Origin of the sequence: Paenibacillus sp. FSL P4-0113, from assembly GCF_038009305.1 — a bacterium.
Taxonomy (GTDB): domain Bacteria; phylum Bacillota; class Bacilli; order Paenibacillales; family Paenibacillaceae; genus Paenibacillus; species Paenibacillus polymyxa_D.
The window spans coordinates 3,296,200-3,353,870 of record NZ_JBBPAZ010000001.1 but is presented as its reverse complement, the minus strand read 5'-3'; the positions used below and the strand labels follow the sequence as shown (position 1 = coordinate 3,353,870).

The following is a 57,671-nucleotide window of genomic DNA, read 5'->3' as shown; positions in this document are numbered from 1 at the left end:
TTTCGACATTGATGATAAGCTGTTTCTCTCGCTGCTGAGTCGTCTGGAGCAGGTGCTGTTTCCAGCTGAAGGCACAGTGGCAGGGCAGATGGGACCAGCGCTGGGCAAGTTGCTCGATCTTTCAACGCCGGAAGACATAGGAATTGGTAGTGATTCGGTGGCAAAGCGAATGCGGATTCAATCTGCTGTGTTTGAACTGTTCGCAACGTTGTGGGAGGCTGTATCCAGCGAAGCCGCTCATCTGCCGGGGCGTGGATATGTGCAGGCAGAGCTTGCCCATCAGATTGCCAGTCGTCTTCAGGGCAGAGTGAATCAGCCCTATGGGCAGGCTGGCTCGGTGGAAAAACAGGATGGGATCGAGGGGATTTCATCCGAGCTAGGTATTAGCGTATCCCATTGTAATCGTGTATTCCGTAGTGTTTTCGGCGTTTCTCCCCGTGTATATCTATCCGGGCTTGTGCTGCATGAGGCCAAGTTGCTGTTGGCTGATCCGCAATGGTCGGTGCAACAAATTGCCGATATGCTCGGCTATGGGGATATTGCGCATTTTAGCAGACAGTTCAAGCGCTGGTCGGGCCAATCGCCGACATCCTATCGCAAAAGCTCGGTGCAGGAAAGCCCATCTGAATAAAAATAAGTATTCCTTTAAAATAGTTATGATATGATCCCCATAGAGTAGCTGAGAATAATACGAATTTACATAATCAACATGCTTAATAATCAAATAGAGGAAGAGGTTCAGGCGTTTTTTGAAAAAGTCGGAGCATTCGACCATCTGTTTACCACCGGGGTGGGTATAATGAGGGAATCGCACATGCTGTGTTGTATCTGATGACGAACAAGTTTACCACCGGAAGCGTGCTGTTCCCAGATGGCGGTTATACGTTGATTCAATTCGCAACGAAGTGCAGATTTCATTCTGATCCAATCCGAAAGGCAGGAATAAATCATTAAACAAAAACCGGTTCAACCCCATACAAAGTGGTTGACCGGTTTTTTTTATGATAACAGGCTTGGCCCTCTTGCAACTTTTTAGTTTTGCACATCTAACCTTTTATATTTTCGAAAAATACGTGGATAAATTACTCTAGTCCCGATACATACCATCGCCAGCATGGCGAACAGCAAACCGCTCCACAGCGTCCCCTGGATGCCCGCTCTGGCAATAAACCATCCCCCTGCCAGCGAGCCCAGTGAAACCCCCAGGTTAATAAACGAGATGTAAAGACTGTTGGCAAACGCGGGAGCTTCTTTGGCCTCATCAATCACCCAAATCTGGGCGACAATCAGTCCGCTGGTATGAACGGCCCCCCACACAATAATGATGAAGAGCGTAGGAATAAATGAAGAACTGATCCCGTACAGCAGCAAATAGGTGCCCCCCAAGACTACTGGATGAAAAAGAGCGGTGCGAACCTTATGCAAGCCCATGAGCTTGCCAGCCAATAGATTGCCGAGCATTCCGCCGATGCCGAAAATAATAAGCAGAAAACTGATAACATTGCTGCTCATCCCTGTGTTTTGCCCCAAATATTCGGCAGAATAGCTATACACCGAGAACATGGCTGCAAATATAAAAGTAGCTGCCCCGATATTGAGCCACAGCGGTATTTTACGCAAAATGCCAAGCTGCTTCCGGTAGGAGAACATTTCGGCTTGTGGTGTATCCGGCAGCATGAATAAAATACCAATCCCTGCAATCCCATTCGCTACCGCAGTAAACCAGAAGGAGGCCTCGTATGAAATTTGATTGGCGATATAGGCCGTAATTGGAATACCGAGTACCATTCCCATGCTCGTGCCGAGAAAGGCCTTGGCGGAAGCTTGCGTTGCCTTTTCCGGGGGATACAACGCAGTAGCAGCGACAAAGGCAAGCGAGAAATACACCGGGTGAAACAGAGCCGGAATGATACGTAAAATCACTAGTATATAAAAGTTGGATGTATAGGCTGACAGCAAGCTTGTTATGGCAAAAACAAACAACGACATTGTCATGATTCGCTTGCGGTTAAACCTGGACATCAATAGCACCATGAAGGGACCGAACAGCGCGATGACCAATGCAAATGAACTGACAAGAAACCCGGCCTGAGCTGCCGTAATATGAAAACGTTCAATGATGACCGGCAAAATGCCAACCACACCGAACTCAATCGTGTATACACCAAATAGGCCAAGTGCGATGAAAAGCAGAGGCTTACTATATTTCATTAGTTTCATTCCCTCTCCATGTCCTCCTACTTTACGTCCTTGATTTGGCATGCTAATATTTCATTAAATCATAAAATAATAAGTCAATACTCGAAATAACACACAATAATAATTGTATTTTTGCAATATTGCCTTGAACTTAAGGAGATGGATTTGATGGACCAAGTGGATCATAAAATTTTGTTGTGTCTACAAAACCAGGCGCGTATCTCCATGACCGAGCTGGGTAAGGAGGTTGGACTTTCCCAGCCTGCCGTAACGGAAAGAGTACGGCGCATGGAGGATAAAGGTATTATCACCGGATATCGTGCCACAGTTTCACATGAGAAAGTTGGAAAACCGATCATGGCTCACGTGCTCGTGCACACGAATCAATGTAATTCATTTGTTGAGTTTTGCCAATCTGCACCTGAAGTCATTGAGTGCCATAGAATCAGCGGCGAGCAAAATTACTTACTGAAAGTCATGGTTGAGTCTATGCTCAAGCTGGAGCAGTTCGGGGATGAGTGTGGAAAGCATGGGCACTCTACCACGTTAATTGTCCTGTCCTCGCCTGTAGACCATAAACATGTAACCCCTACTTTATTAGACCCTATTTGAGCTACCGTAAATGGCTTGGCAAAGCTCGGTTGTAAACGGACCTGACATCCCTTCAAATGCTGTATTGGTAAAGGCGACCACACTGAGTCTTAGTGCGGGATCAACGAACCACGAATGACCATAAGCTCCTCCGAGACGCCACGTTCCGGGTGATTCTGCTGTTCCGCTTTCATCGGGATCTTGGAGTACGGTGAATCCTAATCCAAAACCCCGCCCCGGCCAGCCTGCCAAGGGAAGGTTCCCGGTCTGGATGGTGCCCATTTCGCGGACCCATTCCTCTGAAAGTAACGGATTGCCGCCGTTTCGCAGTGTTTCCAACAGTCGCATGAAATCTTTTGCGCTGCCAATCATACCAGAGCCACCAGAGTGGAAAGCCGTGGGATCAAAGGCTCGCGCGGGCTGAAAACGAAGTCCTGCCGTGCCCTCAAAAACCTGTGCAACCTCAAGCTCACGCATTCGCCGAGGTTCTGATATATCGTTGACATAAGGAGCCGCAAGCCGTCCGGCATCCGCGACCGCGAAACTGGTGTCGTGCATACCGAGAGGTTCGGTAACGAGCTTTTTAACAGCTGCATCAAGGGTTGTGCCACATACACGGCTAATGATAGCGCCGAGCACATCAGTAGCAATCGAATATCCCCATGCTTTACCCGGTGTATATAACAGAGGCACAGAAGCCAAACGTTGCAAGTTCTCCTCCAGCGTAAGATTTGAAAAATCCATGCCATCTGATACGCCTGCACGATGATAGGGACCCCCGCCTTCTTCCTCTAAAAAGCCATAGGTCAACCCGGCAGTATGTGTCAGCAATTGGCGTACTGTAATGGAGGGCTGCTCACCACTGATTAATCGGGGGCGAAAATCGGGCAACCAGCGTTCAATAGATTCATCGAGCTTAATCAATCCTTGGGCTGCCAAAACCAAAGCCGCAGTAGATACAATCGGTTTGGATACAGAAGAAAGCCGAAATAAAGCATCCTCATGCATAGGACGTTGTTCTTCTCGATCAGCCAGCCCCGCCGCTCGGACATACACGGGTGAACCATCCATATATATCATGACGACTGTGCCGATCAGACGCTTTTCGGCAAGGGTTTGATCTATAACTGCATTTACACGTCCGTCCAGACCAGCTTGTATCGCAAAAACTCTATTTTCCAAACTCATAAATATCTCATCCTCTCTATGATCCAGCGGTTACCGCTTGATGGAACTTAGTTTACAGGATGGGAAGACGACATTACATAAGGTAACAAAGGTATTCAGTGAGAATTTACGTTAAAATAAAATTATATTGAAGAGATGGCCTTAGATTTAAATGAATGGGGTTTTACAAGAAGTTATGCTGCGTTTTATAGCATCTTTTTAAGTTGAGATACGTTGAAAATAGGTGGTAAAATTTACAACAAAGAGGGTTTTGTTTATTGAGGCTTGTATCGCGTAATAAGTTGGCTTGCTTGGTTGCCCTAGGAGGGGGTTTGACCGTAATTGTTACGGCTTTTGGAGGGGATAAGGAACCTTATAAACTTCCCGATAAGCCCAAAGAGACTGCTGTATCGACATTTTCAGAATATATGAACGCTTCAATGAGTCGCGATTACGATAAGATGCTTTCACTGTCTGATTATTATCGCTTTAAAACAGAACGGTCGAGTTTGAGCCTGACAAAGTAGACGATAATTTAGAAGATAATTTCAAGTGATTTTAATTTTTTGATTTTCTAATCAAACGGTCCAAAGCGTATCCAATGAGATACCAGAAAACTAGTGTAGTGAAGTAAACAATGGTTATGGGGATGTCTGCTTCTCGCACAAATCGAAATGATTCATACATCCAAACCAACGGGCTAACGATAGCCAATAGCATATTATAGTCGTCGTTCCCCGTAATATTTACAGTAATAACTAGACACGAGATTAGGACTAGCCAAAAACGAAAAGATTTCATTGCCTATACCTCCAAACCAATATTGTATCAATTTATTACCACGTACCAGCTTAGATTCTGGTCTTTATTAATGTAAGAGGAAAAGAACGCATGCAAAGTCAATTCGATCATTTTTGTTCATCAGGGATATCAAAAAAGAAATTTGTTGGATCAACTGTTTTTTGCCCTGGGTTTATCTCTTTCCCAGTATTGTCAATGAGATTGTAACTGATTTCTCCAACAGCGGTCATGAAATTAAAATGGGTTATTCGCCCTTGAATTGTAGGTTTCTGGCCGTCTTGTTCCACTAATTTATAAGGCAAAAAGGATAGACCACTGCTCTCCCTTTTGGTTGAGTCAAAACGTGCTGTCCATATTAATACACTACAATCGTTGCTGATTTTATAGTATGAAATAACATCCATCTCCTGAATAAAAAACGAATTTGATTTGCCTTCAGGAAAATAATAGTCTGTGTTCAGATTTTCATACCCTTTGGGTGTATATTCTTTTAAATTGCTAACTTTGGGAAGTTTGATTGCTGCTCCTCTGGATACATTAAGCTTATCCGAAGTATATTTGTTTTTTATTTCATTGTTTGCTTTCGCTACATAGGCCGTCTGAGATTTTGGATTCCAGGAGACATACGCATTGGATGAATCAGCAATGAATCGGAGAGGGACCATAATCCGTCCGTTTTTCAATGTAGTGACAACAGGCAAGGTTATATTTTTTGAACCAAGCGTTGCACTTTTCTGCCCAACTTTTAATAGTGTTTTTTCACCGTTACGATCTATTGTGACTGTCTTGGTGCTATTATTCCATGTGATGGATACACCAGGTAAACTTTGAACAGCATTTAATGGGACCATGGTAATCCCATGAGATTGGTAAGTTTCATCAGAGGATACAATTGAATTATTAACGATAATATGTGTCGAAGAAGCTTGTGCTGCTCCCGCACCTAAAGTAAGACCTAAAATAGATATGCAAGCTACTTTTGAGACAGAGCTCATATTCTATACCTCCACAATTTGAGTGACGCTGGATTCTTTCAGACTTTTCGATTTACGATATACTCCCGATATATGATTTGGATGGGATGTTGATGGTTGGATGAATCGTACCCGCAACCTAGGCAAGTTAATTAAAGAGTAGAGTAATGATCAAGTCGAACGAATTAAAGAACAGGATATTTTATCATGAGTGAGCCGTTTGCTACTATGTTTGTATTCGCAGGAAACAACGGAAGTGGTAAGGGAACAATGGGTTAACGTCGTTGATAGTTACTTGCAAAATAAAAATGCTGATCAAGAATAAACCGACAACTGTATGATTCAGTGAATCGGTTTATTCTGTATTTACATCGGATTGTGTCCACAATGTCAATTCGATGTGTATTGCACCTCAAAACGGAACCCGTCAGTAATAAACTGTTATTATTTTTCAACAGACTTTAGCAAGACGATGAACAGCATCCTGATCGTAGCGGCTTCTTCGGATTCTTTTTCTCTACACTTTTTTTACTGGACGTAACACTGCGTATCCGTATCCTTCTGGGAAATGCCGCTGATAATCTTGCTTTGTTTCCTCATCCCATTCATACCCCAGGCTGCTAGGGTCAAAGTTCCAAGCTTTCTCCTCCACCATTCTCATAACGTCTCCATTGTTTTTTAAATAATTGAAGGGTGGGTGGAAAAACACCAGGTAATCTGATTCGGGGATGTCCCGGCACCTCATTCCTGCGGGAATCTCTCCGGCGTAGTCAGCGGCAACCGGTATTCCATAGAGATATCCCTTCTGACCATCCTGATAGAACCAGCCCGCAGTTTGGCCCAATTGTTCGGGAAGCTTGAGATGAGACATGCTTTCCAATGTTCCGCAAATTTCATCACAATTGTGACCGTTTCTCCAGAAATCACCGTAGTTTCGAGAAGAGGTATCCCAGATTCCAATAAATTTGTGTGCTGGTATATGCTCGATTTTGACTTCAGCTTCTTGCAAATGATCCTTAACCATCTTATCCCGCTCCTTCAAATGGTAATGATAAGGAGAGAACACCTCAACGCGAATGGCTAACGGAATAGGTCGGGGCTCCTTCTGGTATACAGCCGGAGTTACCTCGAATGCTTTTACAAATGCCCGTGTAAAAGCCTCCTGTGAAGAAAACCCATACTTTATTGCAACATCGAGGATGCGGACATTGCCATCTCGGAGTTCTAGCGCGGCACGGCTAATCCGGCGCATCCACACATAATCCCTTAACGTTATTCCTGTAAGGGAATGAAACTGTTTTGTACAGTAGTAAGGGGAGTAGCCTAACTGATTGGACATTCTCAACAACGAAGGTGCTGAAGTAAGATTATTATCAATCCAATCGATCATAAGCTGAACCATTTCGTTCCATTCATACACGAGCGTTCCCTCCTTTCGACTCCATCTTAACAGCCGGAATGCAGGAATATTTGACTTGAGTTGCATGTGTTTTTTTCTCTTGTTCTGCTTTACTCCTCTACATAGCGGATATATGGGTGTTGAAAGTACCTTTGATCAGACACGAAATAATATTGTTTGCCTATAACCAGAGGAGGGATCGCGGACTTTGAGGAAATATATAATTCTTTATATCCACCTCCGTTAAAAGTATCTCTCTGTATGACCAAGTAATCATCTGTAGTTTTAACTAGCTTAGCGATTTCTGTCGAGTGATGACCTGAATAATAATAAATCCAGCTGAAAATTAGTGAAAAAAATATAATTTTTAAAATAGTTGCAGCCGTTTTATTTTTTGTAATCAACATTCGCACCAACCTCCCATAATCCATTCTTTCATTTGTAATAAAATATGTATGATTGGTTAGTTATTTATCCTGTTTATGTATATTGTAAGGTGTATGATCCGATGTTGAAAGTAACTTTTACACAAAAAGCCTATCTGCCATTCTTCCGGCAGATAGGCTTTTATAACATAAACGTCAACTTACTTTGTGTTTATACGCAGTCTGTGCCTCTTCATAGGATTGCACCGACGGCATAGCTTTATTGTCAATTATTTTTACGTTGGCGTGCGCGAGCCTCGCCGCCTTTGCGGCCTGCTTCTTCCCTACTCATTTTCCCGTCGCTATCACTTTGGTCTGAATTGCCACGGGCTTCGCCGCCCTTGCGTCCGATTTCCTGATAGAATTCCTTGTCATGGTTTTTGGAAGTGGCTTCGCCGCCTTTTTCACCAATTTCCTGGTAGAAGTCCTTGCCATGATTTTTGGAAGTGGCCTCGCCACCTTTTTCGCCAATCTCTTGGTAAAATTCTTTGTCGTGATTTTTAGCAGTAGCTTCTCCACCTAGACGTCCTGCTTCTTCGCGACTCATTTTGCCATTTTGGTTGTTGTTAGCCATGTTCAATCACTCCTCATCGAATTTTAGTAAAGCGGGTACGTGTATCTATTAACCTTTGTGTCAGGAATTAAACATGTCCCTTTTATTTTTCCAAATAGCAGATAACTGGGGATATTCACCTGATTAGTGTTCCCATGCTTCGGTGTGCAGTTGTTGCTGGCGGTTAAATAATGCCGGATAAATGAACAGGCTGAGCAGCACGCTGGTCAAAATAGCAGAGGTCATGGTGGTAAATACGATGAGCAATTGCAAACGCACAGCGGCAATCGGATTGGCACCTGCGATGATTTGTCCGGTCATCATGCCGGGAAGCTGGACAAGCCCCAGCGTTTTCTGCCCCTCAATGGTTGGAATCATACTGGAACGTATGCAATCCTTGAGTATAGGGAAGATGGCTTGTCTAGGCGTGCCGCCTAGTGCCAGAATGAGCATGATTTCAGGCTTGCGCAGCAGGACTTCCGACTTGAGCCGGGATACCAGCAGACTGGACAAAATCATGGAGCTGCCAATGATCATACCGCTAATCGGAATCATATATCGGGCTGTCGCCGGAATAATATGCAGGCCAATGAGGAATGTCTGTGTAACGATTTCCACACACAGCAAAGTCAGGAATGACTTCCACATGAGACCGGGGATAAATCGTCCTTTGCGCGCAACATTTTGTGAGGCTACGGTAATCATGAGCAGAATGAATAATACGATAAATCCGTAGCTTTGCATCCCAAAAATCAAATGCAATACATATCCAATCGCCAGCAGTTGAACCGACGCTCTGATCGTGGCGATGATCATGTCTCGGTCCAGACCGAGTTTGAAGGATTTGGACATGACGATGGCGATAAATACAAAACCGAGAGAGAGAATCAAGGCAACAATCGTCATACCCATTCTCCTGCTACAAACTTTCGGGTCTCACTATGCTGCGGAGCATTAAAAAACGTCTCCGTATCCGCTTGTTCTATCAGTCTTCCGTCGATCATTAGCCATGTTTCGTGGCCTACTCTGCGGGCTTGTTCCATATGATGCGTAATCCAGATCATCGTTGTTCCCTCTTCTTTGTTCATTTGCAGCAGCAGTTCCTCAACCTCTTTGACCGAGGCAGGGTCCAGTGCAGAAGTAATCTCATCCAGCAGTAAAATATCCGGGCGGTTCGCAAGCGTCCGCGCCAAGGCCAAGCGTTGTCTTTGTCCGCCAGACAGTTCCTGCGCCTTCTGTTCCAACAGATCGCGGGTGAGCCCTACGCGTTCCAACAGGCTGGCAGGGTCATCCAGAACTGTACCGTGCAGCCGTTCTACGGTTTGGAGATTGTACAGGACAGTTCCCTGAAGCATGGGGGCATCCTGAAAAACCAATGCGACTTTCCGTCTCAGTTCAGGGATCTCCCACTCCGATATAGGTTTGTCGAGGACACGGATTTCCCCTTCATCCGGTGTCATTAGGAGGTTACACAGTGAAAGCAACGTGCTTTTACCAGACCCCGATGGACCGACCAACGTGGTGATTTTGCCGGGGGAAACTTTTGCCGTAATCCCGTTCAGAACAGCACGTTGCCGTCCGGACCCGGTGAAATATTTGATGATGTGGTTGAATTCAATAGCTGGAAGTGGCTTGGGTTCCATAGTTATAGCTAGCTCCTTTGTAGGGGATCGAGGAAGGGATCAGATCCGTTCTATGATCTTATTTTTTTATTATATCAGTAATGACTGCTATGCTCTTCTGTAAAGATTCGATGCAGGTTGGCTGCGGTAAACGGCATTTTCTTTGTATAAACTAACAGGATTAGTTAAAATAGAATCTGGATCGATTCTGTATATGTATAAGGAACCGAATTACATAGAAATTCGATGAAAGGAGGCTGGATGATGTCGCCTAGAAACGGAGTAAAGCTGCAAGATATTCTGCGGGCTGCCGAGGACATTGCCAATGAACAAGGGATGGGGGATGTCACGCTCACCACGCTGGCGCAAAAGTTGCACATTCGCCCTCCGTCCTTGTATAACCACGTGGACGGATTGAACGGACTGCGCCAAGTACTGGCATTGCACAGTCTCGAACAGTTGGAGGAAGCTTTGATGAGCGCAGCAGTTGGTAGAGCGGGCGCAGATGCGCTAACCGCTATGGGGAAGGCGTATATGCGGTATGCTCGCGAGCGACCCGGTTTGTATGAAGCGATGCAGTATGCAACTGATCGAAATGATACCGAAATGAGGCAGGCTGCGGATCGCGTGGCCGAGCTGGTCATTACCGTCCTGTCCAGTGGTTATGGCTTTAAGGAAGAAGATTGCATTCATGCAGCGAGGGGATTCCGTAGCCTGCTTCATGGATTTGCCTCGCTTGAACAAAAGGGCGGGTTTGGTTTGCCTGTGGAGGTGGACCGGAGCATAGAGGTGATGATGGCTACCTTTTTGGCAGGTCTACGTGTGCAGCAAGAACGAGATGGTGAGCTGACCAAAGAAGTCTGATTTCAACCTGATGCAGCTAACATGATTGCGTCGCAGACCCGAAGGGTAAAATACATCTGTATAATGTAGATGAGAGACTCTGAATACAGGGGGGATATGAGTGAACGTACTGGTGATTGGCGCAAATGGAAAAGTAGGCAGACATCTTGTTCGTCTACTGGGGCAAAATAAATCGCATCGTGTAAAGGCGTTGATCCGCCATTCGGATCAGGCTGAAGCGCTTGAACGTTTGGGAGCAGAAACGGTGGTAGCTGACCTCGAAGGGACGGTTGGTGAAATTGCCGAAGCTATAAAAGGTAGCGATGCTATCGTATTCACGGCAGGCTCCGGTGGAAAAACAGGAGCGGATAAAACGCTGCTCATCGACCTGGATGGAGCAGTCAAGGCGATGGAAGCCGCCGAACAAGCAGGTATCCAACGCTTCGTTATGGTCAGCGCCCTACATGCGGAGAAACGGGAGCAGTGGCCCGAATCCATTAAACCGTATTATGTGGCGAAGCATTACGCTGACCGCCTGTTAGAAGCGAGCAACCTGGACTACACGATTCTTCGTCCGGGTGGCCTGACGGATGATGTGGGCACCGGCAAAGTTGCTACCGGTGAGGATTTCACCAGCCACACCATTTCCCGTGAAGATGTGGCGGCAGTGGTCATAGCAGTGCTGGAGGAACAGCAGACGTATCATCGTTCAATTAATCTGGTGTCTGGCAGTACGCCTATTGCTGAGGCAATCCGGCTGTAATTACGGATGAAGTTGTTGGATCCATTTCTTTTGGGAATGTTTCTTCAAAGCTGTCTTTTTTCTCGTATAAGTTGTACCAAGTTTCTGCAATGATATCTGGATCTCCTGACATCTCGATATCACCATTCCCAAGACTGGGCAAAGGGAGCGTGCAGGAAGATTCGTATCTAAGACTAATTTTTGCTTTGAGAGGCATCCACGGAGGCAGAGTTCCGGGGATGCTTTTTTGCTGTTTTTCTCAGTGTGATCGTCCCCGTAGTAGTCCCAAGCTCCAACTCCGGCTGAATAGCAGCAAAAACAGTTGCTTAAAACTAATTATATTAATTATAATACTAATATGATTAGTTTGTGATGAAGACAAGGAGATGAGCTGAAATGCGTATTGTTCAGGTACAGCATCTGTATCAATTGACGTTTATGCCCCGGCTGTTCCCGGTGAACTGTTATTTGGTGGAGGAGAAAGAGGGGCTCACCTTAGTAGATGCCGGATTGCCATACAGTACCCGTGGTATAGAGCAGGCTGCGGCGCGGATCGGGCAGCCGATTATTCGAATTGTACTTACCCATGCCCATGGGGATCATGTGGGTGCGTTGGATAAGCTGAAGGCAAGGTATCCTGACGCGCAAGTATTCATTTCAAGGCGTGACGCACCGCTGCTACAGGGCGATGTATCGTTGGAGGCAGGGGAACCGGATACTCTAATTCGGGGCGATGTACCGAAGCATATCCTTACCCAGCCTGACGTTTTACTGGAGGATGGGGATCATGTAGGTTCGCTGTTGGCGATCAGCGCACCAGGACATACGCCGGGTTCGATGGCATTTTTGGATACTCGTACCCGAGCGTTAATTGCAGGCGACGCCATTCAGACCCGAGGAGGTATAGCGGTATCGGGAAGGCTTAAACCGCTGTTTCCTTTTCCGGCACTGGCTACCTGGAACAAGGAAATTTCGCTGAAAAGCGCCAAAAAGCTGGCGAGTTTCGATCCATCTTTATTAGCTGTCGGTCACGGCAACATGCTGAAGCATCCACAATCTCAGCTGGAAAGGGCGATTATGGAGATGGAACGACAATCTTCAGTGTGATGATTCCGTATTCAGCCAACATTCAGCCAGAACTCACAAAGTCCTAAGCTAAGGCAGATACAATATGGGAAAATAGAAACAGAGAGAGGTGCATCGGATTTGAACGTTTGGAAAGCGAACGGTCTGAAATATATACTTCTATTTAGTCTCATATTGTGTGCTGTCGTTAGTGTCGTTTCGTTATGGAGTTATTCAGGTAGCTCCGCGTCCCAGTCTGCGGCTGTTAGACAGGGCCCATCCGGCGGGTTTGGGGGAGGAGGCGGACCTGGCGGAGGTATGAGGGGGCTGGATTCGGTGAATAGCGCTGACAGCAAGGACCAGGGGACGACAGGCCAAACTACCGACTTCTCCACTGAGGGGACATCAACATCGGGTGACCAAGGTACAATGGCTGGAACGGATACGTCTGCATCGGACAGCAGTGGTGCCGCCAGAGACGGTCAGCACAGAGGCCCCGGAGGCATGTCTGGTAACGGATCTGGCATGGGCGGTCCTGGCGGTGGTATGAGTGGTGGAAGAAGTGGGAATTCTTCATTTGCTTATGCTACTCCGCTGGCGATTTTCGCCGCTTTGTTCTTCGGTGCGTTCGTGTTTATCGCGTACCGGTTTCGGGCTCGTGTATGGAAGCTCGGGGAACGTAATCGAGGACTGATGCTGTGGACTGTGCTGGGTGTGGGTTTCTTTTTAAGAATGGCGATCGCCCCATGGATTTCGGGTCACATGGATTTAATGCTATTCCAGAACTGGGCTACGACAGCAGCGGATAGCTTATCGGGCTTTTACACGAACGGATCAAGTGATTATCCTCCGTTCTATATTTATATTTTATATGTGATCGGTCAAATCGGCTCTACGGATGCTTTCGGTCCCTATATGTCCGTACTGCTGCGGCTTCCCAATATATTAGCCGATATCGTGACAGCGTACATGCTGTACCGGTTGGCAAGCAAACGGGTCGGCTATGGAATAAGCCTTGGATTAGCTATATTTTACGTGTTTAACCCAGCTGTATTTATCAATTCGACCTTCTGGGGGCAGGTAGATTCTTTCTTTACTATGCTGATTGTGGGCATGATTGTGCTGCTTGTGGAAAACCGGGTCGGCTGGTCAGCCGTATTGTTTACGTTAGCCGTATTGATGAAGCCGCAGGGAATTATTTATGGGCCTGTTCTATTCTTTGAGCTGCTGAGACAACGTAAAATACAGCCTTGGCTGTTGTCCATGGGCGGTGTCGTTGTGACGACCATTCTGGTTATATTGCCATTTTCGTGGGGGCAGGAACCGTTATGGCTACTTGACCTATACAAGGGAACGGTCGGCGAGTATCCGTATGCTTCGGTGAACGCGTATAACTTTTTTGCACTGATCGGAGGCAATTATACGCAGGACACTACAACGCTGTTCCTGTTTAGTTACCATACATGGGGTATGATCTGCATTGTGCTGGTGACTCTGTTCACGTGGTGGATGTATATCCGTAGTCGCAAACCACAATTTGCAGCGGCAGCTGCACTGGTACTCATTGCAGGTGTATTTACCTTCGCTTCCAGCATGCATGAAAGGTATTTGTTCCCTGCGGCGGCGTTAGCTGTACTGGCGTATCTGTATTTGCGAGACCGCAGATTTTTATGGCTTGCAGGTGGATTCAGTCTTACGATTTTCCTGAATACCTTTGATATCTTCTATAGCTCCAATTCTCGGGATCAATACGATATTATTTTGTGTGTGACATCATTGTTGAATGTGTTGTTGTTTGGGTATTTGGTCAAAGTAGTGTGGGATTGCTCCCAATCGACCACGATTGAGACTGCTCCTTCCACAGACGGAGTTTCGCCAGAACTTCCTTCAGCGCGGCCTGCATGGGGAGCGTCTTCCCAAGGCGTGAACACGACAATTGATCGTTAGTGGAGTATAAAACATGGTAAAAACCGCCTTTTAACGAAATGGAAGTGGTTGATAGAACAACTGCAATCCATAAGTTAAAGAAGCGGTTTTTTATTGTCCTCATGCCAGAGTAACCTGGTGTATATATGTCTCAATCCATATATTCATTCAGTTTCTGTACATCGCAGATGGTAATCTCTCTTGTACCCTTACTATGAATAATCCCCAACTGTTCAAATTTTCCAAATTTACGGCTGATGGTTTCGCGGGTGACACCCACATAATTAGCCATTTCTTCGCGTGAAAGGGGGAGATTTATTTTAATATTGGAGCCATCCGGCTTGCCGTATTTATGTCCAAGCTCAAGAATCATATAGGCGATACGGATTTCCGGGTCTTTGGTAGCTAGGCTTTGAGCCAGATTTTCGGTATGTGCCAAGCGTTTAGTAATGGTTTTGAGCAGCTTCAAAGAGATATCGGGATTGTTGCGGATCAACTGCTCCATATCATCCTTGGTGAGCATACAAATATCAGTATCTTTTAAGGCATACGCACTAAAGTTACTCAGCTCATCGCTGTTAAATATGTTCAACTCGCCAAAAAAATCGCCAGTTGTTAGAATGTGCAGGATTTGCTCCTTACCCTGAGGCGTCATCTTCAGCAGCTTGACATGCCCGCTTTTAATAATGTACAGCGTATCGGATGCTTGTTCCTCGATAATTAGGGCCTCACCCTTCTGATATTTTCGGTGTCGGATCATGGAGCTGACCTTACACAAATCTTCGCAGGACAAAGAGGAAAAGATAGGTACTTTGCGGGCACAGGGCTCCTTTTCGCACTGGCAGGGGCAGGACATCTCATTCACATTCATTCACTCCATTCATAAACCGGAAACTACAGGTTATAGTGCATGGTTGTTATTCTGTATCATCTATTGGGGCAAAATGACTTTGATCCTCACCGCAGACTGGACAAACCCAGTCTTCTGGAAGATCCTCAAACGCTGTACCGGGCATAACGTCTTCATCGGGGTCGCCGATAGCAGGATCATAAATGTATCCACAGGGCTGACATACATATTTTTTCATCTCTAGTTCTCCTTGTCATTTAAAATTTTTGTGAGCTCTGGTGCATCCGGTTTGAGTCCCTGCATGATGGCTGTTTTGTATGGTAGTGAAGCAAGGGCATCCCCAAAGCCAATCACGCCGCAGATAGAGCCGTCTTGTATGAACATACGTGTATAAGAAGCTTGACTTTTAGTAATCAGGCTGGTGTCGCAGACTCGTTCATCTACTAGACCGATGGAAAAGAGAGGGGATTCGTAGCAGTTCGACAGGGTTACAGGGAGGGGACGCTGATAGCTGACGGATGCGCCCGCCATATTGGCGCCTGCTATTTTTCCTTGCTCCATTGCGCTTTCCCATAACCCATCTACTCTACCCTGAAATTCGGCTGCATCACCTGCTGCATAGATATTGGTGGCGCTGGTCTCCATCTGCGCATTCACCAGAATGCCTTGTCCAATACCAAGGTCGATTTGGCGAGCAAGCTCCGTATTAGGTACAATTCCGATAGAGTACACGACATGCTCGCAGGGGATAACAGAGCCGTCCTGTAGTTCCACACCTTCTACGTGATCTGTGCCTTTAATACGTTGTACGCCTTGCCCAAGGTGTACCTGAGTACCCCGTTCGGTTATACGATCGGTCAAAATAGCAGAGGCTTTTTCATCTAGCTGGCGGGGCATAAGCCGATGCGAAGCTTCCAGTATGATTACAGAATACCCTGCTTGCTGGAAGGACCAGGCGGTTTCCACGCCTTGAATACCGCCGCCGATGATGCATATCCGGTCTCCCTGTCGCAATTCCGCTTTAAGGCTATCTGCATCTTGTCGAAAACGGATATTGTGAACGTTCCTTAGAGAAGCCCCCTCTAGCACAAGCTTACGGTTGTGAGCTCCTGTACACAGTAGCAGCTTGTCATAAGCAACGGTTTGTCCATTTATGGTTTGGATAGTACGATCCTCAGGCTGTATCTCGGTTATCTTGATGCCGGAATACACATGAATTCGTTGATTGGCAAACCATTTTTCCTTTTTGATCAGGATTTTGTCGCTGTGCAAATCAGTGAACAGTCCCTTGGAAAGTTTGACTCTGTTGTACGGAAAGGATGCTTCCTCTCCATAAATAGATATTTCAGCCAGCTCATCATGATCTCTAATCGCCTTTGCTGCGTTGACGGCGGCGACACTGCCTCCGATAATAACGTAATGTTGGTTACCCATTCAGTATCTCTCCTATTCGCTATATGCTACTGTGTTTTAAATAACACTAAGCAGTAGATCTGAGACAAATTCAGCGGCATTTTTAATTTTTTTCACTTTTTCAACATCTGTAGGAGAGAAACGAATACGTACCGGGAATTCCACATGGGTCATACCTGTTGATTTGATTACATCTGAAGTACTTTGGACCTTCATATTGGTACCGTTCAAGTAATCCTGCACGACTTCAATAGCTTCCCCGCTCCAACCGTAGGAACCAAAGGCAGCAGCCAGCTTGCCTTCCAGATTCATCTTTTGCATTTGTTGCAATAGGTCTTCCAATTTGCCCGTCATATCAGCATATTTAGTAGAGCTACCGACGAAAACAGCATCCGCTGAGGCAATACTATTCAATATTTCCGTTTCATCGGCTTTATCCACGTCCCATAGCTCCACCTTGATTTGGTTCTCCAAAAAGCAATCTTTCAGAATGTTTGCCATTTTTTTAGTGTTATTTTTTAGGGTGGCATAAACAATCGCTACTTTTTTATCCTCCTTGGTTTCGGTACTCATAGAGGCGTACAAATCGATAAACTTGGCAATATCATGCCGGATTGCGAAGCCGTGGGAAGGTGCAATCATCTCAATATCCAGATCGGCAACAGCTTCGATTAATGTGCGCACATATCTGCGATGTGGATGAATAATAGCCTGATAGTATCCGACAAAGTCCTCGGTGATATCAAAACCAGCCTCGTCGGCAAATAGATGCTCTACAGCCACGTGTGTACTGAAAATATCGCAAGGGAACAAGATTTTATCTTCTATGCAGTACGTAATCATGGTTTCTTCCGTATGCAGGTAAGGTGTTTCTTTGAACAGCAGCGTTTTGCCTCCAATGTCCAGTTGATCTCCATCCTTGATGACGAGGAAGTTGCGATGCTGAAGCTTGTACATTTGTTGAATTTCCGGAACGGCAATCTCAGTGCAGACGATCGTAGCGTTTGTTGCCTTGGAGGCGAGTGCCGCCAATCCACCCGAGTGATCTGGTTCCGTGTGATTGACGATAATATATTGAATATCCAATGGATCGATCAATTCGGCAACAGCCTCTGCAAATTCTCTACCGAACGCCATATCTACGGTATCTACAATGGTCGGTTTTCCGGTTTTCAATAGATATGCATTATAGGTTGTGCCCTTAGATAGTAGAAGACGATGAAAGGGAACCTCACGATTATCAATTTTTCCTACCCAATAAATATCCTTTGCCAGTTGGAATCCTGGTTTCATAGGAACAACCTCCTGCTTGTTTTTGTTTGTCTAACACAATTTGATTCTAGTTGGATGTGTCGATGAAAAAGATGATTGAAATCAAATTTTTAAATATTTCAAAAGTATTTTTGACTTTAGGATTTTGCAAAATCCTCCTTAAATTTAGTTTTGTGATTGCAATCACAAGGCGAGCGAAATAATCCAATACAATAAAGGTATAAATCCATCTTAAGCAATTTAATTCCAAACAGGAGCGTGAACCAATATGAAAAAATCAAACCTCATTCAATTTCAGGAATATAAGGAAGCAGCCTTTACAAAACGAATTGTGCATAAGGAAGCCGACAATGTAATTTTTATTCTCAACTTTACTCCTAATGCCGAGCTGCCAACACATAATCACCCGGGAGCGAATGTATATTTGCTTGTTCTTGAAGGCAGCGGTACTGTAACTGTGAACGGCGAAGCAACGGAAGTTGTCCAAGGGGATATCATTCATGTTACAGGCGATGAACACTTTTCCTATCGTGGCGGTTCAGAGACGAATTCCAGTCTGCATGTAGTGTTGACCCAAACGCCAAGTGAAAGCTATGCACAAAACATATAAAAGAGAACATAGCAGCAAGATGCTCATATAAAAAAAAGAAAATGGTTATTTTTTTTACACTCGTATTGATAATGAATATCATTATCAAATTTTGAGAAGAGGTGTTAATGGCCAATGCAGACAGTAGATTACAATCAGGTGCCAGGGCACTGGGTATTAGCAAGTCTCGGTAAGCGCGTGCTTAGGCCCGGAGGGTTAAAAACGACACGTTGGATGATAGAGGGACTTGACGTAACCGGGCAGGATGAGGTCATTGAGTTTGCCCCCGGATTGGGTATAACTGCCCAAATCACACTACAGCTTAATCCCCGCCGTTATATTGCGATTGAACAGAATGAGAAGGCGGCCTCTATCGTAAAAACGTATGCAAGCGGAGCAAACCGGGAAGTCATTATTGCCGATGCTGAACAAGTTCCGTTGCCGGATGCCTCTGCGACGGTGGTATATGGGGAAGCCATGCTGACGATGCACACAAGGGCCAAGAAAGCGCAGATTATTTCGGAAGCCAGGCGGCTTTTGAAAGTAGGCGGGAAGTTTGCTATCCATGAGATGTGCCTTGCTCCTAGCCATATTGAGCCTGCGCTCAGAAAGCAAATTTACAAGGACTTGGCTGTAGCCATGCGAGTTAACGCGACACCGTTGACGGTGTCAGAGTGGGAACAGTTGCTGAAAGAGGAAGGCTTTAAGGTCGTTAAAATCTATACGGTTCCCATGCACTTATTGCATCTGCCACGTATCATTCAGGACGAGGGCTGGTTGAGACTTGGAAAAATCACCTTTAACCTTATGCGTAACCATGCTGCCCGGACAAGGGTTATGGGTATGCGCAAGCAGTTTGTAAAGTACGCCGACCATCTGCAAGCGGTCAGTATCATCGCTGAGCGATAGCCTGAATTCACGAATAAGAGAATAATAAAGCTTTTTACGCAATAGCAAAAAAAGGAGACGACCCCCCATTCAGGGATTCGTCTCCTTTTTGTATATTTGCTGCTTGGCTTGGCTGCTGGTGTGCGCATGCTTTGCACCCCTCTATTTGTCATATCATAGGTGTGGTGAAAATTTCCAATCCCTGATGTTTTTACATTATCATAGTGACTAAGATCGTTGGAATAGTTAACTAAAATAATAAAATAGGCGTACATCAAAAGGAGGAAGCGTGTTATGAAGCTGCATCGAGCCATTGTGGTAGATGATGAAACCTTTACTCGTAAAGGGCTGCTTCAACTCATGGATTGGCAAGCCTGTGGTTTTGAAATCGTAGGAGAAGCTGATAACGGTGAGGATGCGCTGGAGCTAATCAGCCGTATTCACCCGGACCTGGTCATTACCGATATTCGTATGCCTGTGCTCGACGGATTAGAGCTGATTCGATCTGTGCTCGAACAGAGTACAGAACATCCCGCGTTTATTATCTTAAGCGGCTATAGTGATTTCGCTTATGCGCAGCAGGCAATCCGCTATGGGGTTCATGATTTTATGCTTAAGCCGATTGATGAGGGTGACTTTTCGGCTACATTGCGCAAGCTGAGTGAGAGACTGCATCGTGAACAACAGAATGCGCAACGATATCAGAATCACCATGCAGGTGGGTTGTTAGAGACTGTGATGATGAACCCAGTGGATGATGTAGTGGTGACACAGTGGGAGCAGCAACTACGGCTTGAGGAGGCCACTTCTATGTACTATGTACTCGTCGAGCTGAATGACCAACATCCCTGGCGCTCTGGTGACAATAATATTATGCTATCGCTTTTCCAATTCAGGGAGCTTATAGAGCAAGCACTTCATCGTTTAATGGATGGCAAGTACCCTCTCTATGTCCATGAGCATCGCAACCGGATTGGTCTTATCGTACCGGACTTCTTTTTGAACTATTTTGAAGGCAAGGTCGAAGTCTTTATGAAAGCGCTACAACAGGAGATAGAGGGGATGAAGTCACTAAAAGACCAGCTGGGAAGTCGGGTTTTCATTTATGCAGGAAAGCCTGTGAATCGGTTGCAGGATATCCAGCAGTCCTATGCCTGTGCGAAGGAAGCAGTGCTCCATAAATACATTTATGACCATAGCGGTATTGTTGTATATCTACAGGAGGGAATGCCACCACTCCACTATAAGACCATACATCAGGACGTACTGGATCGCATGACGGAACAAGTCGAGGAACTGCGGTTGGAGGAGCTGCGTGTGGCCGTGGATTATTTATTTAGCAGCTTTCGGGAGGAGTGTTATGCACCTGAGGCTGTGAAAATGAGTTTGCATCAATGCGTACTTAGTATCGTTCGGGTCATTCAAAACATGCAGGGAGATGAGCGCTCACTTCGGTCACTAGAACCGATGATGAACTGGCAGGACATGAACCTGTCCCTGGGTGAACTACAGCGATTGTTTACAGCTTTTGCAGAGGAAAGTGGAAGGTATATTGGGGTTCTGCGCAAGGATTGTCAGCAGGGAGGCATCCAGCACATCCGTGCTTACATTGAGCAGCATGCCGCCGAGAATATAAGCCTGAAAAGTATTGCGGCTCGCTTTTACATGAACCCGGTGTACCTCGGTCAATTGTTCAGAAAAACGTATGGTGTGTACTTTAACGAATTTTTGCTGAAATTGCGCGTTCAGGAGGCAAAACGTTTGTTGCGGCAGACGGATCTGCGGATTTATGAAATTGCGGAGCGCGTGGGCTTTGGCAGTTCAGACTATTTTGTTACCCAGTTTGAAAAGACGGCGCACGCTACGCCTAGTGAATACCGCAACAGCCTGAGTATTGGCGACGAGCCAGAGAGGGCCGGCGAATGAAGATGCTGAGGACGACTCTTGATCATGTGCGATTGCGGGATAAAATGCTGCTGCTTTATTTTCTGTGTGTTTTCGCGCCTGTAGTGTTGACCAATCTGGTTTTTTACCATGTTACCTCACAAAATGTGAAAGAACAGCGTATTCAGGATATTTCGCGTGCACTGGAACAGATTAAAATTGAATTTTACCGTGAATTTGAAGATGCGATGGAAATCTCGTCTATCTTTTATACCGATCATCAGCTCAATGAGGTGTTGGAACAAACATATCCCCACCCTGCTGATTATATTGCTGCCTATGACTCTTATTTACGTCGTATCTTGAACAATAATTACAGTCCTGTATACCATTCCGTAGGTGGAATTACGATCTACACCGATAATTCAACGCTGCTGGATTCCGGGGGAGTCAGTTTTATAGATGAGAGGGTCAGAAGCTTGCCCTGGTATACCAAAATCCCGCCTGGACGCCAGTCCAAGCCTATATTTGTACGTACCGATGACAGTACAGGCGAACAGCTGCACCCTTTCAGCCTGATTCGGCGGATGAACTACTTTTATTCCCAAAATGGTCGTGAAAAAATACTGAAAATAGAACTGCGAATGTCGTCCATTCGTGAGATTTTCAACAACCTGAATTTGCAGGGAAGTCTCTTTCTGCTGAACGAACGAGGGGAAATCGAATATACAACGGATCCCAAAGTTGCTATAAACCACAAAAGTGTGGCCTATAGCACCCTCAAGCTGCCCGAGGACACGATGGAGTTCAAGACGAATTATGTGCTTACGAGCAATCTGAACGGCTGGAGCATTGTGGCAGCGGTATCCAGAGATGAAATGCTGTATGAAATGCAGGAATCCCGCAACTTTGTGCTCTTGTTAACCTGTGTAAATATGCTGTTACCTACATTAATTATTATCTGGATTACACGTTCGCTGAACGTGAGGATTCATCGTATTTTAAAGCACATGAAAAAGGTGAAAAACCAGCATTTTGAGCTGATTCCCGGTACAGAGTCGCGAGATGAAATCGGGCAATTAACAGGTGAGTTTAACCGGATGACGCTGAAAATAAAGCGACTGATTAACGATGTGTATATGGCTGATATTCAACGAAAAAATCTGGAAATTCAGCGCAGACATGCCCAGTTGAATGCACTTCACAGCCAGATCAACCCCCATTTCCTCTTCAATGCGCTGGAGACGATTCGCATGAGGAGCTTGATGAAGCATGAGGATGAGACAGCGCACATTATTCATAACATGGCACGGATATTCCGCAATTCGCTGGTGTGGAACAAGGATCGGGTTACTTTGCGGGAGGAGCTGGAGCTGATCCGTTGTTTTCTGGAAATCCAGCAATATCGCTTTGGTGAGCGAATACAGTACGAAGTGCAGGCGCGCTCTGAAGACTTGGACAATCTGCTTCCCAAAATGGTCGCGCTGACACTGGTTGAAAATGCAAGTATCCACGGCATTGAGCCGCTAAAGCATGGGGGACGCATTGAGATTCATTTTGAGCATGAGGAAGGACAACTGATTCTAACGGTTCGAGATGATGGGGTGGGCATGTCTGAGGAACAGGTACAACGTTTATATGGTTACATGCAAAGGCAGGAAGAAATGGGTGAGCGTATAGGTCTGCAAAATGTCATCTATCGTCTTAAACTTTACTACGGGAGCCGCTTTGAGCTTGCCATACGCAGTGCCCCCGGCGTGGGTACGGAGATACGAATTAGGATTCCTGCGGATCGGGAGTGAGGTGGAGAGCGGTACCTATTTTGCTTTGAAGGACCTTTACCTATAGTTTCCTAAGTAACACCTTTAGATTGGCAGGTGAACGAAATGGACGGCATTTTATAAAATGAAAGTGCTTACAATTTAGGGTGTGCGGGATTCCCAGTGCTTGCGGTACGTCCGCACGATATTCACACACAATCGACAAAAGAGGGCGAAAGGGGAAGGTCTGGCATGACAAGCAAAAGGTTCGGAATCATCGGTCTGGTAATGGTTATGATGGCATCTATGATCACTGCTTGCTCAGGGAGCTCGGGCAAGGAGCCAGCGTCAGGAGATAGCAAGGAGAAAGTCACATTCACGTATTTTAATGCCACTGCGGGCAGGGACATTAATACCAATGAAACGCGGATCGGCAAGATCCTGGAGGATCAGACGGGGGTAAACTGGAAGCTGGAGCATTTGGTGGGTGATTCCAATACGAAGATCGGTACATTTATTGCCAGTAACGATTTCCCGGATGTGATAGTACCGGATGGCACGATCGATAAGCTGCTGGATGCCGGGGCTTTTATTCCCCTGAATGATTTGATCGACAAATACGGACCGAATATTAAGCGTGTATATGGACCGTACTACAACTTGATGAAGGCGGAGGATGGGAACATTTATTTTCTTCCGCTCAGTGCGGTGGTAGGCGATTATTTACCTGCGCCTAACTTGGAGCAAGGAGCCTTTTGGGTGCAACGCAGGGTATTAAAAGAAGCGGGATTTCCAAAAATCAAAACACTTGACGAGTATTTAGCCCTGATTCGTAACTATGCGAAAAAACATGCAGATGAGGGCTTGACTGGGTACCTGGCGTTAACCACGCAGGATAGGTTTTATGCTCTTACGAACGCGCCGATGCATCTGGCAGGCTATCCGAATGATGGCGGCACGATTATTGATATGAAGACACACCGGGCCACGGATTATGGAGATATGGAAATCACAAAGCGGTATCTGAAAGAGCTAAATCAGCTCAATGTAGAGGGCCTATTTGATAAATCGTCCTTTGTGGACAATTACGATCAATATTTGGCGAAGCTGACTTCGGGTAAGGTGCTGGGCTTTTTTGACTACCGCTGGCAGGCGGGGCAGGCCCTGAATAATCTGCAAGAGGCTGCCAAGCAATCGGGCAATGATGATATGGAGTATATAGGGCTGCCTATTGTATACGACCAGAATATAAAGGATCAGTACATTGATCCGTCGTCATTCGTTAATAACCGAGGCATAGGAATTACGGTCAGTGCCAAGGACCCGGTACGTATCATCAAATTTTTTGACAACCTGCTGACGGACGAAAACCAGATATTATCCAACTGGGGAATCAAGGGGGAAACCTATGATGTAGATAAAAAAGGACGCTTTTACCGGACTGAGGAGCAAATTAAGCAGACTGGTCAGGACGCGTTCCGCGAATCATTCGGGTTCAAATATTTTGAATATAGTTGGCCGCGATACGGTAGCGGTTCTACCCTGCCTGACGGTAACTCGGTTGGCCCCGGACGGCAGCCTGAGGTTGCGCGTATGTCCTACACCGAGGGAGATAAAAAGCTACTAAAAGTCTATGGTGTAGAGTCCTTCTCGCAAATGTTTTCCGCACCTGACGAGCGCCCATGGTATCCGGCCTGGAGTATTCCGATTGCTCAAGGCTCAACTGCGCAGCTCTTCCAGCAAAAGAAGGGGGACCTACAGCGCAAATATTTCCCGCGTTTGGTGCTGTCTGCACCGGAACAGTTTGATGCGATTTGGAATGAATACACTACTGAGTTCAACAAGCTGGATGTAAAGGCGTATGAGGAGTTGATCACGAAGGAGGTTGCCAAAAAAATCGAAAATCCCGGTAAAAAATAAAGGAGGAAGCAGCTATGGGCCACTCGTCACCACCACCTGTCACGATCTCCCCGGATCATTTTCCGCCCTCGCGGCGAACCGGCTTTAGGGGATTTATGCACAAGCTGAATCAGCAACGGGCACTAGTATGGATGTCCGTCCCTTTTTTAATCTGGCTGTTCATCTTCAAGTATTTGCCCATCTGGGGCTGGACGATTGCCTTTCAGGATTTTAAGCCTGCCCGCAAGTTGCTCGATCAGCAATGGGTTGGATTAAAGCATTTCCATTTTCTGTTTCAGGATGAACACTTTCTGCGGGTCATGCGCAATACGCTGGCGATGAGCTTTATTAATTTGGTGTTGGGCTTTGTCACCGCTATAACACTAGCAATTTTGCTGAATGAGCTTCGTCAGCTCGTATTTAAGCGGGTGGTACAGACGATCAGCTATCTACCGCATTTTATTTCGTGGGTGGTCGCGGCCAGCATCATTAGTACGGCGCTATCTGCGGATGACGGCATCATCAATGAGGTGCTGATGTGGCTGGGATTGATTAAGGAGCCTATTCTGTGGCTGGGCGAAGGAAGCTATTTCTGGGGCATTCTCGGTGCATCGGAGGTATGGAAAAATGTCGGCTGGAATACCATCATTTATTTGGCCGCGATGACGATGATTGATCCCTCGCAGTATGAAGCGGCTGAGATGGATGGAGCAGGGCGTTTTCAGCGGATTTGGCATGTGACATTACCCGGATTGAAGCCTGTATTTATCATCCTGCTCATTATGAACATCGGCAATCTGCTGGAATCCGGCTTTGAGCCGCAATACTTACTGGGCAACGGTATGAACGTGGATTACTCGGAGAATCTGGATATTTTTGTGCTGAAATATGGTATCCAGATGGGTAATTTCTCGCTTTCCATTGCTGCCGGGATGTTCAAAACGGTGGTCAGCTTCATCTTACTGTTTAGCGCCAATCATATTGCGAAGCGGTTAGGGGAGGAGAGATTGTTCTAAAAAAAGAGTGAGTTTCTGGGGAGGGCTCGTTGTCGCTTCGCGTGCGGATTGTTCTTCCGATCGCTGTTATCCCCGTATTTTCTTATTGGAATAAAGATCATAGGTTAAAATCCGGGGATAAAGGCGAACGCTCCGCTTCTTCAGAACAATTCCGCCCGCTCCGCTGCTACCCGCCGTAAAGTCACTTTTTTGAGAACTGAGGGTAGTGGCAAGGGGGGAGCTTAGGGAAGGCGCGTGACTCGCGCTTCCATGGGTAAATGCGCCATGATGGTTGGCTCAGCTTCGCTTTCGCTTGTTTTTAGGACTGCTAGTGGTGGTGATAACAGAAGGTGCGAGCTCATCCATACTACGGGTGCAGGTCAGTGGATTTTTAACAGGCCGCTTCGCTGACCTCATTAACTGCTTGAAAAATAACTTTTCTAATAACAACTGACATTAACAAAATAATTGACACAAACTACAACTCATATCACAGCACCAACAACGGCTCCAATATCAATGATCCTACCCATCGTATGGATTACATGCCTGGGTGCTTAAGCTATTTTTTAGAAAGGAGCGGAAGTCATGGGTAAAGGAAAGGCCGTACACGGGCGATTTCGGGCCCCCTCGGATCGGATTTTTGATGCGTGCAATACTCTGTTTATGCTCTGCCTGATGGTGTTCACGCTGTATCCGTTCTTGAATACGCTGGCGGTTTCGTTGAATGAAGCGAATGATTCGATACGGGGCGGGATTTATTTGTGGCCACGTGAATTCACGTGGAGTAATTATGAATTTGTGTTCAAGGAAGCAACGATTTTCCATGCTACGCTGATTTCTGTATTACGTACGGTTGCGGGCACGGTGACTTCGGTGTTTTGCTGCGCGATGGTGGCGTACACGATCAGCCGGCCGGAATATGTGCTGCGTAAATTTGTTTCGATTGCTTTTATTTTAACGATGTATTTTAGCGGTGGACTGATTCCGAACTTTCTCCTGATTCGTGAGCTTGGGATGCTGGGGACTTTCTGGGTGTATGTTGTGCCGGGATTGATTGGGGTGTTTAATGTGATTGTTATTCGCTCCTTTATTGAGGGATTGCCGGAAGGGATTTTGGAGTCGGCGCGTATTGACGGGGCTGGGGAGTTTTCCACTTTTATGCGCATCGTTTTACCGCTGTGTGTTCCCGTGCTAGCTACGGTGTCGCTGTTTACAGCAGTCGCGCAATGGAATTCCTGGTTCGATGTGTTTTTGTACAATTCGTCATATGAACAATGGAGCACTCTTCAATATGAGTTGATGAAAATACTGCAAAATTCCAACACGTCTGTTAACACTCAGGACTATGCGAGCCAATTCGCTGGTTCGGAAAATCTAGCGAAGTCGGTCACGCCTACCTCAATTCGGGCCACGATGACGATTGTCGCTTCAGTGCCTATTATTTTAGTTTATCCCTTTTTGCAAAAATACTTTGTGAAGGGTATGACCTTGGGCGGTGTCAAAGGATAGTAAATGAAAACCAATGGTGCCAAATACCAATTCCAAAAAATCGGAGTACGGGAGGGATCGCTTTGCGGTCATGTTGGGTTAAGCCTTTTTGTCTGGTACTGGCTGGAGCGCTGTTGTTATCGCCTGTCGGTTGGTGGGGGGCGTCTGTACTAAAGGCAGCTCCGTCTATAGAACATTCCCCGCCCGTTTCGGATACGGTGCTGTCAGCGGGTAATATCCATAAGACCATTGGAACGTATGGATTTGAGCAAGGAAACAGCGACGGCTGGAAACCCCGGGGAACTTATACCCAAATTGCATCCGTCACGGAAGCAGCATATGGCGGCACGCACAGTCTGAAGGCAACCGCCCGCACAGCGGCTTGGAACGGGGCGGAGCTGGATGTGAAGTCGCTATTGCAGCCGGATGTAGAGTATGAAATTAGTGGCTATGTGAAGCTAGATGGTCATTCTGCGGTTCCGAGCATGGTTAAACTTACAGTGGAGCAGCAGCCGACAGACGGGACTACGACATGGAAGACGGTAGCGCAGACGGAGACGGCGGATACATCGTGGATTAAACTTCAGGGGAAATATACTTTTACCGGGGGGATGGATGCATTGAAGCTGTATGTGGAAAGCTCGAATCCCGCGCAGGCCTACTATGTGGATGAGGTAGAAATAACACAGGTATCGAAGACGCCAACGGAGCCGGCCCATGGTATCGTATCCGGGTTTGAAGAGGGTACGGCTCAAGGATGGGTGTCCCGTATGGGAGCCGAGACCGTGCAGGTTTCGGATGCCGATGCACGAAGCGGCTCATACAGTCTGCTGACAACAGGCAGACAAAAGACATATGCCGGACCGAAGCTGGATGTGACTGCTACGATGCAAAAGGGCAGCCGATATACGGTCAGTGCCTGGGTGAAGCTGGCGCCGGGTGAGCAGCCTGCCAAGGTGAGGCTCAGCGTGCAGCGTGATCACCAAGGGAATAGTTCGTATGAAACTGTTGTAGGCGACACGGCTACTACGACAGGGGGATGGATGCATTTATCTGGTACGTATACGCTCGCGCATGATGCAGACACTGTTTCTATGTATTTGGAAACGGCAGAAGGAACGTCTTCCTTTTATATGGATGATTTCGAACTGTCACTTGTACCACCACTGGCTATTGAAAAGGACATTCCTTCTTTGCATGGATTATATGGGGGACAGTTCAGCATCGGCACGGCGATTGAAGCTTTTCAGACCGAAGGGGCTTACGGAGAGTTGGTACAGAAGCATTTTAACAGCGTCGTTGCAGGGAATGCGATGAAGCCAATCTCCTTACAACCGTCCGAGGGACAGTTCCATTGGGAGGAAGCAGACCAAATTGTGCAGTTTGCTAGACAGCACGGACTAGAGATTCGCTTCCATACCTTGGTGTGGCATAACCAAACTGGGGATTGGATGTTCAAGGATAAGAATGGACAGCCGATGACACCGACTGCTGAAAATAAAAAGCTTTTGCTGGATCGGCTGGAGACGCATATTCGCGCTGTTGCAGCGCGGTATAAAAATGTCATCACCGATTGGGATGTGGTGAATGAGGTCATTGATCCTGATCAGCCGGATGGCATGCGCCGCAGCAAGTGGTATCAGATTACCGGTACGGATTATATTGAAAAAGCATTCCGTGTCACGAGGGAAGCGGCGGGCCCGAACGCACGACTATTCATTAACGATTACAACACGCATGAGCTGAAGAAACGGGATTTTCTGTACAATTTGGTACGTGATCTGCTCGCTAAAGGTGTACCGATTGACGGGGTAGGCCACCAATCGCATATCCGCCTAGAGTTTCCCGCTATTAGCGAGATTGAGCAGTCCATCGAAAAGTTTGCTTCGCTTGGTCTGGATAATCAGATTACCGAGCTGGATATGGGTCTTTATTCCAATGACACAGATCGCTATGAAACGATTCCAGAATCTATGCTGATCCGGCAGGCTCACCGCTATCGGGCGCTGTTCGATATGTTTTCAAGGCAGCAGGATCATATCAGCAATGTGACGATTTGGGGTACGGATGATGGAAATACGTGGCTCAGCACGTTTCCAATAGCCCGGCTGGATAAGCCGCTATTATTCGACGAACAGTTAAAGGCCAAATATGCCTATTGGGCACTTGCTGATTCGTCCAAAGTCCCGCCGTTGCCAGCAGGGAATAACGAATAAATGGTTTGAATACATGCCGGCCTTTGTTATCTCACCTGAACGCAATGGCGGTTTTACGGAAGTATGGATTGGCATGTATGCTGTATCGAACGTCCGCTTATACAAGCATAAAAGCAGGCTGTCCTTCACATGTGAAATGTAAAGGACAGCCTGCTTTGTTATCGTAAAGGAATCGCGGTTTATTCCAAGTTAGCGTGTTGGCCAAACATAGATTCGGAGGTCAGCTTGCGCAGCTCCATCGTTCTGAGTACCAGTGCATCACCGTACAACAGCAGGGTTTGCTCAAACAATGAGCCCATAGGCTGAATCGTCTGGTAATCCTTGTTGGAAGGATCCTTGGGTGCACCGGGCAGCTTGACGATGATATTGGCCAGTTTGCCGATGGTAGACTCGGGGGACGTGGTTAGAAGCGCCAGAGAGGCCCCGAGTTTCTTTGCTTTTTCTGCCATGGAGATCAGGCTTTTGGTTTCGCCAGAGCCTGAACCAATAATGAGCAGGTCGCCCTCGCCCAAGCCGGGAGTTACGGTTTCACCCACCACGTAAGCTTGAATTTCCATGTGCATCAGTCGCATCGCCAGCGAGCGAATCATGAACCCTGAGCGGCCCGCACCTGCCACGAATACCTTATTCGCAGCGTTGATGGAGTGGATCAGCTGTTCCGATTCCGCATTGCTGATCAACTGTGGAACCCATTGTAGCTCGTTGAGTACCTCAGATAAATATTGAGAGGTTTCCATTGGGGTTAACCTTGTTTGATGAGCTGTTGCATTTGGGAAGCTACAGCCTTTTTGTCGTCCTCGCCAGTGATACCACCGCCGACGATAACCAGATCCGGTTGAGCCTTCACGACTTCAGCCAATGTGCTCAGCTTAATACCGCCAGCCACGGCAGTTTTGGAGTTTTTCACGACTTGTTTGACGGTTTGCAGTGCTTCGAATGGGCTCTGTCCTTCAGCTTGCAGATCGTAGCCTGTATGCACACAGATGTAGTCAACGCCAAGGGCGTCGATTTCTTTCGCACGTTGCTCCAGGTTTTTAACACCGATCATATCCACCAGGATTTTTTTGCCGCCTTGTTTTTTGGCTTCTTCTACTGCACCTTTGATTGTTGCATCTTCAGCTACAGCCAAAATCGTAACGATATCTGCACCAGCCTCGGAAGCTTTTAGCACTTCATAGCCCCCTGCATCCATAACCTTCAGGTCAGCCAGCACTTTCAGATTCGGGAATGCCTCTTTCATTGCTCTTACTGCATGAAGTCCTTCATTGATGACAATCGGCGTACCGATTTCTACGATATCAATATACGACTCTACTTCTTTTACCAATGCAATCCCTTGTGGGATATCTACTAAGTCTAAAGCCAATTGAAGTTCCATGTTATTAACTTCACTCCTTAAGTGAATTTGTATTTGATGAACAGGTACATGCTCTGTTGAGTATCACTCTATACTTTGGTTTCATGCACAGGTTTGATTGTAAGGCCCCGGTATCCGGTTGAAAAGTACGCACTAATTCGTAACGTAGTTACCCCCACGATACTATAGCATCATAAAAACTATCCATTAGGGAGTCTACATTTAGTCTTTTTTTAGCATTATTTCTATAAGGAGAGTCAACTATTCGTAATCGAGGATTTTGCAAAAATCCCATAAGCGACTTCCAATGAACAAGATATAGATCGAAATGGTTTGGTTCGTCTATATCTTGCACTTCGAAGCGACTGGAATCGAATTTTGCAAAATCCATAACCGTACACAGCAATGTAAGGTTGCAAAAAAAAAGAAGATAGCGATGATTGAATTGACTTCAAGTTAGGTTTTGACTATATTTGCAATATACGGTATGCAAAAATGGAGGCTAGCAGCATAACTGCCCTGAAAAATAGCCATTGGGCTAGGGGTAACCGCAATTTTCAGGCTAGGGAGGCGGGGTCTAATGGAAGAGGTCTTGAACCAAAGGGAAGCCATTTATTTGTTGTCGGACAGTCACGAACTCGATAAAGCTTGTGAGTTGTTTAGACTCAGCTACACACATAATGATTGGGATGAAGCGAACAGAGTAGCAGACTTTCTGCATACGTTGGCTGAAAACCTGTATCACACCCAACTGAGAAATGCTGCAGACGGCAAGTATGAGACATTGGACACCAAACACCCGCTAGTGTTTTATTATGCTTACAGTTATCTGGCGAAGTCTATTTACTATCAGAATATGGGCAAGTATGAGGAAGCTAGAAACTATATTATGAAGTATAGCGAAATGGGCTGGTTTATGGGGCTGGATCAGAGCGGTCACGAAGAAGTAGAGAGATTCCGTTTCCTCGCCAAGGCCAATTTATTTACGATTGAGTTACTTTCGGGGAGAAGGGAACTTTTGCCTGAGTACGTTCAATTTCTTCATGACAATGAAGAGGAGTTACTTCCAGGATTGGTTGGTATTGCGGAAGCGGCTAACTTGAATAATTGGAATATAGACGACCTGCTGAACGATTTTGCTGATGATATTAAAATATTTGAAGGTTATGAAGATAGAGCAAACCGCGTATATTATCTAAAACTGGTCAACCAATTGGCCATTTACCATTTCAAGAAGAAGCAGTACTCCGTTGCCTTAAATTATGTTCTTGATTCTCTGCAATTCTCTGCCAATGTAGAAGTGGATGCCAATTTCAGGACATTGGTTGCTCTGTTTGAGACTTATCGAGATTGGGCAACACCATCACAGCAAGAGCAATACCAAACCATTTTATTAAGGGGGCTTCATGCTGAAAAAGGCATTAATCTCGGTAACTATGGCCTTGGCGTCTCTTAGTATTGCTCTTCCGGTGGGAAATATTTGGGAAGGGTTAGACCCTGTGATTCCTTCAAATCATGGTGTTTTTTCTTTTTCTTATCCTGCTTGAGTTTCAGATTTAGATCCTTAAGCCCGATAGGCCTTTTGTACATAAAGGGAGCACACTTTTACGCATTTTGCGATCCGTGTGCTCCCTTTTTTATGCCAAAATTTATTTTACGACATACGAAGTCAGGCTATTGGCCAGATGTTGCATCGTTTCACTCGCCTTTTGCATACGGTCCATCACTTCAGTGAAAGAGCCTACCAGAGTCGCCTGCTCTTGAGAAGAAGAAACAATTTGCTCAATTTCCTGCTCCATTTGATGAATGGAGTTCTGTACATCCTTAAGGGCCCCTTCAATATCGACCGTCGCCTTTTTGGATTCTACGGATAGCTTGCGCACCTCTTGAGCGACGACACCAAAGCCTGCTCCTGCTTCTCCGACACGCGCGGCCTCAATCGCTGCATTCAATCCAAGCAGGTTGGTTTGATCGGAAATTTCCTTGATGAACACAGCTACCTGATTGATTTTACCCGAGTTTTGCACAGCGATTTGGGTGTTTTTCAAAATTTGTTCACTGGTTGCCTGAAGTTCCTCGGAATGAGCTGCTACATGCTGTACCATATCAATGAGCTGCTCGGTGATGGAGCGGTTCTCGGATACGAATTGATCCAGTTGATTTTTGTTAGTCAAATTATAAGAGGCCGCAAATGCTGCAATGACTTCACCTTTCTCGTCCAATACAGGAATACTGATCATATCCAGAGGAAAACCTAGAATTTCAGCAGGAATGTGGGTCAGGCTGGTCTCACGTCCATTTTTAAGCATGGCAAAATTCTTATAGTCCTCGAGTAGCTCCGAGCCTGTTTCAAAGCCGAGGTCCATACCCTCCGATTGGGTATACATAAGGACATGAGTTCGGTCGAAGAGAGCAAGGGTCACTTTCTCACGCATGATCTGTTGTATGTAGGGAATGGCTGCAATTAATGCATCTATTGTATTCAAATAGATAACCTACCTTTCTTTACTAGGTATATTTTTTATAGTCTCGTATATAGTTGTCGGTCTAAAGATGGATAAAAGTTATAAAGATATTGCATCTTTAAGGAAGTGAAAGCATCAGAAAAAAAGGCATACCATTTCCATTACGAAACGATATGCCTTCTATTTAATCTGAACGTGTCAGTGCTGCGTATAGGTAGTTCACTTGCCGCGTTGCTCGAACAGTTGTGCGATTTCCACAATAACCTTGGTAGCGAGCACCATGTTGTCCACCGACACATATTCAAACTTACCGTGGTAGTTCTCCCCACCTGTAAAAATATTCGGTGTAGGCAGTCCCATGTAGGATAGCTGTGAACCGTCTGTACCGCCACGGATCGGCTTGATAATGGGTTCGATATTCAGCTTTGTCATTGCTTCATAAGCGACATCGACGATATGCTTGACTGGCTCTATTTTCTCTTTCATGTTGTAATATTGATCTCTCAGCTCCAGCGCAATACGGTTTTCTCCATATGCGGCTTGCAGCTCTTTGACTACATTTGTTAAATAAGCTTTCCGGTTTTCAAAGCTCTCGCGGTCAAAATCACGGATAATATAGTACAGTTTAGCTTGTTCTGCGGTGCCTGTAGAATCCAAGAGATGATAGAAGCCATCATATCCGTCTGTATATTCCGGGGCTTCGTTTGCAGGTAACCGACTGTGCAGCTCCATAGCGATTTTGGCAGCGTGAATCATTTTGTTTTTAGCCGTACCAGGATGCACATTCACACCGTGAATGGTAATATGGGCGGCTGCGGCGTTAAAGCTCTCATACTCCAGTTCTCCGAGCGGTCCGCCGTCTACCGTATAGGCATATTCAGCGCCAAAAGCGGCTACATCAAAGCGTTCCGGTCCTCTCCCAATCTCTTCGTCCGGTGTAAAAGCAACGCGAATTTTGCCATGTTGAATTTCTGGATGGTCAATCAGGTAGTGGATAGCTGTCATGATTTCTGCGATCCCGGCTTTGTTGTCTGCACCGAGCAGGGTGGTACCATCTGTTGTGATCAGGGTGTGGCCTTTATATTGAGTCAGTTCGGGAAACTCACGTGGAGAAAGAACCACACCAAGCGAAGCATTCAGCGTGATATCGCCCCCATCATAGTTTTCCGTCAATTGCGGCTTTACCCCTGCACCAGTCAGTTCGGTAGCCGTATCGAGGTGAGCGAGAAAACCGATGACGGGAACCACTTTATCCGTATTGGAAGGAAGGGTTGCCATCACATAACCATGATCATCAATGGTTACGTCTGTCATACCAATGGCTTTCAATTCGTCCACCAAAAGGTTGCCCAATGTAAGCTGTCCAGGTGTAGTGGGGCAAGTGTGGCTGCTTTCATCAGATTGGGTATCTACCTGAACATATGTAGTCAGGCGGTCAATCAGTTCCTGTTTCATGTGGATATCCTCCTTGGTGTCATTTCTATTATGGTAGGTATTTTATCATGATTAGGCTTATAATATGAAAAAAATGGTTGAACCTTTTAGGGATAATAGTAAAATAAAAGTAAAAATAGAGTAAAATCTTAAAGGAGTCTGCAATGCCTACGTTAAAAGATATCGCCCAGGAGGCAGAGGTTTCGATATCCACGGTCTCCCGAGTGCTAAATTATGATGAGACACTGTCTGTATCAGAGGAAACGCGGCGCAAAATTTTTGAGGTTGCCGAGCGTATGAAGTATACGACTGTTAAACGTAAAAATGGCGGTATTGGTCGTCAGCCCCGCAAGAAGGCGGAGGGACCCATCCGGTTGGGTATGGTGCACTGGTTTAGCGTGTACGAGGAACTGGAAGACCCTTATTATCTGTCTATCCGGTTTGGCGTGGAAAAAGAGTGCCGCCAAAGCGGGGCACAGCTGGAGCGTATTTTCAGAAGAGAGGACCTGACTGCGCTGAAGGCGTCATCCGAAGGGCTGCATGGGCTGATCGTGCTGGGGCATTTTAGCAGCGAAGAGGTAGAACGTATGCTGGAACTGCCCATTCCTTGCGTTTTTCTGGATCATTCGGTAGAGCGCACAGGGGCAGACTATGTGGTCATTGACCTTGCTCGCGCTACAGCTGATGCACTGGATTATTTGATGGGCGCAGGCCATCGTCACATCGGATATGTTGGTATGGACAAGGATGAGCAGTCCCATGATTCCGAACGAGTCGAGCTAGATGCCCGCTATGAGACATTTTTGCGGTATCAGGAACAGCACAGGCTGTGCACGTCGGATGATATTCATGTGTGCGGCGGAACGGCGGCAGACGGCTTCCGTGCGATGGAAGCGGCTATTTTGGCAGGACCAGAAAACCTGCCTACAGCTTTCTTTGTTGCGAGCGATTCGGTGGCTATTGGGGTGTTAAAGGCACTGGAGCGGCATCACCTTGCGGTGCCGGAACGGATCTCCATTGTTGGCTTCAATGATATTCCGACAGCGGAATATTTGACCCCATCTCTGTCAACGGTCAAAACACATACCGAACTGATGGGAGAAACGGGTGTTCAGTTCTTGCTGCATACGGTACGCAACGGTCCCAACGAGGTAGGGCGCAAGGTCATCATTCCGACCGAGCTCATGATTCGCAACAGCAGTGCGCCGCTACATACCGATGCCCCATAAAATCAACGTTATGGATTTGGACAGCCCTGCCATCCGGGGCTGTTTTTTTGATTGTAAAAAGATACAAAAATGGATTGACAATTGTCTTGTAAATGCTTACATTTAACATATATTTATTTTACCAAGTTTTACTCTTTATTTTTACTCAAATATTTTACTATGGTATAAGAGTGAAAAATAAAAGGTTGAGGTGACTGCCCATGCGTACCATTTTGCCGTTGAATGACCAATGGTTTTACCTTCCTGAATATGTCGAGAGCGAAGTAAGCGCAGGCATTGATGCGAGTCGGTATGAGCCAGTTCAGCTGCCGCACACGAATGTAGAGCTGCCGTACAATTATTTTGACGACAAGGCATTTCAGTTTATTTCTACGTATAAAAGAGAGCTGGACATTCCGGCAGATGCCAAAGGTAAGCGAGTGTATGTTGATTTTGAAGGAGTCATGACCTATGCCCAGGTATATCTAAACGGGGTAAAAGCGGGTGAGCATAAAGGTGGATATACACCGTTCAGCGTTGAATTGACCGAAGTTGCCGAGTATGGCGGCTCCAATGTGCTCACGGTCATCGTCGATTCCACGGAACGGGACGACATCCCTCCCTTTGGGGCAGTCATCGACTATCTGACCTACGGCGGTATTTACCGCGAAGTGCAGCTGCGAATAGTGGAGCCTGTACACCTCGGAACGGTATTCGTCCAAACGCCGGAGCCGCTTGCAGCAAGTAAGACGGTACGCGTCGTCGTGGAGCTGGAGGGCGCCAGCGATCAGCAGGACGACTTGACGGTCGCGCTGCAACTGCTGGACAGAGCGAGCGTGAAGGCGGAGACCGAGCTGGCAGTGGTGACGGCGGCGGAAGTGACGCTGGAGCTGAAAGAGCTGGGCGACCTGCAGCTTTGGGGTATAGATAGTCCCAAGCTATATGAAGCGAAGCTGACGCTGCTACGAGGCGGAGAAGAGTTGGATCAGGTGACCGTGCGCTTTGGCTTCCGCGAGGCCGAATTTCAGCCGGACGGTTTTTACTTGAACGGGCGGAAGATCAAGCTGCTCGGCCTGAACCGTCACCAATCCTATCCGTACGTTGGCTATGCTATGCCCAAAAGAGCGCAGCGTCGTGATGCAGATGTGCTCAAGGAGGAGCTGGGGCTGAATATGGTACGGACATCCCACTACCCTCAGTCCCGTCATTTTCTAGACCGCTGTGATGAGATCGGATTGCTCGTTTTCGAAGAGATTCCGGGTTGGCAGCATATTGGCGGTAAAGCGTGGAAGGACCAGGCGGTGAGGGACGTCGAGGACATGATTATCCGTGATCGTAATCATCCCTCCATCGTCATCTGGGGCGTACGAATTAATGAGTCGCAGGATGATCATGATCTGTACACGCGTACCAATGAGCTGGCACGAAAGCTAGATCCGACCCGTGCTACGGGTGGTGTGCGTTATATTGTAGGCAGTGAGCTGCTGGAAGACGTATATACGATAAATGATTTTGTTCATGATGGTGGGCACAAAAAATATTTGGCGAAGGAAATCCGCAATTTTGATACGTATGACGATACAGAAGGCGTAGATGGCGAAACGACAGGCTTGCGCCAGCCTTCTCTCGTTACAAAGCTGGATCATCCGGTCCCTTATCTGGTAACGGAATATAACGGGCATATGTACCCGACCAAGCGTTTTGACCAGGAGGAACGGGTAATGGAGCATGCACTGCGCCATACGCGGGTCCAAAATGCTTCCTATGCCGATGAGGGCATTGCCGGAGCGATTGGCTGGTGTGCTTTTGACTATAACACGCATGCTGATTTTGGTTCCGGTGATAAAATCTGCTACCACGGTGTCATGGATATGTTCCGCCTGCCTAAATTTGCAGCGAGCGTGTACCGGAGCCAGAAGAACGTCGAACAGGAAGTCGTTATGGAGCCGGTCACTTACTGGTCGCGTGGCGAGCGGAATATCGGAGGCATCGTGCCGCTGGTCGTGTTCACCAATTGCGATGAGGTGGAGTTCATCTACGGTCATGAGCGCAAAGGTGTTTATCGTCCGAACCGAGAGAAGTACCCAGCGCTTCCTCACCCCCCTGTCGTGATCGACGAGTTGACAGGCCACTGGGGCATGAAGTGGGAAGACGCTGTATTCATTGGGTACGTAAATGGGCAAGAAGTAATACGTAGATACTATTCACGTAATCCGGTGCCGACAGAGCTGCGCGTAGCTGCAGACGATACAGTGCTGGAAGCCGGCGATTGGGATGTCACTCGAGTGGTAGTCGATGCTCTGGACGAATACGGCAATGTATTGCCGTTCTATGCAGATCCCGTTTCGGTGGAGGTCGAGGGAGTGGGTGAATTGATCGGTCCTTCGAGCTTATCTCTGATTGGAGGACGTATTGCATTCTGGATTCGGTCGAAGGGGGAGGCTGGACAAATTCGTGTGAAGGTCTCTGCGCCTTCCCGTTTCGGTCCGCAGGAATTAGCCTTCACGTGCAATAATGAAGCAAAGGCAACATACAATCCTACTAGCCACTTTTTATAACGTTTGAGCCTTCCATTATTTAAAAAAGGAGTTGTCCGCAGATTCTGTAAAGGATCTGAGAGGGCAACTCCTTTTTACATATATAGGGTACGTTAATCTATGAGTCTTTTAAATTGTGTCTTATTACTGAGTCACTTAACGTTACGTTCATAGATTGGAAGCATAGAATACACTATCAAAAGCAAGGGAGGTGAAAACTATGGCGATTCTTTTACCTTCGCAATTCTACAATCTTGCTGCTGGTGTGGGTAAGTCCTTTTTTGAAAACCTGAGAGGCGGTAATAATGCTACAATTACCGTGAATAATACGGGTGCCAATCCGGTTGATCTTGTGGTTACCCGTGTCAATGCTCCTGTGATCACTTATGTTATCCCGGCGGGCAACAGTCTAACGTTAGAAGTTGCTTTGCTGCTGGTAGCTGCTCTTCAGGCGACTCCAGTTGGAGCAGTAACAGGTACAATCCAAATTGCTACATCTGATTTCTAACTTGTAACGACCTGACTCTCTAACTCTAGCTTTGCCGAAAGGCAAGGTTAGAGCTTTTTTTGTTTGAAATTTTCTGAAACTTTTTTCATATTGTGCCGATATATACATATAGCATAGCAAACAACAACATCGAAAAGGAGTACCCTGTATGAGCTTTAGCAATCCGGTTTTACGTGATGACATCTTTTTGCGCGAAGATGAAAGAGAAGCTAGTGAACAACGCATGACCATTGGAGGAACGGTGAACAAAACGTTGCTTCTGCTGGTTCTGCTCATCGTCTCTGGCAGTATTACCTGGTACATGACCTATGAAGGAACTGTAGAGGTGCTATCTTTGCTGACGGCAGGATTTATTGGTATGACAGGCGTAGCACTTGCGATATCCTTTTTTCCAAAAACGGCGCCATTACTCTCTCCTGTATATGCGATTCTGAGTGGTTTTGCTTTGGGTGGCGTTTCAGCTTTTATGGAGTATGAGTACCCTGGGATTGTGGCCAATGCCATTTTGCTGACTGTGGGTATCTTGTTCTTGATGCTCTTTATGTACACACAGCGAATCATCAAGGTGACACGCGGCTTTATCTCATTCGTTGTCCTATGTACAATGGCAATTTTTCTGGTGACGCTGGTTGATTTTATGTTGAACTTTTTCGGTATGAATGTTCCGTATATCCATGAAACAGGTTGGCTGGGCATCGGCATCAGTTTATTTATCGTGATCATTGCGGCTTTAAATCTGCTGGTGGATTTTAATTTCATTGAAGAGCAAGCAGATCAAGGCGCACCCAAATACATGGAGTGGTATGGTGCTTTTGCATTGCTGGTGACTCTAGTATGGCTGTATGTACGGATTTTGGACCTGTTGGCCAAGTTCAGTAAGAGGGACTAAGTGCAGGGTGAGAAGAAAGGGATGGCTGAATGCCGTCCTTTTTTGTATTTTAAATAGACGGTTTAAAAATTGCATTTTACGTTAAATACATAGAAGTTGGGTAAAACATTAAGACAGACAGGAGAGGAGTGAGTACATGTATCAAGTAGTGCTGGTTAGGCATGGAGAAAGCGTGTATAACCGACAAAACCTGTTTACGGGCTGGACGGACGTGGACCTGACTGAACAAGGGACTCATGAGGCCATTGAGGCGGGACGTATTCTCAAGGAGGCTGGTTATACGTTTGATTTGGCATTTGCCTCTGTGCTAAAACGATCTATCCGCACGTTGTATCACATCTTGGATGAACTGGATCATCTGTGGATACCTGTGCAGAAGTCATGGAAGCTGAATGAACGCCATTACGGTGCTCTTCAGGGGCTTAGCAAGCTGGATTCTGCCGTTGAATACGGCGAGGAGCAGGTCCATATCTGGCGGCGTAGCCTGACAGTGCGGCCCCCCATGCTGGATGAGAAAGACGAGCGGAGTCCGCATCGGGAAGAGCGTTATCGCAATATTAAGCCAGAAGAGCTGCCGCTTGGGGAAAGTCTGGAGGACACAGTGCATCGGGTCGGCGAGTTTTGGAAGCAGCGGATTGTACCTTTGATTCTCAAAAAGGATCGAGTTATCATTTCTGCACATGGTAACACTTTGCGGGCTTTAATCAAGTATATGGAGAATCTGGACGAAACCGCATTGCTGGATTTGAATATTCCGACAGGTATTCCGCTGGTGTATGAGCTGGATGAGCATATAGATCCCATCCGGCGCTTTTATCTCGGTGATCCGAGTCATGTAGAGGCTAAGAAGCAGGCTGTGGCCAACCAAAGCAAGGTAACGGAGTGAGTTTTCATACACAAAGAGGACAGGGCGCTTCCTCGCATCCTGTCCTCTTTGTGTTGGGTATAGATTAAGCGTTTGCTTCTTCTTCTGATTCCTGGCTGTCTTCCTCTGCGGGAAGTGCCCACACCGACACACTGCCGGCACGAACGGGAAATATGCCGTAGCCATCCTGCCCGATCTTTACGATATGATCGTGATGCCCGGTCAAATCTATCCATTCTTCCCCTGCACGTTGTTTACCTACGAACATGCGCTTTTCCCCGTCATTTGCGTTGGTGATCACCACAGCACATCCGGAGCCTTCCAGCTCAGGCACGCCTTGACGAACCCATCCAATCGTATGGGGATCATCGAAATAATCTTTTTGCTCACCATAAGCTTTATGGTACCGGGCATATAGTAGCGGGTCTAGCTCAGCTTGCTTGCCTTTCACGGGCGTTTGCCCCTGAATACCGTAGTAATCGCCGTAGAACACGCAGGGATAACCGTCCTTGCGCAGCAAGATAAGTGCATAGGCGCTGGGCTTAAACCAGTCCTCCACCCAGGATTCGAGCGCTTCGTGCGGCTGGGAATCATGATTATCGACAAAAGTAACCGAGTTCAGGGGATGGGTATGAACCAGCGTATCCTCGAAAATGGTGCTTAGATCGAAATCCTTGCCACCCAAGGAAGCGCTATGTAGTTTGTAGTGGAGGGATACGTCAAACAGGTCGATTTTATAATCAATGGTATCCAGGAACTTTTGACATGATTCCAGATCCGGTTTCCAAAACTCGCCTACCATATAAAAATCCTGCCCGCGTTTTTTAATCATTTCTGTAGCAAACTCTCGTACAAATTCATGATTAATATGCTTGATTGCATCCAGACGGAATCCGTTGCATTGCAGAGTGTCCACCAGCCATTTGCCCCAGCGGATCATCTCTTTGCGCACATCCTGATGATTATAGTCAATATTGGCGAACATTAAATAATCATAATTGCCGAATTCATCATCTACATTTTCGCTCCAGCTTTTATTTTTACCTAAAATACGATAGATTCCTGTCCGGTCCTGGCTCGCATCGTAATCGGTTCCGTTAAAATGTTCAAAGTTCCATTGAAATGTGGAATACTTCCCTTGTCGGCCGGGGAATGTAAATTTAGTCCAGCCTTCGATATCAAAGGGCTCGGAAATGACCTCATTGCGGTTATCCGGGTTGACCTCGACGACCTTGAATACTTCGGTTTCATCCGCACCAGCTTTATGGTTCATGACCAGATCGACATAGACGGCCACACCGTGACGAACGCAGGCAGCAACAGCTTCCAGCAGGTCTTCCCTGGTTCCGTATTTGGTGCGCACCGCGCCTTTTTGGTCAAACTCGCCCAGATCGTAAAGGTCATAGACGCCGTATCCCGTATCCTCGGGCGACTGGCCTTTGGTGACAGGTGGAATCCATATCGCGTCAATTCCTTTGGCCTTCAGTTCCGGTGCCAGGCGGGCAAGCTTCTTCCAGTGAGAACCGTCAGCTTCGACATTCCACTCGAAAAATTGCATCATCGTATGGTTCCTTTTCATGTGCGTCCCTCCTTTATATATAACAAGTTACCCACCAAGTGAGGGGGGCTAAACGTCAGACGGTCAATATGATGCTGAATGAAGAACAAGGATCGCTGTATAACGTATGCTAAATCATTAAAATTTGTTATACCTGAGTGTTCATAATGTCTCAATAGCTAGAAAAGGGAACGTGAAAACGGTAAAATGAATCTAACTTAACAATAGTTCGGGTTTTGGGCAAACCGTGGAGCGCGAGCAATAGAAGAAAGGAGGGGTGGACGTGACAGAACCGCAGCAGAATAAGGATGAAACGAGCAAAGCGCTGATAAAAAAATGTACGTATTGTCAGGAGATGAAACCTTTAACGGACTTTCAGCGCAGAACGGGTCGCCGGGCGGGTCCTTATTCCCGGCGTGGTCCTTGCCGTTCCTGCCGGGGGTTGGCCCCGCAAGAACGTGCGGCTACGTCCGCTCCTTACGGCGAGGAAGCGAACCTCTCGGCTGCTCCCGTGACGCAGCATAGCCTTGGAGCAAATACGGCTGTGCACAGCCTGGAGGCGTCACTACCTATGGAGGCACAGCGCCCCCGCAGGAAGCCGGTCACGGATAAAGCGCGTGAGCGCCATCGGCAACGGGTTCGGCATCTGCTTAGTAGGCTGAAGCCTGCGGATACTCGGGCGTTGCGGCTCAATCGTAATGGCATGATTCGGCTAAGAGGTAAAACCGATCAGGGGAGACGCTGGCATCAAGAGATTGAGCTTGATCTAGCCATGACCCTGGTCAGAGAGCGTATGGCGGTGATTGTTAATCCTTACACCGTGCGCAGACTGTATAGCAACAAGGAATTTCGCCAATATGTGCTTAAGCGTGACCGCTATACTTGTTTCTTTTGCGGGGGCTACGGTGACACGATTGATCATTTACTGCCTCGGGCAAAAGGGGGCCACACGACGCCAGTCAATTGTGTATGTGCTTGCAATGAATGCAATCAAGTTAAGGCTGCCCGCGATGTAGATGAGTTCATTGAGTCTGGTGTGCCACAGCCGTCTCCTGATGATTTCGAACCACCTGATATTCCTGATGCTTCTGAAGACACCCTACGTAGGTAGGGCGATTCTGCCAATGCAGCTTGTTCGCCCGACCCACAAGTGGTGATGATCGGGCCTCTGTATGAATATATTTTGGGTTATTTTCATATTATCGAACTGAAACGTACGCTCTCTATTACCCTCCTCTAGTCTAAAATGACCCTTTTTCAAGGGAAACTTGGACAAAAATCGAGCTTATTCTAATTTTTATCTAAAATAACAATAAAAAATTTGCAGAAATTTGTGCAAATTTAAAATTTCTTCGACGATTGTGTTGTGAAAGGTGTAATATAGAGGTATAGGGTTCCGTTTCGGCCTGTTGTAGTCACGAAGGAACGCTTCGTGAGATATTCCGCAGCAGTAACAACAGAATAACGTCTGAGCAATATACAATTGGCATCTGCGATAAATCAGTCTTGCCCTTTAGGGTATAGGCCGGTTTAAGCTGTGCTTCTTGTATGTTTAAGGGCGTGAATTCAATGAACGTTTTATTGCTAGAGTTTATGGATACAGGTTACGAGAGAGGATGGACTTCTATTTTCACAGTAAAGGAGGACGTTCACGCATGTCTGAAAACCAACAAGAGGTGGCAGTAACACAAGAAGCTACCAAAGAGTCTCGGGATGTACTGGACCAATTGATGAAACCGGAGGTTCAGCAATCGCTGACCGTACTGGTAGAGAATCTGCCAAAGTTGACTGAGATGGTTACTTTGATGACCGACGCTTATGATGTAGCTCGCAGTCTGGCAACTGACCCTGTCTTTATCGGAGATATGAAAAACTCCATGGGAGAGTTTGTGAAGCCTGTAACAGAATCGGCTAAAGGATTGGCTTCTGCTGCGATTGAAGCAAATGACCGTGTACAAACTACGGATGGCAGTGTAGGTCTGTTCGGTCTGCTCAAAATGCTTAAAGATCCGAATGTACAAAAAACGCTGCGTTTCAGCCAGGCTTTCCTGGATATTCTGAATGAGCGCCAACGCGAAAGCAAATAATTACCTGATCGAGAACGGAGGATGGACATGTCGAAGCAAATTTTGATCTTGGGCGGCGGATACGGCGGATTGCTGGCCGCTCTTACAGCACGCCAGCATATGGACGCTAGTCAAGCAACCATTACAGTGGTTAACCGCTTTGCGTCGCACCAAATTATTACGGAACTGCACCGTTTAGCGGCAGGTACAATTGCCGAAAAAGCTGTGGCGCTTCCTTTGGAGAAACTGCTGCGTAACAAAGAAATTATCCTGAAAGTGGATACGGTTTCCGAAATTAAGCCTGACGATAAAAAAGTAACCCTGGCCAGTGGTGCTACATTGAGCTATGACGCTCTCGTTATCTCCCTGGGCAGCGAAACGGCATACTTCGGTATTCCGGGACTGCAAGAGCATAGCTTCACGCTGAAATCCGTGGCAGAAGCCAATCGCATTCGCGCACATGTGGAAGCTCGTCTAGATGCTTACAAGCAATCCGGTAACCAAGCGGACGCTACAATCGTTATCGGTGGTGGCGGTCTGACAGGCGTTGAGCTGGTGGGCGAATATGCTGACAAATTGCCTGCAATTTGTCGCGAAAAAGGTATTAACTACGAAGATATCAACTTGTATTGTGTAGAAGCTGGACCATCTATTTTGGCAGGCTTCCCTCAACCACTAGTTGATCGTGCAGTAACAAGCCTTGAAAAACGTGGCGTTCAAATCGTAGCGGGTGTTCCGATTACAGAAATGAAAGCAGACGAAGTTCTCCTGAAAGACGGACGTTCGATCAAAACGAACACACTGATCTGGACAGGCGGCGTACAAGGTAATGCACTGGTTGGCGCATCCGGTATCGAAGTAAACCGTGGTCGTGCAACTGTGAATGGTGCACTGCAATCGACTTCTCACGAAGACATCTTCCTCGCTGGCGACAGCGCAGTGGTGTTCCCGGCTGAAGGCGAGCGTCCATACCCTCCAACTGCACAGTTGGCTTGGCAAATGGGCGAATTAGTTGGTTACAACATCTTCGCTTATTTCAACGGAGCGAAAATGGAAAGCTTTACACCGGTATTCTCCGGAACACTGGGCAGCTTGGGCAGAACAGACGCGATCGGTACTGTAGGCGCGAATGGCACCCAACTGAAAGGCGCTGTAGCTACTTTGATGAAAGAAGGCAGTAACATCCGTTACTTGTCCCATATCAAAGGACTTTTTGCATTGGCCTATTAATATTTCTTACTTTTATATGCTTTATCCAAAGAGAGTGCAATTCTGTGCTCTCTTTTTGTTTTGCAGTTTAACCCATTATAAACCAGTATATGTAAAATGTCATGTGTATTTCTGGATATATGTTGTAAATTATGGTTGAAATGATATTTTTGTGACGATACACTGGTAACGAACAATAACGAGGAGGGTATTATGATTATGAAAATTAGGTTACTAATCTGTCTTATGATTGTATTGAGTTTGGGTGCTACAAACACGAATTGGGCATCAGCTCAAGGCCAAACGCCCATACACTTGAAGGTCAATGATCATTACGTTTTATACACCTACCCTGCATCACCTTTTGTGGATAAGAAGGGGAGACTGCTTATACCGCTCCAAGCGGCTGAGGATATACTGGGCGGCAAAGTAAGTTATAATGCAGCGAACAAGACGGCTGCTGTTGATCTGTTGGGGCGTAATGTAACGGCTACGATCGGATCACCCGAAATATCGGTTAACGGCGAACCTATGACAATGGATACAGTCCCCATCATGAAAAGCAACGCGATGTTTTTGCCGGTATCCATTTTGTTGAAGGATACAGATGCGAAGATGGAGTGGGATCCCCAACGTGGCTTATTGAAGCTAAAACATGATAGCTTTACGGAGAGTCCCGTTCTTATGAGGTTTAAGGGACAAGACTTGGCCCAAGTCATTGATGCGAATGCGTTTGACCTTATTTCCTTTGACTGGGATAAAAAGAAGGATGTATTGAATATTCATGCTACTTATAAGAGCGACTTATCGCCCGCCTTCAAGCAAATTGACTTTAATCCTATGATTGTTTATAGCAAAGGGACCTATAGTGTAAATCCTTATTCTAGACCCAGTATGTTTTACAAAGTGAAAACCACCACTCCTGGTAATTTGGTTTATACGAGAAATATCGATACAATCGATGCGGATAAAGACTATATAAAATATATTACTTCTGTAGGCAGATTGATTGAGTAGTGGAATGTATGTTGCTTGTACATCACAAAAAAGCGACAAAGGCTTAAGGGCCTTTGTCGCTTTTTTGTGAAAGATTAATCTTAGAAGGTAATGATTTGACTATTGTTTCCTTTATTACGTACATATCCAACGACTTTGGATACAGACTGTTTATCTTTAAGATAATCAGTAACGCCATCTGTCAGGTTGTTTCTTTGATTGTTCGAAAGTTTATTCCAGTCATCCGAATTTACATAAACCTCGACGATAGCTTCATTGCTGTCGCCTCTTACGGTGAAATCAAAGCCGACTCCATTATAGGTGCCATATCTATCGGACAAGTTACGTTGGATCGTACTTGAATCCAGAGAAGAAGCTACATCCCTCAAAGTAACATCGCCTCTGCTGTTGGTTGTAAAGGTCGCCATCTTATCTCTATTACTGGAGTTTTTAACCGTACCCTCTACATCGGCATCTTTATACTCTTTCAAAATATCTTCAACGATGTCCTCCAAGTAGCTTCTCTTTCTGCTGTCGGATAGGTCAGTCCATCTGGATTTCGTCATTTCGATGGTCACCGTAATATCGCTTTTGTTACCATCCAACGTGATATCCGAGTTGGTGCTGTAGTCATCGCTGTGATCATCGTTCAGCTTCTTTTGAAGATCCTTCAAGGAGCTAGAGCTATTTTTGCTTGCTTCATCTTTTAGCGTCTGGTTGTCTTTTTGCAATTGAGCAATGGTAGCGTCCTTCGTCGTGTTTGCTGCTTTCGCTGTGTTGAGCTCTTGAGTCAGCGTCGTAATCTGGTTGTTCAACGCCGTAACTGTAGACTGATCAATCGGAACGCCGTTGTCAGCAATGACTACGCGTTTGTTCGTGCCATCCCATGTTACTTTTTTATCCAAAGCTGTACCTGCCAGCTTCAGCGGGATATACGTCACGCCATCCAGCAGAAATGGTTCTGTTTTGGCATCAGTAGGAACCTCGGTTCCGTTGTAGATGATTTTAATATTGTTATATACTGCTTGGATCGGCTTAGTCACTTGTGCGGCATATGTGGATTGGCTGAAAAGAGCCCCGGATATGGCCAAGGCGGATACGGCAGTGATGATGACAGGTTTTTTGATAGATTTCAGTGATTTCATTCGTTGGTCTACCCCTTTATTTAAGAATTATAGCCTGGTTCATAGACTAGAGTAACATTAATGCCTACAAAATCCAACAGCTTGGAGAGTCATTATGGGTTGTGCTTATATTGGTTAGACGCAACAGCAACCATAAAAGTTGCCCTGTTCGCGCAAAAGTTTTTCCAAAAGTATCCGAACAACACAAAACAAGCCCGCTGCACAAGACAGCGAGACTTGTAGGTAAAACAGTGCGCCGAAGTTATCCATTCAGGATTATTTGCCGTCCTTCAGTTTGCCTGCTGTTTCCTGAAGATGGCCTTTGGCCTTATCCAGTTTACCTTCGGCTTGAAGGGACTTATTATCGGTAGCGTTCCCGATTTGGTCCTTGATTTCACCTTTGGCTTTGTTCACATTACCTTTGATTTTATCGCTAATTCCGTTATCCTTCATGTTGAAGCCCTCCTTATGTGATCGAACTTTCATTCAGCATGCTGTAGTTAGTCATTACCCGAGCAAGGGTAATACGAAACCAGAGGCTGTATATCACAGACGGGGGTATAATGTTGGATACGGGTTAAATCAGAACGTGAAGTGGGGAGTGGGCGCATGCTCAAAATTTTATTGTTTATTCTCGTTATTCAAATTATTTACGTATCGGCGTATACACTGCGCATGATTCTGACGCTGAAAGGACAGAAGTACATTGCTGCGCTCATTAGCACCGTAGAAGTTACGGTCTATGTATTGGGCTTGAATGTTGTGCTTAAGTATCTGGATCAAGTGGCAAGTCTTGCGGTATACGCCATTGGCTATGCATTGGGTATTCTGATTGGAGCATGGATTGAGGAAAAAATAGCGCTTGGTTATGTCACCGTTAAGGTGATCAGCAATGAGATTAATGGAGGAATTGCCAATGCGCTGCGGGACAAAGGATACGGCGTTACAGCCTGGCTGGGCAGTGGGCGTGATGGAGAGCGCCTGGTGATGGAAATTTTGGCTAAACGGAAAAACCAGAATAGGCTGTATCAGTCCATTCTGGAGCTGGACCCTAAGGCTTTTGTCATTACGGTAGAGCCGAAGCAATTTCATGGCGGCTTCTGGACCAAGGCTATCCGTAAATAAACATTTTGGTAAATTGCGCATATTTTTTGGAGCTTGGAGCATATTAATACCCGCACAGGTGAATTTTTCAAAAATCCTGGCACAGGTGGGGATTAACAGTAAAATGACAGGGGATATTACCCTATAAAAAACCGAGGGGGGATATAGATGTACAGACGCCAGGCCCCGGAAATCATTCCAGAGGAAAATACGGCTATTTGGTCGTGTACAAATGAGGGTTGCAATGGCTGGATGCGAACGGATTTCACCTTTTTGAACGAGCCAGCTTGTCCATTTTGCCAAGCCTCGATGGGGCAGGAAATGCGGATGTTGCCGATTCTCAATCGGGCGGGCAATTCCTTTGTCGCCCAGCGCTCCTAATCCAGGATTCTGCAAGATCCACAATGGAAAGTGAGTACGATGATCACACTGCAATACTTATGAACGTCAAAAGCCGCTCCAGCGACATGCTGAGCGGCTTTTGGTTGTGATATTGGAGTAGGGGTGACCTGTTACAAAGTAAGGTACACGTTGATCATGGCCTCTCGATGGGCTGCACGGAGTCACGATATACAATATGACCCTGCACCAGGACCCGACCAAAGCGACTGCCGGGATGGCTTATTTTTTTCATCATCGAATCAATTGCGGTACGTGCCATCTGCTCGATGTCTACTCCGACTGTGGTCAGTTGCGGAACAATAAGAGTGGCGTATACATCATTGTCAAAGCCGACCACAGAGCAGTCTTCAGGTACGCGGTATCCCAGAGCAATGAGCTTGTGCACCAGATTGTGAGCGACCTGATCGCAATTACATACAAAGGCAGTCGGCAGCGGCTGAGGAAGCTCCATTTCAACATAAGAGCCTTCGTCGTCCCGGTCACTGAGCACCCACTCGTTACGGAGAGGCAACCTGTGCTCCAGCAAGGATTTATAGTAGCCGAGGAAACGATCCTGAATACTACTGGTGGAATAGAGGTTGCCCACATATGCAATATCCCGGTGTCCCTGGGCGATCAAATAGTTGGTCAGCTCGTAGGCCCCGTAAAAATTATCCGTCACCACGGAGTCGATATCGGCATGCTCATCATAAAAATCGAGAAACATTTTGGGCAGTTCCATGGTTTGTACAAGCTCAATATATGGCTTGCTCACTTGGCCTAGGAGAATGAAGCCGTCCACCTTACGGTCGTAATAGATACGTGGGAGATTAAGCTGTTCTTCGTCTTCGCGATGGAGGATGTGAAGAATGCCGTAGTAGCCGTATGGCTCCAGTGCCCGTGAAATTTGCTGGTAGATGTGCAGATAAAACGATTGGCCAGGGCCGGTAAAACGTTCGGGAATGACAACACCAATGTTATAGGTGAGGCCCTCCTTCATGGACTTGGCAACGGTATTGAAACGATAACCCATTTCGCCCGCGAGCGTCTTAATACGCTCTTTTAGCTCCTCACTAACCCCATCCTTGTCATTGAGCGCCTTCGACACGGTCACGCTGCTTACTCCCAGCTTATCTGCAATATCCCGCATCGTTACGTTGCTCTTCATTCCTGTTCCGCCTTCCAATTTTAAAAAGATAAGCATCTTGCCTAAATCCAAAGAATGGATGCAAAATGCTGGGGGGATATATTAGTAGCTTAGCTGCCTGTAAAGATACAAAGACTGGCAGCGTAGCTGCCCATAGAACAACAATTAGCCTGCGGGTAACAGTTGTTCTATGGATAGTATACATGGTTCCGCAAGCAGGATAAAGCCTGCGGCTTATGTCTGCTGAGAAGGACGGGAGTGCGCTTTCAATAGCGCTTCATTGTGATGAATCAGATCACGGCGAACAGCGGCGCTGCTGAGAGAGCGCAGCGGGTCGGATGGTGTATTGAAGGTGTAGTCCTCCAGTCGAGCGATGGTGGTTGTCGCTACGTGGATACGGGTGTCACTGGAAGCGTAGTAGATAAAAACTTCATCTTGTTCATTAACGACTGCACCGTTGCAAAAAATAACATTCGAAACGTCGCCCACGCGTTCCTCATCATAAGGAGCTAGAAAGTGCCCGCCGGGCTTAGCAATGACGCGCGTAGGGTCTTCCAGACTGGTGGCAAAGGTATACAGCACATACCGCAGCCCGGCGGCCGTATTGCGTACCCCGTGAGCGATATGAATCCAGCCGCGGCTGGTCTTAATCGGGGCAGGCCCCTGTCCGTTCTTGGCTTCGTACACCGTATGATAACGGCGCTCATCAATGACGGTTTCGTGTTCAATCACGGGCTGTGTAATATCTTTGCACAGGCCGAAGGCAATGCCACCGCCCGAGCCGGTGGAAATAAACCCGTCCTGAGGACGAGTATAGAAGGCGTATTGACCGTCCACAAATTCAGGGTGCAGGACAACGTTGCGCTGCTGTGGGGACTGGGTAGTAATGTTGGGAAGCCGGGTCCATGTACGAAGATCACGAGTACGGACCAGTCCGGCCTGAGCGACAGCACTGGAGGTATCGTGAGGTGGCGCGTCAGGGTCCTTTTTTTCCGAGCAATAAATACCGTAAATCCAGCCGTCCTCATGCTTCACCAGCCGCATATCGTACATATTTGTTTCTTCTGGGTCGATATCCTCCCATACTAGGGGGGCGTCAATGAATCGAAATTGATCAATGCCGTTATCGCTTTCTGCCAAAGCGAAAAATGATTTTCGATCCAGTCCTTCGGTACGCGAAACAAGAATGTATTTTCCTTCATGATAGATCGCCCCTGGATTCAATGCTGCATTTACACCCAGCCGCTCCATGAAAAAGGGATTAGTTTGCGCATCCAGATCGAACCGCCAGTGAAGTGGAACATGATGGCGTGTGAGCACTGGATAGAGGTAGCGCTCGTAGATACCATTGTAAAAGGTAGTTTTAACCTCATTAGGGCGTGTAATCAGTTCCTCTTGCTGCAATAGCAGCTCATCGTATTTGCTATGAATCATTGGTTTTCCATCCTTTCTAGCATTTCTATGCAAAATCGGCTGTTGTGATAAGGGCACTTCCAAGGGCCTGCAATCTCTCTCGCATCAGGCTTACCATCCGCTTGAACTGACCAGAACCATTCGCCTCCGGGGCGCGGATCTATGATATATTGCCGAGTATAGGCCCACAGATTACGCACAATTTGCAAAAATCGTTCGTCATTTGTACGTTGAAACGCATTGTAAAAACCAACCATCCCCTCGGCCTGCACCCACCAAATACGTGAGGTGTCTACCCGCTCTCCTTCTCGCTCGTTGATGAGCGATCCGTCTGGCTGAACAGCACGCTCTGCTACCGCATTGGCAATATCCATCACCATGTCCAGGTATTCTGACGGGTAATAACCCAGCACATTCATAGCGTCCTCAATCAACCAGCTGGCTTCGATGTCGTGACCATATGAGGTCAGGTCAAGCAGAGAGCGCCATTCACGATCGAAGAATACCCCCAATCGTCGGGCAGAAGCATCGTAAACGCGACGATATAAAATATCCAGTACGTTCGTCAGTGCATCTCGAACCTCTTCATTTGGCCAGACGCGCAGCAATTGGGTATACGCTTCCAAAACATGAATATGCGTATTCATGGTGATATGCGCGGTAACTCCATTTTCGCTGAGCAGCTCATTAGGCTGCGTGTTCCACAAGCGGTCATATTGCTCGCCGTATGCCTGCCGGGCGGGATCATATCCTTTTTGCTCCAGCAGGTGGAACAGCTCCATAGCTAGTGGCAATGCACTCGGGTCGTCTGTGGCACGTGCATACTCTGCTAGCGCATAGATCGCGAATGCCTGCGCGTATACATGCTTGCACGTGTCCACGGGTTGCCCGGTGTAGTCCACCATCCAATACATTCCTCCATGTAATGGATCAAGCAGGTGATCTCGCAGGAATGTGAATGCATCTCGTGCGGCTTCTGCATAGGTATCTTCCCCTGTTACACGAGCAGCCGCCGAGAAGGACCAGAGTAGCCGTGCAGTGGCAATCCCGCCTTTGTCGGCTTGGTTATGAGTGTGCAGATCCACATCCACCTCGCCGTAAAACCCACCGTGTGTCTCATCCTTCAGTCCAAGCCAGAATGGGAGTATGTGTTCCTTCCATTCCTGTCTAATTTCGTCCAGTAGTGTTGCCAAGAGACAAAGCCTCCTTCGGGAAAAATATTAGGTTATCGTTAACTTTACAGAATTATCATATCTAGCTGTTTGTAAACTGTCAACCATGCTAAATTGGTGTTTTTTCATAAGGTGTGACCGATTCCACTTCACAAAAAAAAGAATATTGCAATTGACATAGTAAGCGCTAACATAATAAAATGATTTTGTTACTTTAACGATAACCTTATTAAAAAACAACAGGAGGAGTCGTCTCATGAAGTTGTCCAAGGTTTTGATGTCATTACTATCTGTGGTTTTGTTAGCGGGGCTGTTTACTGGCTGTACCTCAAAGAAGGATGAGCCAGCTGCCAGCTCTGATCCAAAGGCCGTGGAAGGTGAAATTACGGTTATCACACAGCGGACAGATATTGTGGATACGGTATTTCAGGACTACGCCAAGGAATTTAACAAGCTTTATCCGAACGTGAAGGTCAATTTCCAGGCATTGGCCGATTATGATGGTCAAATTAAAATTCGGATGGGGACCAGGGATTACGGGGATGTTTTGCTGATCCCTGGCAGTATTCCAGTTGAAGAGCTGCCCAATTTTTTCGAACCACTGGGTACTTATGAGGAGATGAAAAATAAGTATACCGGCATTGAAGAACGTACGGTGGATCATAACAGCTACGGTATTCCGATTGCGATGGTTTACTCTGGTGTGATTTATAACAAAAAGGTGTTCAAGGACGCAGGAATCACGCAGCTTCCCAAAACACCGGACCAATTCCTGACAGCGTTACAGCAGATTAAGGACAAAACCAAGGCAGTGCCGCTGTTTACGAACTATGCCTCTGGTTGGGCACTGACCCAGTGGGAGTCTAGTCTGGCAACATTGGCGGGTACAAAGGAATACGTGAATGTCACACAACCGAATACAGATGACAATTTCACAAAGGGCCAGCCTCACTATGAACTGTATAAGGTCCTATACGATGCAGCTAAAAAAGGCCTGATTGAAAAAGATCCAACGACTACGGATTGGGAGACCTCCAAGGCAGATCTTGCTCAAGGCAAAATCGGTACGATGGTGCTTGGCTCTTGGGCAATTGACCAGATCAAAAGCACAGCTCCTAACAAGGATGATATCGGTTTTATGCCTTTCCCGACGAATTCCTCCAAGGTACTTGTGCCGCTGGCTGGTGACTTTAACCTCGGTATTAACGTAAACAGTGAAAATAAACCAGCGGCCCGTGCCTGGGTGGACTGGTTTACCGAAAAGTCCAACTATGCTGTAGAGCAGGCAGGCAGTATTAGTCCGCTGAAGGGTGCTCCAATGCCTAGCATTTTGAAGCAATACGAAGATCAGGGGGTCGTTTTTGAAACACTTACTCCATCTCCAAAAGGACAGGAAGGAATTGTTGATAAAATCGACAAAATGGGCGAAATTGGTTTGTGGCAGCCTGATTTCAAGAAACGCATTATTGAGGCAGCGGTGGGTAACCGCCCGGAATCGTATGACGCCATTATGAAAGATCTGAACGATGCATGGGTGAAGGCGCGTGCTGAAGTGGCTGCTAAGGAAGCAAAATAGCCATCTGAACTGACGAAAAGAAAGGATCGACGTAGCAGTCGATGGACGGATAGCCAGGAGGTGCAGCATGTTAAAATTTTCGAATCTCAGCTACTCCAAACAAAGATTGGCGATTATTGTTGCCTTTTCATTTATTCCGCTAGCGCTGCTGATCACTTTTGCGTACTTGCCAGTGATCAATATGTTTAAGTACAGCTTTTCGGACTGGAACGGCTATAGTAAGCGTCTGGAATATGTGGGTTTTGAAAACTATATCAAAATCTTTACCGATCCCGAGTATTTCTCGGTGTTTAAGGTCAGTCTGTATTACTTTGTAGCCACGTTTGTACAGATGGGTCTGGCCCTTTATTTTGCAAGCATTCTCAGCTTTCAGACCTGGTTTAAAAATTTCTTTAAAGGCGTTTTGTTTTTTCCTTCCCTGATGAACGGGGTGGCCATTGGTTTTATTTTTCTATTCTTTTTTAAGCCAGACGGCACGCTCGATACACTGCTTCAGGCAGTGGGGCTGGGTTCGTATGTCAAGCTGTGGCTGGGCAACCCGGAGATTATCAATATTTCGCTGGCGGGCACGTCGATCTGGAGATACATGGGCTTTAACTTTATTGTGTTTCTAGGTGCGATTTCTTCCATATCCAGTGATCTGTATGAAGCAGCCGATATCGATGGGGCCAACCGCTGGCATCAGTTCCGCTCAATTATTTTGCCGAGCATCAAGCGGATTTTGCAGTTGAACCTCATCTTGGCCATTAGCGGTGCGGTCAGTGCATTCGATATTCCGTATATTATGACCGGTGGCTCCAATGGTAGCGAAACATTCGTCATTCAGACGCTTGATGTGGCATTCAAATACAGCAAGGTCGGTTTGGCCTCGGCGATGGCGGTTGTTCTGCTGCTGATCGTAATCGCTGTTACGCTGCTTCAACGGTTGCTAATTCGGGGAGAGGAGGACTAATCATGTATAAGCTGAAAAGAATACTGGCTAGCAGCATCAAGTATGCGGCGCTACTACTAGGTGCGTTCATTGCACTGCTACCGATTGTCGTAATTTTGTTTGCATCTTTGAAGACGAAGACTGAATATGCGGCAACCAGTCCTCTGACTCCCCCTGTGAACTGGCTGAATTGGGCTAACTATACCAAAGCCTTTATTAACGGAAATATGCTGACCGGATTTGTGAACACAGCTTTTATCCTGTTGATTTCGATCATCGGAGCCACGTTGACCGGTTCCATGATTGCGTACATTTTGAACCGTTTTAAATTTAAGGGCAAAAGTCTTATGCTAGGTGCGTTCCTGCTCGCGACCCTCATTCCGGGGGTAACGACACAGGTATCAACATTTCAAATTATCAACAAGCTGGAGCTGTTTAACACGCCTTGGGCGGCGATCTTGCTGTATTTGGGAACGGATATTATTGCGGTGTATATTTTTCTGCAATTTCTGGATTCCATTGCGGTGGCGCTGGATGAATCGGCCATGCTGGATGGGGCCTCCTATCTGACGATCTACTGGCGGATTATCTTGCCCCTGCTGAAGCCTGCCATTGTGACGGTGATCATTATCAAGGGCGTTAATATTTACAACGACTTTTACACCCCGTTCCTGTATATGCCCAAAACAAGCCTTCAGGTCATATCGACGGCGCTGTTCAAGTTTAAAGGACCCTATGGATCACAATGGGAAGTCATTAGCGCGGGCATTATCATTGCCATTATTCCGACGTTGATTGCCTTTTTATCCTTACAAAAATATATCTATAACGGATTCGCTCAGGGTTCGGTGAAATAGAATAACGACGAAATAAAAAAAGATGAGATCAAATATCTCGGTGAGAGGAGAATATACGTATGAATAAATTGAATGTGGATTTGGGAGTAAATAGCATGCGAATTTTGGGAGAGAGTCTGCCGAAAATGCCGTGGCAGGATAAGCCTGAGGGCAGTGAGGCTCCGGTATGGAGACATACTGAGAATCCGGTCATTGGGCGGAATCCGGTGCCGGGCATTGCCCGTATTTTCAACAGTGCAGTAGCTCCGTATGAGGGACGGTTTGTAGGGGTATTCCGGGCTGAAACAATTAACGGACGTCCGCATTTGCATCTAGGCTGGAGTGACGACGGGTTGGCTTGGGACATTGAGACAGAACGGTTGCATTTGGTTGATGAGGAAGGGAACGATTACCAACCTAATTATGCTTACGATCCGCGTCTGGTCCGCGTGGAGGATACGTATTATATCATCTGGTGTACAGATTTTTACGGTGCAGCGTTGGGGATAGCCCAAACAAAGGATTTTAAAAGTTTTGTACGATTGGAAAATCCATTCTTGCCGTTTAATCGTAATGGTGTGCTGTTGCCCCGCAAGCTAAACGGAAACTTTATGTTGCTATCCCGTCCGAGTGACAGTGGACATACACCGTTTGGCGACATTTTTCTGAGTGAAAGTCCTGACTTGGTCTATTGGGGCAAGCACCGTCATGTCATGAGTAAGGGCGGACAGGGCTGGTGGCAATCGGTAAAAATTGGCGGCGGACCGGCACCGATTGAGACGACCGAGGGCTGGCTGATGTTCTACCACGGGGTGACAGGCACGTGCAATGGGCTGGTATACAGCATGGGGGTAGCCGTTCTTGATCTGGATGATCCATCTAAGGTTAAATATCGTTCCTCCAACTTCGTGCTGACCCCGGAGGAATGGTACGAGGAGCGGGGCTTTGTGCCGAATGTGGTGTTCCCGTGTGCTACGCTGCATGATGCGGACACTGGAAGAATCGCAATTTATTATGGAGCCGCTGATACGTATGTAGGTATCGCATACACGACAGTATCCGACATTATGAAGTATGTCATCGCAACGGATGAAGTGGTCGCAGACGACCGTGAGTCGGGCCGGATGTAGGAGGGAACTTGAATGCCTGAGGATATGTCTTTACAGCAATTGCAGTCGTATATGGGGAGTAACCCGAAGCCGCCGGATTTTGACGTATACTGGGAACGGGCATTACAGGAGCTGGAGCAACAGCCGCTTGATTATACACTGGAGCCTGCTGATTTTGTCTCTCCGCTGGTGGAGTGTTACCATCTATATTTTACTGGAGTG

Annotated in this window: 54 protein-coding genes and 1 pseudogene (2 of these 55 only partly in view); 33 read left to right on the top strand and 22 right to left on the bottom strand. The window is 46.6% G+C overall.

The genetic code is table 11. The annotated features are described in order from the left end of the window. Positions 1 to 631, top strand: partial view of an AraC family transcriptional regulator gene (locus MKX46_RS14350; RefSeq protein ID WP_341071381.1) — the 3' portion only. Its footprint begins 314 nt before the window's first position; the window shows 631 of its 945 coding nt (coding positions 315-945); its start codon lies off the left edge, out of view; the stop codon is at positions 629 to 631. 143 nt (positions 632 to 774) lie between these two features. Then, positions 775 to 885: pseudogene (locus MKX46_RS25605) on the top strand (SDR family oxidoreductase); the annotation flags it as partial. Positions 886 to 1,032: 147 nt separating this feature from the next. Here the strand turns inward: MKX46_RS25605 and MKX46_RS14345 are convergent. Further along, positions 1,033 to 2,211: an MFS transporter gene (locus MKX46_RS14345; RefSeq protein WP_341071907.1), complete on the bottom strand. Its 1,179-nt coding sequence runs from the start codon at positions 2,209 to 2,211 to the stop codon at positions 1,033 to 1,035. 156 nt (positions 2,212 to 2,367) lie between these two features. Here MKX46_RS14345 and MKX46_RS14340 point away from each other — a divergent pair, with 156 nt between their 5' ends. After that, positions 2,368 to 2,811 carry an Lrp/AsnC family transcriptional regulator gene (locus MKX46_RS14340; RefSeq protein ID WP_029518733.1) on the top strand — a complete coding sequence of 148 codons (444 nt, stop codon included), beginning with the start codon at positions 2,368 to 2,370 and terminating at the stop codon, positions 2,809 to 2,811. Here MKX46_RS14340 and MKX46_RS14335 read toward each other — a convergent pair. Continuing rightward, entirely contained in the window at positions 2,797 to 3,978 is a 1,182-nt protein-coding gene (locus tag MKX46_RS14335; RefSeq protein ID WP_341071380.1) for a serine hydrolase domain-containing protein, read from the bottom strand. The genes MKX46_RS14340 and MKX46_RS14335 overlap by 15 nt on opposite strands. A 311-nt stretch (positions 3,979 to 4,289) precedes the next feature. On the opposite strand from MKX46_RS14335, the gene MKX46_RS14330 reads away from it, so the two are divergent. After that, entirely contained in the window at positions 4,290 to 4,484 is a 195-nt protein-coding gene (locus MKX46_RS14330) for a hypothetical protein (RefSeq protein WP_238437815.1), read from the top strand. 381 nt (positions 4,485 to 4,865) lie between these two features. Here the strand turns inward: MKX46_RS14330 and MKX46_RS14325 are convergent, their stop codons facing one another. The 6 genes from MKX46_RS14325 to MKX46_RS14300 all read right to left on the bottom strand — a co-directional run bounded on the left by MKX46_RS14325 (position 4,866) and on the right by MKX46_RS14300 (position 9,752). Further along, on the bottom strand, positions 4,866 to 5,753 hold the full coding sequence (locus MKX46_RS14325) for a copper amine oxidase N-terminal domain-containing protein (protein WP_341071379.1): 888 nt from the start codon (positions 5,751 to 5,753) through the stop codon (positions 4,866 to 4,868). Positions 5,754 to 6,249: 496 nt separating this feature from the next. Beyond that, positions 6,250 to 7,152 carry an AraC family transcriptional regulator gene (locus tag MKX46_RS14320; protein WP_029518728.1) on the bottom strand — a complete coding sequence of 301 codons (903 nt, stop codon included), beginning with the start codon at positions 7,150 to 7,152 and terminating at the stop codon, positions 6,250 to 6,252. 89 nt (positions 7,153 to 7,241) lie between these two features. Beyond that, positions 7,242 to 7,538, bottom strand: a complete 297-nt coding sequence (locus tag MKX46_RS14315) for a hypothetical protein (RefSeq protein ID WP_029518727.1) — start codon at positions 7,536 to 7,538, stop codon at positions 7,242 to 7,244. A 244-nt stretch (positions 7,539 to 7,782) separates the two neighbouring features. Further along, positions 7,783 to 8,130, bottom strand: a complete 348-nt coding sequence (locus MKX46_RS14310) for a KGG domain-containing protein (RefSeq protein WP_029518726.1) — start codon at positions 8,128 to 8,130, stop codon at positions 7,783 to 7,785. Between the two features lie 123 nt (positions 8,131 to 8,253). Further along, positions 8,254 to 9,015, bottom strand: a complete 762-nt coding sequence (locus MKX46_RS14305) for an ABC transporter permease (RefSeq protein WP_165145758.1) — start codon at positions 9,013 to 9,015, stop codon at positions 8,254 to 8,256. After that, a complete protein-coding gene (locus tag MKX46_RS14300) occupies positions 9,012 to 9,752 on the bottom strand; it encodes an ABC transporter ATP-binding protein (RefSeq protein WP_029518724.1) in 741 nt (246 codons plus the stop codon). The genes MKX46_RS14305 and MKX46_RS14300 overlap by 4 nt, the downstream gene beginning before the upstream one ends. A 243-nt stretch (positions 9,753 to 9,995) precedes the next feature. Between MKX46_RS14300 and MKX46_RS14295 the strand changes: the two genes are divergently transcribed. From MKX46_RS14295 to MKX46_RS14280, 4 genes are all read left to right on the top strand, one after another. Continuing rightward, positions 9,996 to 10,595 carry a TetR/AcrR family transcriptional regulator gene (locus tag MKX46_RS14295; protein WP_165145764.1) on the top strand — a complete coding sequence of 200 codons (600 nt, stop codon included), beginning with the start codon at positions 9,996 to 9,998 and terminating at the stop codon, positions 10,593 to 10,595. A gap of 100 nt (positions 10,596 to 10,695) precedes the next feature. Then, positions 10,696 to 11,337 (top strand): SDR family oxidoreductase, encoded by a 642-nt coding sequence (locus MKX46_RS14290; protein ID WP_165145767.1) that lies wholly within the window; start codon positions 10,696 to 10,698, stop codon positions 11,335 to 11,337. A gap of 375 nt (positions 11,338 to 11,712) precedes the next feature. Beyond that, on the top strand, positions 11,713 to 12,423 hold the full coding sequence (locus tag MKX46_RS14285; protein ID WP_165145770.1) for an MBL fold metallo-hydrolase: 711 nt from the start codon (positions 11,713 to 11,715) through the stop codon (positions 12,421 to 12,423). A 99-nt stretch (positions 12,424 to 12,522) separates the two neighbouring features. Next, entirely contained in the window at positions 12,523 to 14,328 is a 1,806-nt protein-coding gene (locus MKX46_RS14280; protein WP_341071378.1) for a glycosyltransferase 87 family protein, read from the top strand. A gap of 130 nt (positions 14,329 to 14,458) precedes the next feature. On the opposite strand, the gene MKX46_RS14275 is transcribed toward MKX46_RS14280, so the two are convergent. The 4 genes from MKX46_RS14275 to MKX46_RS14260 all read right to left on the bottom strand — a co-directional run bounded on the left by MKX46_RS14275 (position 14,459) and on the right by MKX46_RS14260 (position 17,863). After that, positions 14,459 to 15,163 carry a Crp/Fnr family transcriptional regulator gene (locus tag MKX46_RS14275; RefSeq protein WP_029518719.1) on the bottom strand — a complete coding sequence of 235 codons (705 nt, stop codon included), beginning with the start codon at positions 15,161 to 15,163 and terminating at the stop codon, positions 14,459 to 14,461. Between the two features lie 61 nt (positions 15,164 to 15,224). Further along, the gene (rd, locus tag MKX46_RS14270; protein ID WP_007432984.1) at positions 15,225 to 15,395 is read right to left on the bottom strand and encodes a rubredoxin; all 171 of its coding nucleotides are present in this window, start codon (positions 15,393 to 15,395) and stop codon (positions 15,225 to 15,227) included. 2 nt (positions 15,396 to 15,397) lie between these two features. Next, positions 15,398 to 16,591, bottom strand: a complete 1,194-nt coding sequence (locus MKX46_RS14265; RefSeq protein ID WP_069012220.1) for an NAD(P)/FAD-dependent oxidoreductase — start codon at positions 16,589 to 16,591, stop codon at positions 15,398 to 15,400. A gap of 36 nt (positions 16,592 to 16,627) precedes the next feature. Next, positions 16,628 to 17,863, bottom strand: coding sequence for an FprA family A-type flavoprotein (locus tag MKX46_RS14260; protein WP_039271834.1), 1,236 nt, complete (start codon positions 17,861 to 17,863; stop codon positions 16,628 to 16,630). Positions 17,864 to 18,110: 247 nt separating this feature from the next. On the opposite strand from MKX46_RS14260, the gene MKX46_RS14255 reads away from it, so the two are divergent. The 8 genes from MKX46_RS14255 (at position 18,111) to MKX46_RS14220 (ending at position 29,564) form a co-directional block, all read left to right on the top strand. Then, positions 18,111 to 18,452 (top strand): cupin domain-containing protein, encoded by a 342-nt coding sequence (locus MKX46_RS14255; RefSeq protein WP_069012219.1) that lies wholly within the window; start codon positions 18,111 to 18,113, stop codon positions 18,450 to 18,452. A gap of 114 nt (positions 18,453 to 18,566) precedes the next feature. Continuing rightward, positions 18,567 to 19,340 (top strand): class I SAM-dependent methyltransferase, encoded by a 774-nt coding sequence (locus MKX46_RS14250; protein WP_029518715.1) that lies wholly within the window; start codon positions 18,567 to 18,569, stop codon positions 19,338 to 19,340. Between the two features lie 273 nt (positions 19,341 to 19,613). Next, positions 19,614 to 21,245, top strand: coding sequence for a response regulator (locus MKX46_RS14245; protein WP_341071377.1), 1,632 nt, complete (start codon positions 19,614 to 19,616; stop codon positions 21,243 to 21,245). Beyond that, on the top strand, positions 21,242 to 23,005 hold the full coding sequence (locus tag MKX46_RS14240; protein WP_029518713.1) for a sensor histidine kinase: 1,764 nt from the start codon (positions 21,242 to 21,244) through the stop codon (positions 23,003 to 23,005). The genes MKX46_RS14245 and MKX46_RS14240 overlap by 4 nt, the downstream gene beginning before the upstream one ends. Before the next feature lie 210 nt (positions 23,006 to 23,215). After that, entirely contained in the window at positions 23,216 to 24,883 is a 1,668-nt protein-coding gene (locus tag MKX46_RS14235; protein WP_029518712.1) for an ABC transporter substrate-binding protein, read from the top strand. 14 nt (positions 24,884 to 24,897) lie between these two features. Beyond that, positions 24,898 to 25,878, top strand: a complete 981-nt coding sequence (locus MKX46_RS14230) for an ABC transporter permease (RefSeq protein ID WP_340886774.1) — start codon at positions 24,898 to 24,900, stop codon at positions 25,876 to 25,878. Positions 25,879 to 26,445: 567 nt separating this feature from the next. Continuing rightward, complete coding sequence (locus MKX46_RS14225) at positions 26,446 to 27,369, top strand: carbohydrate ABC transporter permease (RefSeq protein ID WP_341071376.1); 924 nt, start codon at positions 26,446 to 26,448, stop codon at positions 27,367 to 27,369. 62 nt (positions 27,370 to 27,431) lie between these two features. Continuing rightward, positions 27,432 to 29,564, top strand: coding sequence for an endo-1,4-beta-xylanase (locus tag MKX46_RS14220; protein WP_341071375.1), 2,133 nt, complete (start codon positions 27,432 to 27,434; stop codon positions 29,562 to 29,564). A gap of 179 nt (positions 29,565 to 29,743) precedes the next feature. On the opposite strand, the gene hxlB is transcribed toward MKX46_RS14220, so the two are convergent. Both hxlB and hxlA read right to left on the bottom strand, forming a co-directional pair. After that, entirely contained in the window at positions 29,744 to 30,301 is a 558-nt protein-coding gene (gene hxlB, locus MKX46_RS14215; RefSeq protein ID WP_069012217.1) for a 6-phospho-3-hexuloisomerase, read from the bottom strand. Positions 30,302 to 30,306: 5 nt separating this feature from the next. After that, positions 30,307 to 30,942: a 3-hexulose-6-phosphate synthase gene (gene hxlA, locus MKX46_RS14210; RefSeq protein WP_340933625.1), complete on the bottom strand. Its 636-nt coding sequence runs from the start codon at positions 30,940 to 30,942 to the stop codon at positions 30,307 to 30,309. 559 nt (positions 30,943 to 31,501) lie between these two features. Here hxlA and MKX46_RS14205 point away from each other — a divergent pair. Further along, a complete protein-coding gene (locus MKX46_RS14205; RefSeq protein WP_165145785.1) occupies positions 31,502 to 32,377 on the top strand; it encodes a DNA-binding protein in 876 nt (291 codons plus the stop codon). Between the two features lie 193 nt (positions 32,378 to 32,570). Here MKX46_RS14205 and MKX46_RS14200 read toward each other — a convergent pair whose 3' ends face one another. Further along, positions 32,571 to 33,407, bottom strand: coding sequence for a methyl-accepting chemotaxis protein (locus MKX46_RS14200; RefSeq protein WP_069011007.1), 837 nt, complete (start codon positions 33,405 to 33,407; stop codon positions 32,571 to 32,573). A 198-nt stretch (positions 33,408 to 33,605) separates the two neighbouring features. Then, positions 33,606 to 34,841 (bottom strand): peptidase T, encoded by a 1,236-nt coding sequence (gene pepT, locus MKX46_RS14195; RefSeq protein WP_029518703.1) that lies wholly within the window; start codon positions 34,839 to 34,841, stop codon positions 33,606 to 33,608. Positions 34,842 to 34,984: 143 nt separating this feature from the next. Here pepT and MKX46_RS14190 point away from each other — a divergent pair, with 143 nt between their 5' ends. The 5 genes from MKX46_RS14190 (at position 34,985) to gpmA (ending at position 40,848) form a co-directional block, all read left to right on the top strand. Next, the gene (locus MKX46_RS14190) at positions 34,985 to 36,049 is read left to right on the top strand and encodes a LacI family DNA-binding transcriptional regulator (protein ID WP_341071374.1); all 1,065 of its coding nucleotides are present in this window, start codon (positions 34,985 to 34,987) and stop codon (positions 36,047 to 36,049) included. A gap of 200 nt (positions 36,050 to 36,249) precedes the next feature. Further along, positions 36,250 to 38,586, top strand: coding sequence for a glycoside hydrolase family 2 protein (locus MKX46_RS14185; protein ID WP_341071371.1), 2,337 nt, complete (start codon positions 36,250 to 36,252; stop codon positions 38,584 to 38,586). A gap of 199 nt (positions 38,587 to 38,785) precedes the next feature. Beyond that, the gene (locus tag MKX46_RS14180; RefSeq protein WP_029518700.1) at positions 38,786 to 39,073 is read left to right on the top strand and encodes a hypothetical protein; all 288 of its coding nucleotides are present in this window, start codon (positions 38,786 to 38,788) and stop codon (positions 39,071 to 39,073) included. 148 nt (positions 39,074 to 39,221) lie between these two features. Next, positions 39,222 to 39,962, top strand: a complete 741-nt coding sequence (locus MKX46_RS14175; RefSeq protein ID WP_341071369.1) for a Bax inhibitor-1/YccA family protein — start codon at positions 39,222 to 39,224, stop codon at positions 39,960 to 39,962. A gap of 136 nt (positions 39,963 to 40,098) precedes the next feature. Then, complete coding sequence (gene gpmA / locus MKX46_RS14170; protein WP_029518698.1) at positions 40,099 to 40,848, top strand: 2,3-diphosphoglycerate-dependent phosphoglycerate mutase; 750 nt, start codon at positions 40,099 to 40,101, stop codon at positions 40,846 to 40,848. 64 nt (positions 40,849 to 40,912) lie between these two features. On the opposite strand, the gene MKX46_RS14165 is transcribed toward gpmA, so the two are convergent. Further along, complete coding sequence (locus MKX46_RS14165; RefSeq protein WP_039271815.1) at positions 40,913 to 42,406, bottom strand: alpha-amylase; 1,494 nt, start codon at positions 42,404 to 42,406, stop codon at positions 40,913 to 40,915. Positions 42,407 to 42,668: 262 nt separating this feature from the next. Between MKX46_RS14165 and MKX46_RS14160 the strand changes: the two genes are divergently transcribed. From MKX46_RS14160 to MKX46_RS14145, 4 genes are all read left to right on the top strand, one after another. Then, positions 42,669 to 43,496 carry an HNH endonuclease gene (locus tag MKX46_RS14160; protein WP_341071368.1) on the top strand — a complete coding sequence of 276 codons (828 nt, stop codon included), beginning with the start codon at positions 42,669 to 42,671 and terminating at the stop codon, positions 43,494 to 43,496. A 544-nt stretch (positions 43,497 to 44,040) separates the two neighbouring features. After that, positions 44,041 to 44,472, top strand: a complete 432-nt coding sequence (locus MKX46_RS14155; protein ID WP_029518696.1) for a DUF1641 domain-containing protein — start codon at positions 44,041 to 44,043, stop codon at positions 44,470 to 44,472. Between the two features lie 27 nt (positions 44,473 to 44,499). Next, positions 44,500 to 45,681 carry an NAD(P)/FAD-dependent oxidoreductase gene (locus MKX46_RS14150; RefSeq protein WP_069011002.1) on the top strand — a complete coding sequence of 394 codons (1,182 nt, stop codon included), beginning with the start codon at positions 44,500 to 44,502 and terminating at the stop codon, positions 45,679 to 45,681. A gap of 198 nt (positions 45,682 to 45,879) precedes the next feature. Next, positions 45,880 to 46,677: a copper amine oxidase N-terminal domain-containing protein gene (locus MKX46_RS14145; RefSeq protein ID WP_340933613.1), complete on the top strand. Its 798-nt coding sequence runs from the start codon at positions 45,880 to 45,882 to the stop codon at positions 46,675 to 46,677. 80 nt (positions 46,678 to 46,757) lie between these two features. Here the strand turns inward: MKX46_RS14145 and MKX46_RS14140 are convergent, their stop codons facing one another. Together MKX46_RS14140 and MKX46_RS14135 are read right to left on the bottom strand one after the other, a co-directional pair. Next, the gene (locus MKX46_RS14140) at positions 46,758 to 47,801 is read right to left on the bottom strand and encodes a stalk domain-containing protein (RefSeq protein ID WP_340933611.1); all 1,044 of its coding nucleotides are present in this window, start codon (positions 47,799 to 47,801) and stop codon (positions 46,758 to 46,760) included. 255 nt (positions 47,802 to 48,056) lie between these two features. Next, a complete protein-coding gene (locus MKX46_RS14135; RefSeq protein ID WP_068939077.1) occupies positions 48,057 to 48,233 on the bottom strand; it encodes a CsbD family protein in 177 nt (58 codons plus the stop codon). Between the two features lie 156 nt (positions 48,234 to 48,389). On the opposite strand from MKX46_RS14135, the gene MKX46_RS14130 reads away from it, so the two are divergent. Both MKX46_RS14130 and MKX46_RS14125 read left to right on the top strand, forming a co-directional pair. Further along, positions 48,390 to 48,905, top strand: a complete 516-nt coding sequence (locus MKX46_RS14130) for a DUF2179 domain-containing protein (protein ID WP_013312523.1) — start codon at positions 48,390 to 48,392, stop codon at positions 48,903 to 48,905. Positions 48,906 to 49,052: 147 nt separating this feature from the next. Next, the gene (locus MKX46_RS14125) at positions 49,053 to 49,265 is read left to right on the top strand and encodes a cold-shock protein (protein ID WP_025721956.1); all 213 of its coding nucleotides are present in this window, start codon (positions 49,053 to 49,055) and stop codon (positions 49,263 to 49,265) included. A gap of 154 nt (positions 49,266 to 49,419) precedes the next feature. Here the strand turns inward: MKX46_RS14125 and MKX46_RS14120 are convergent, their stop codons facing one another. From MKX46_RS14120 to MKX46_RS14110, 3 genes are all read right to left on the bottom strand, one after another. Further along, entirely contained in the window at positions 49,420 to 50,433 is a 1,014-nt protein-coding gene (locus MKX46_RS14120; protein WP_029518692.1) for a substrate-binding domain-containing protein, read from the bottom strand. Positions 50,434 to 50,646: 213 nt separating this feature from the next. After that, a complete protein-coding gene (locus MKX46_RS14115) occupies positions 50,647 to 51,846 on the bottom strand; it encodes a glycoside hydrolase family 130 protein (protein WP_318627716.1) in 1,200 nt (399 codons plus the stop codon). Further along, complete coding sequence (locus MKX46_RS14110; protein WP_341071367.1) at positions 51,843 to 53,018, bottom strand: AGE family epimerase/isomerase; 1,176 nt, start codon at positions 53,016 to 53,018, stop codon at positions 51,843 to 51,845. Before MKX46_RS14110 ends, MKX46_RS14115 begins: the two co-directional genes overlap by 4 nt. Before the next feature lie 235 nt (positions 53,019 to 53,253). On the opposite strand from MKX46_RS14110, the gene MKX46_RS14105 reads away from it, so the two are divergent. The 5 genes from MKX46_RS14105 to MKX46_RS14085 all read left to right on the top strand — a co-directional run. Beyond that, complete coding sequence (locus tag MKX46_RS14105) at positions 53,254 to 54,573, top strand: ABC transporter substrate-binding protein (RefSeq protein ID WP_341071365.1); 1,320 nt, start codon at positions 53,254 to 53,256, stop codon at positions 54,571 to 54,573. Positions 54,574 to 54,640: 67 nt separating this feature from the next. Beyond that, the gene (locus MKX46_RS14100) at positions 54,641 to 55,525 is read left to right on the top strand and encodes a carbohydrate ABC transporter permease (protein ID WP_039271802.1); all 885 of its coding nucleotides are present in this window, start codon (positions 54,641 to 54,643) and stop codon (positions 55,523 to 55,525) included. Between the two features lie 2 nt (positions 55,526 to 55,527). After that, a complete protein-coding gene (locus MKX46_RS14095) occupies positions 55,528 to 56,361 on the top strand; it encodes a carbohydrate ABC transporter permease (RefSeq protein ID WP_023990883.1) in 834 nt (277 codons plus the stop codon). A gap of 59 nt (positions 56,362 to 56,420) precedes the next feature. Then, positions 56,421 to 57,470, top strand: coding sequence for a glycoside hydrolase family 130 protein (locus MKX46_RS14090; RefSeq protein ID WP_341071364.1), 1,050 nt, complete (start codon positions 56,421 to 56,423; stop codon positions 57,468 to 57,470). Positions 57,471 to 57,482: 12 nt separating this feature from the next. Further along, positions 57,483 to 57,671: the 5' end (the start) of an acetylxylan esterase gene (locus MKX46_RS14085; protein ID WP_341071363.1), read on the top strand. 771 nt of this gene lie beyond the right edge of the window; the window shows 189 of its 960 coding nt (coding positions 1-189); it begins with the start codon at positions 57,483 to 57,485; the stop codon falls past the right edge of the window.

Bases quoted from the DNA above. Each gene is read 5' to 3' on its own strand.
- MKX46_RS14345 (WP_341071907.1), bottom strand. From the start codon at position 2,211: ATGAAATATAGTAAGCCTCTGCTTTTCATCGCACTTGGCCTATTTGGT.
- MKX46_RS14340 (WP_029518733.1), top strand. From the start codon at position 2,368: ATGGACCAAGTGGATCATAAAATTTTGTTGTGTCTACAAAACCAGGCG.
- MKX46_RS14335 (WP_341071380.1), bottom strand. From the start codon at position 3,978: ATGAGTTTGGAAAATAGAGTTTTTGCGATACAAGCTGGTCTGGACGGA.
- MKX46_RS14325 (WP_341071379.1), bottom strand. From the start codon at position 5,753: ATGAGCTCTGTCTCAAAAGTAGCTTGCATATCTATTTTAGGTCTTACT.
- MKX46_RS14315 (WP_029518727.1), bottom strand. From the start codon at position 7,538: ATGTTGATTACAAAAAATAAAACGGCTGCAACTATTTTAAAAATTATA.
- MKX46_RS14310 (WP_029518726.1), bottom strand. From the start codon at position 8,130: ATGGCTAACAACAACCAAAATGGCAAAATGAGTCGCGAAGAAGCAGGA.
- MKX46_RS14305 (WP_165145758.1), bottom strand. From the start codon at position 9,015: ATGACGATTGTTGCCTTGATTCTCTCTCTCGGTTTTGTATTTATCGCC.
- MKX46_RS14300 (WP_029518724.1), bottom strand. From the start codon at position 9,752: ATGGAACCCAAGCCACTTCCAGCTATTGAATTCAACCACATCATCAAA.
- MKX46_RS14295 (WP_165145764.1), top strand. From the start codon at position 9,996: ATGTCGCCTAGAAACGGAGTAAAGCTGCAAGATATTCTGCGGGCTGCC.
- MKX46_RS14285 (WP_165145770.1), top strand. From the start codon at position 11,713: ATGCGTATTGTTCAGGTACAGCATCTGTATCAATTGACGTTTATGCCC.
- MKX46_RS14275 (WP_029518719.1), bottom strand. From the start codon at position 15,163: ATGTCCTGCCCCTGCCAGTGCGAAAAGGAGCCCTGTGCCCGCAAAGTA.
- rd (WP_007432984.1), bottom strand. From the start codon at position 15,395: ATGAAAAAATATGTATGTCAGCCCTGTGGATACATTTATGATCCTGCT.
- MKX46_RS14265 (WP_069012220.1), bottom strand. From the start codon at position 16,591: ATGGGTAACCAACATTACGTTATTATCGGAGGCAGTGTCGCCGCCGTC.
- MKX46_RS14260 (WP_039271834.1), bottom strand. From the start codon at position 17,863: ATGAAACCAGGATTCCAACTGGCAAAGGATATTTATTGGGTAGGAAAA.
- MKX46_RS14255 (WP_069012219.1), top strand. From the start codon at position 18,111: ATGAAAAAATCAAACCTCATTCAATTTCAGGAATATAAGGAAGCAGCC.
- MKX46_RS14250 (WP_029518715.1), top strand. From the start codon at position 18,567: ATGCAGACAGTAGATTACAATCAGGTGCCAGGGCACTGGGTATTAGCA.
- MKX46_RS14245 (WP_341071377.1), top strand. From the start codon at position 19,614: ATGAAGCTGCATCGAGCCATTGTGGTAGATGATGAAACCTTTACTCGT.
- MKX46_RS14240 (WP_029518713.1), top strand. From the start codon at position 21,242: ATGAAGATGCTGAGGACGACTCTTGATCATGTGCGATTGCGGGATAAA.
- MKX46_RS14235 (WP_029518712.1), top strand. From the start codon at position 23,216: ATGACAAGCAAAAGGTTCGGAATCATCGGTCTGGTAATGGTTATGATG.
- MKX46_RS14230 (WP_340886774.1), top strand. From the start codon at position 24,898: ATGGGCCACTCGTCACCACCACCTGTCACGATCTCCCCGGATCATTTT.
- MKX46_RS14225 (WP_341071376.1), top strand. From the start codon at position 26,446: ATGGGTAAAGGAAAGGCCGTACACGGGCGATTTCGGGCCCCCTCGGAT.
- hxlB (WP_069012217.1), bottom strand. From the start codon at position 30,301: ATGGAAACCTCTCAATATTTATCTGAGGTACTCAACGAGCTACAATGG.
- hxlA (WP_340933625.1), bottom strand. From the start codon at position 30,942: ATGGAACTTCAATTGGCTTTAGACTTAGTAGATATCCCACAAGGGATT.
- MKX46_RS14205 (WP_165145785.1), top strand. From the start codon at position 31,502: ATGGAAGAGGTCTTGAACCAAAGGGAAGCCATTTATTTGTTGTCGGAC.
- pepT (WP_029518703.1), bottom strand. From the start codon at position 34,841: ATGAAACAGGAACTGATTGACCGCCTGACTACATATGTTCAGGTAGAT.
- MKX46_RS14190 (WP_341071374.1), top strand. From the start codon at position 34,985: ATGCCTACGTTAAAAGATATCGCCCAGGAGGCAGAGGTTTCGATATCC.
- MKX46_RS14185 (WP_341071371.1), top strand. From the start codon at position 36,250: ATGCGTACCATTTTGCCGTTGAATGACCAATGGTTTTACCTTCCTGAA.
- MKX46_RS14180 (WP_029518700.1), top strand. From the start codon at position 38,786: ATGGCGATTCTTTTACCTTCGCAATTCTACAATCTTGCTGCTGGTGTG.
- MKX46_RS14175 (WP_341071369.1), top strand. From the start codon at position 39,222: ATGAGCTTTAGCAATCCGGTTTTACGTGATGACATCTTTTTGCGCGAA.
- gpmA (WP_029518698.1), top strand. From the start codon at position 40,099: ATGTATCAAGTAGTGCTGGTTAGGCATGGAGAAAGCGTGTATAACCGA.
- MKX46_RS14165 (WP_039271815.1), bottom strand. From the start codon at position 42,406: ATGAAAAGGAACCATACGATGATGCAATTTTTCGAGTGGAATGTCGAA.
- MKX46_RS14155 (WP_029518696.1), top strand. From the start codon at position 44,041: ATGTCTGAAAACCAACAAGAGGTGGCAGTAACACAAGAAGCTACCAAA.
- MKX46_RS14150 (WP_069011002.1), top strand. From the start codon at position 44,500: ATGTCGAAGCAAATTTTGATCTTGGGCGGCGGATACGGCGGATTGCTG.
- MKX46_RS14145 (WP_340933613.1), top strand. From the start codon at position 45,880: ATGAAAATTAGGTTACTAATCTGTCTTATGATTGTATTGAGTTTGGGT.
- MKX46_RS14140 (WP_340933611.1), bottom strand. From the start codon at position 47,801: ATGAAATCACTGAAATCTATCAAAAAACCTGTCATCATCACTGCCGTA.
- MKX46_RS14135 (WP_068939077.1), bottom strand. From the start codon at position 48,233: ATGAAGGATAACGGAATTAGCGATAAAATCAAAGGTAATGTGAACAAA.
- MKX46_RS14130 (WP_013312523.1), top strand. From the start codon at position 48,390: ATGCTCAAAATTTTATTGTTTATTCTCGTTATTCAAATTATTTACGTA.
- MKX46_RS14125 (WP_025721956.1), top strand. From the start codon at position 49,053: ATGTACAGACGCCAGGCCCCGGAAATCATTCCAGAGGAAAATACGGCT.
- MKX46_RS14120 (WP_029518692.1), bottom strand. From the start codon at position 50,433: ATGAAGAGCAACGTAACGATGCGGGATATTGCAGATAAGCTGGGAGTA.
- MKX46_RS14115 (WP_318627716.1), bottom strand. From the start codon at position 51,846: ATGATTCATAGCAAATACGATGAGCTGCTATTGCAGCAAGAGGAACTG.
- MKX46_RS14105 (WP_341071365.1), top strand. From the start codon at position 53,254: ATGAAGTTGTCCAAGGTTTTGATGTCATTACTATCTGTGGTTTTGTTA.
- MKX46_RS14100 (WP_039271802.1), top strand. From the start codon at position 54,641: ATGTTAAAATTTTCGAATCTCAGCTACTCCAAACAAAGATTGGCGATT.
- MKX46_RS14095 (WP_023990883.1), top strand. From the start codon at position 55,528: ATGTATAAGCTGAAAAGAATACTGGCTAGCAGCATCAAGTATGCGGCG.
- MKX46_RS14090 (WP_341071364.1), top strand. From the start codon at position 56,421: ATGAATAAATTGAATGTGGATTTGGGAGTAAATAGCATGCGAATTTTG.